Consider the following 57027-nt stretch of genomic DNA (forward strand, 5'->3'; position numbering starts at 1 on the left):
ACCGTGTAGGTCGCGCGGGCGTTCGGGCGGCCGGCCTTGGGCGCGACCGCCGGCGGCGCGCCGGGCAGATCGCCGATGTCGTACGACCAGCCGCGGCCGCCCGACAGTTGCGCGGACACCGCCGTCGCCAGCGGCGACGTCGCCGGTGCGCGGCTCGCGGCCGGCACGGCCAGGCGCGCGCCGCGGAAGGACAGGGAAGACGTGGTCGCGGCGGCCGCCGCGACGGCGGCGACCGCGGCCGCGGACAGCAGGACGCCCTTCTGGAATTTCGTTGTGCTCATGTTGGCCCTCGACGCCGGTTCGTTCGTTGCGGCCCGCACGACGCCCCCGGCGTCGTTCCCGCGTCCGGGCGGGGGGCTGGATCGCGAATCGCGGGCAGCGCCCGTCGCGATGCCCGGAGTGTACGCGGTTTGCCGCGTGTCCCGGCCGATCGACGGCCGGGTCCGCGAGGCGATCAGGCCGTGGCCGCGCCCCGGCCGCTCGCCATCGCCCACCACGTCGCGCTGGCCCAGGCGATGCCGATCGCCAGCCCCGCCAGCACGTCACTGGGGAAGTGCACGCCGAGCACCAGCCGCGATGCGGCGACCGACAGCGCGAAGCCCCAGGCGATCGCACACACCGGCCAGCGCCCGCGCGACCGCCAGGCGAGCGCGGTCAGCACCGTCGCCAGCGTAGCGGTCGCCATCGCATGGCCGCTGGGGAACGAGAACGTGGCCGGCAGCGTCGCCGCCGACCAGTCGACGGCCGGGCGCGGCCGCGCGAACAACAGCTTCAGCCCCTTGTTCAGCAGCAGCCCGCCACCGAGCGCCACGGCAGCGTACGTCGCCGACCGCCAGCGCCGGCGCATCGCGAGCGCGGCGACCAGCAGCGCGTCGAACGGGATCACGCCGCCGCGGTAGCCGACGACGGCCAGCCAGCGGGCGACGGTCTCGAGCGCGGGCGTCGCCTGCGCATGCGCCCAGCGAAGCAGCGCGTCGTCCGCGTCGCGCGCGAGGCCGGTCCGCATCGCCACGGCGCACAACACGAACACCCCCAGCGCGCTCCCGCACGCGATCGCGGCGCGCCCGCGCGGACCGCCCGCCAAGGCGGCGTTCATTCCGGGCGCAGCACGGCGCCGTAGGTGCGGTCGACGTAGTCGTCGATGATGCCGACGAACGCCTGCGCGATGCCGTCGCCGCGCAGGGTCACGGTCTTCTCGCCGTCGATGAACACCGGCGCGGCCGGCGCCTCGCCCGTGCCGGGCAGCGAGATGCCGATGTTGGCGTGGCGCGATTCGCCCGGTCCGTTCACCACGCAGCCCATCACCGCGAGCGTGAGGTTCTCTGCGCCGGGGCGGGTGATCTTCCACTCCGGCATCTTCGCGCGGACGTGTTCCTGCACCGTCTGCGCGAGTTCCTGGAAGAACGTGCTGGTGGTGCGGCCGCAGCCCGGGCAGGCGGTGACCATCGGCGTGAACGCGCGCAGGCCCAGCGTCTGCAGCAGTTCCTGCGCGACCACGACTTCCTGCGTGCGCGACGCGCCCGGTTCGGGCGTGAGCGAGATGCGGATGGTGTCGCCGATGCCTTCCTGCAGCAGCACCGCGAGCGCGGCGCTGGACGCGACGATGCCCTTGCTGCCGATGCCGGCCTCGGTCAGGCCGAGGTGCAGCGCGAAATCCGAACGCCGCGCGAGGTCGCGGTACACCGCGATCAGTTCCTGCACGCCGCTGACCTTGGCGCTGAGCACGATCTTCTCGCGCGCCAGCCCCAGCTCGACCGCGCGTTCGGCGGAATCGACGGCGGAGCGGATCAGCGCCTCGCGCAGCACGCGGCCGGCGTCCCACGGATCGGCGCGGCGCGCGTTCTCGTCCATCAGTTGCGCGGCCAGCGACTGGTCCAGCGAGCCCCAGTTGGCGCCGATCCGCACCGGCTTGCCGTACCGGATCGCGAACTCGATCAGCTGTGCGAACTGGCTGTCCCGCTTCTTGCCGAAGCCGACGTTGCCCGGGTTGATGCGGTACTTCGCCAGCGCCTCGGCGCAGGCCGGCTCTGCGGAGAGCAGCTGGTGCCCGTTGTAGTGGAAGTCGCCGATGATCGGGACCTCGATGCCCATCATCGCCAGCTTGTCGACGATGCGCGGCACCGCGGCGGCGGATTCGGGATTGTTCACCGTCACCCGCACGAGTTCGGAACCGGCGCGCCAGAGTTCGGCGATCTGCTTCGCCGTGCCGGCGACGTCGGCGGTATCGGTGTTGGTCATCGACTGCACGACCACCGGCGCGGCGCCGCCGACGGCGACCTTGCCGATGTGGACCTGGCGGGTGGAACGGCGCGAAGCGGGGCCGTACGCGGGCGCCGCATCGTCGCGGCAGGGCGGGAGCTGGTCGGACATGGCCGAATTCTACCCGCCCCCGCTGCGCCGGGCTCGGTAGAGCGGCCTTCAGGCCGCTGCTTTTGGACCATGAAGCCAAAGCAGCGGCCTGAAGGCCGCTCTGCCACACCGCGAGTTCATGGCGTCTCGGCCGGCGCGACGGGTTCCCGTATCCTGTGGCGGATGTCCGTCCCGCCCGCCCCCGCCGACCGCACGCCGTACACGCCCAGCCAGCTGAACGCCCTCGCCCGCAACCTGCTGGAGGACGCCTTCCCGCTGGTCTGGGTCGAAGGCGAACTGGGCAACCTCTCGCGGCCGTCGTCGGGGCACCTGTACTTCACCCTGAAGGATGCCCGCGCCCAGGTGCGGTGCGCGCTGTTCAAGCCCAAGAGCCAGTGGCTGTCGTTCGTGCCGCGCGAGGGCCTGCGCGTGCTCGCGCGCGGCCGGCTGACGCTGTACGAGGCGCGCGGCGACTACCAGCTGATCCTCGACACGCTGGAAGAAGCGGGCGAAGGCGCGCTGCGGCGCGCGTTCGAGCAGCTGAAGGCGAAACTGCAGGCGGAAGGGCTGTTCGACCAGACGCGCAAGCGGCCGCTGCCGGCGCACGTGCGCCGGCTGGGCGTGCTGACCTCGCCCTCGGGCGCGGCGGTGCGCGACGTGCTGAGCGTGTTGCGCCGGCGTTTCCCGCTGGTGGAGGTGGAGATCCTGCCGGTGCCGGTGCAGGGCGAGACCGCGGCGGCGCAGATCGTGCGCATGCTGCAGGCCGCCGGTCGCGCCGGTCGCCACGACGCGCTGCTGGTCACCCGCGGCGGCGGTTCGCTGGAAGACCTGTGGGCGTTCAACGACGAGGCGCTGGCGCGGGCGATCGCCGCCTCGCCGATCCCGGTGGTGTCGGCGGTGGGCCACGAGGTCGACGTCACCCTCGCCGATTTCGCTGCCGACCTGCGTGCGCCGACGCCGTCGGTGGCGGCCGAACTGCTGGTGCCCGATCGCGCTGACCTCGCCGCCCGCCTGCGCGCGCTGGCCCGGCGCCTGCACGCCACCCACGAACGCACGCTGCAGCGCGCCGCGCAGCGCACCGATCGCGCGGCCCTGCGCCTGCACGCGCTGCGGCCGCAGGCGCGGCTCGACCTGCTGCGCCGCCGCCAGGACGACGCCCTGCGCCGGCTGCACGCCGCCTGGCGCCAGCACGATCACCAGCACCAGGCGCGGCTGCGCCATGCCGCCGCGGTGCTGCGCGCGGGGCGGCCGCAGCGGCGCCTCGCCCTGCTGCGCGACCGCCTGCAGGCGCTGGCGCCGCGCCCGCAGGCGGCGACCGTGCGCCTGCTGCAGCGGCATGCCCTGCAGTTGCAGGGACTCGCGCGCTCGCTGGAGGCGGTCAGCCCGCTGGCGACGGTCGCCCGCGGTTACGCGCTGCTGCTGCGCGAGGACGGCCGCCTCGTGCACGGCGTCGGCGACGCCCGGCCGGGCGACCGGCTGGAGGCGCGGCTGCGCGACGGCACGCTGGCGCTGCGGGTCGAAGGCGACGACTGAGCCTCGCCGCGACGGTCGCGCTCAGTCGACGCGCCGGTAATCCACGTCCATCGCCTGCATCTCGTCGCCGGACGAGGTGAGGCTGGTCAGCACGATCCGCAGCCGGTCGTCGTCCGGCTGCTCGATCGCGGTCCGCCAGCGGCAGGCCGGCCCCGTCGGCTGGCGACCATCGCCGTAGGCGCCGAGCACCGCGAAGGTCCCGGCGTCGTCGGCATGTTCGGCCCGCGCGTGCAGGATCGTCGTGCCGGTGTGGAAGCTGTCGACCCACGCGCATTCCCAGCGCCGCGCATCGACGTCGTGGCCCAGCAGCGCCAATCCGGCGTAGTGGCGGCCGTCGAAGTCCCATGCGTACTCGTGCAGCAGGAACCGGCCGCCGAGCACGCAGCGCAAGGTGCCGCGCTGGACCGATTCGGCGGCCAGCATGTCGCGCTCGAACCACAGCCGGCAGACGCCTTCCCAGGTGCCGACCATGCGCGCCAGGCGGCGGTGCGGCGCCTCGTCGAGGCGGCCGATGTCGAGGGTCTCGCCCTCCGTCCGGGTGATCACGTGCATCGCACTTCCCCCCATCCGAAGCCGCCAGCGTACTCCCGCCGGCCGGCCGCGGCACGGTCGGTCGACGGCCCCGGCGAGGGCCCCGGACGAGGCCCCGGACTGCCGGTCCGGCCTCCAACCGCGACGGAAACACGGTCGGTAACGCTAAAAAAATGTTATGAGTGGCGCCGCTCGCGGCCCCCCGGCCCCGGGCGGTCGACGCCCGGACGGGCCCGACCCGGAGTTCCACCCACCCTCAAGACATGGATCCAGGAGGCGTCATGCAGTCCCGCAGTCCCCGTTCCGCCGTCCGGCACGCACGCCGCGCCGGCCCCGCCCTCACCGCCCTCGCGCTCGCGCTGGCCGTCGCCATGCCGGCCTACGCGCAGCAGGCCGATGCCCCCGGCGCCGGCGAACTGGACACCGTCCAGGTGCTCGGCAGCCGCGCCAAGAATCGCACCGCCGCCGAAACCGCCGCACCCGTGGACATCCTGCGCGCCGAGCAGCTCGAACGCACCGGCGCCCTCGAACTGGGCCAGCTCCTGCAGACGCTCGAGCCCAGCTTCAACTTCTCGCGCACCACCATCAGCGACGGCACCGACATCATCCGCCCGGCCACGCTGCGCAGCCTCGGCCCGGACCAGGTGCTGGTGCTGGTCAACGGCAAGCGCCGCCACCAGCAGGCGCTGGTGAACGTGCAGCAGACCATCGCCCGCGGCTCGGCGGGCACCGACATCAACGCGATCCCGGTGTCGGCGATCGAACGCATCGAAGTGCTGCGTGACGGCGCCGCGGCCCAGTACGGTTCGGACGCCATCGCCGGCGTGATCAACGTCGTGCTGAAGAAGCAGACGAAGGAAACCCAGCTCGCGTTCCAGGCCGGCCAGACCCGCGAAGGCGACGGCGAGCTGTACTCGGCCGGCATCAACCAGGGCTTCGAACTGGGCGACGACGGCTTCATCAACCTCACCGCCGAATACCGCGACCGCGGCGAAACCAACCGCGCCGGCCCGGATACCCTGCGCGTGCCGCGGCCGCGCGTGACCCAGCACATCGGCGACGCCGACGCCCAGGACGCCTACCTCTGGCTCAACGGCGGCGTCGGCCTCGGCGGCGGCGAGCTGTACTGGTTCGGCGGCTATTCGCGCCGCGAGGGCAGCTCCTACGGTTTCTTCCGCAGCGCCGGCGACGGCCGCACCGTGCCGGACCTGTATCCGGACGGCTTCCTGCCCAACATCGTCACCACGGTGGAAGACGCCTCGCTGGCGGTCGGCTACCGCGCGCCGATCAACGACACCTGGGACTGGGACCTGTCGCTGAACCACGGCCGCAACCGCTTCGGCTTCCACGAAAGCAACTCGGTCAACGTCAGCTGGTGGTACGAACCCGACGGCACCGGCATCTACGGCACGTCGCCGACCTCCGCCGACACCGGCACGCTGAAGTACGACCAGACCGTCCTCAACCTCGACCTGCGCGGCAGCGTGGACATCGGCAGCAGCGAACCGCTGAGCCTCGCCTTCGGCGGCGAATACCGCCAGGAGAACTACGCGATCGAGGCCGGCGACCCGGTGTCGTACACCTACGGCCGCACCAACAACCCGGCGATCCCGATCCTCAACCAGAACGGCGGCTTCGCCGCGCCGGGCATGCAGGGCTTCCCGGGCTTCTCGCCGAACGAGGAAGTCGACAAGGGCCGCCACAACTACGCACTCTACGCCGACGCCGAAACCCGCTTCGGCGGCAAGTTCCTGGTCGGCGGCGCGCTGCGGTTCGAGGACTACTCCGACTTCGGCACCACCACCACCGGCAAGCTGTCGCTGCGCTACGACTTCACCGACACCTTCGCCCTGCGCGCCACCTACTCCACCGGCTTCCGTGCGCCGGGCGTGCAGCAGCTGTTCTACAGCCAGCGCTCGACCAACATCGACCCGGCCACCGGCCTGCTGGCCGACACGCTGACCGCGCGCCAGGACAGCGCCGTGACCCGCGCCTTCGGCATCGACCCGCTGAAGGACGAGACCTCCAAGAGCGCCGCGATCGGCCTGACCTGGCGCCCGAACGACCACGCCAGCCTGACCGTCGACCTGTACCGCATCGACATCGACGACCGCATCATCTTCTCCAGCAACATCGCGCCGGAGTCGCTGGGCACCGACGGCCTCGCCTGCAACGCCACCAACAGCAACTGCCCGATCCGCGCGATCCTGCAGCCGTTCGGCGTGGCCCAGGCGCAGTTCTTCACCAACGCCATCGACACCCGCACCACGGGCCTGGACATCGTCGGCGAGTACGGCACCGAAGCCGGCGGCGGCCGCCTCGACCTGACCGCGCTGCTGCACTGGGGCACCACCGAGGTCACCGACCGCCGTTCGCAGTCGCCGATCCTCTCCCCGACGCAGTTGTTCGACGACAGCCAGGTCACGCTGATCGAACGCGGCCAGCCGAGCGCGCACCACGTGCTGCAGGGCGTGTGGAGCCGCGGCAAGTGGGACTGGACGCTGCGCGCGAACTATTACGGCTCGGTCGCCGGCGAAGGCTTCACCCCCGGTTACCGCCAGGTGTGGGACGGCGCGACGCTGTTCGACGCCGCGGTGGGCTGGAACGTCACCGACAAGCTGCGCGTGACGGTCGGCGCCGACAACCTGTTCGACACCTACCCGGACAAGTGGGACCCGACCAACGCCTTCCCGTTCCCGCAGCTGGGCTTCACCTACGGCTGGGAAACGCTGCCGTTCGGCATCAACGGCACGTTCCTCTACGGCAAGGTGAACGTGAAGTTCTGATCGCCCCGCGATCAGGATCGCACGACGGAACGGGCGGCTTCGGCCGCCCGTTTCCGTTCAGGCGGCGCTCGGCACGGCAGTCGGTTCGCGCTCCGTGCGCATCGGCGCAACCCCGTTCCACGGCATGGCGCGTTTGCCGATGCGTCCACTCACGGAGACCTGCCCATGCCCCGCACCGCCGCCCGCGTCGCCACGCTCACCCTGCTCGCCACCGGCATCCTCGCCGCCATCGCCGGCTGCCACCGCGGCGCCACTGTCGCCGATGCGCCGAAGGACGATCGCGACGCCGCCAACGCCGTCCTGCAGGACGCCGCACCCGTCGTCGCCGAGGCCGCGACGCGGCAGGAAGCCGACAAGGTCGCGGTGACCGGATCGCGCGTCCGCCGCGCGCAGGAGGAACGCAAGATCGCCGGCAACATCGCGACCAACGGCACCGGCTACGTCGCCGCTCCGATGGCGCCACCCCCGCCGCCGCCCGCGCCCGGGCTGTTCATCGGCGGCATGCCGCAGAACATGCCGCAGGAGCCGGTCGCGAACACCGAACACTACGCCGAGCACGACGAAAACCCGGTCAAGCGCGTCGCCGAGGCGCCGGTCTCCACGTTCTCCATCGACGTCGACACCGGCAGCTACAGCAACGTGCGCCGCATGCTGCACGACGGCGTGCGCCCGCCCGCCGACGCCGTGCGCGCCGAGGAAATGATCAACTACTTCGACTACGGCCATCCGGGGCCGTCGTCGCTGGCGACGCCGTTCCGCGTCACCACCGAGATCGCGCCGGCGCCGTGGAACGGCAAGCGCCAGTTGCTGATGATCGGCATCAAGGGCTACGACGTGCCCAAGGCCCAGCTGCCGCCGGCGAACCTCGTGTTCCTGATCGACACGTCCGGTTCGATGCAGAGCGAGGACAAGCTGCCGCTGCTGAAGCAGTCGTTCGCGCGGCTGGTCGAACAGCTGCGGCCGCAGGATCGCGTGTCGATCGTCGTGTACGCCGGCTCGGCGGGGCTGGTGCTCGCACCGACCCCGGGCAGCGAGAAGGAGAAGATCCTCGGCGCACTCGACGACCTCAGCGCCGGCGGCAGCACCAACGGCGGTGCCGGCATCCAGCTGGCGTATGCGACCGCGCGACAGGCGTTCGTGAAGAACGGCGTGAACCGCGTGATCCTCGCCACCGACGGCGATTTCAACGTCGGCACCACCGACCAGAAGGCGCTGGAAACGCTGGTCGGCGACCAGCGCAAGAGCGGCATCGCGCTGACCACGCTCGGCTTCGGCCAGGGCAACTACAACGACAGCATGGCCGAGCGCCTGGCCGACGTCGGTGACGGCAACCACGCCTACATCGACACGCCGCAGGAAGCACGCAAGGTGCTGGTGCAGGAAATGCAGTCGACGCTGCTGACCATCGCCAAGGACGTGAAGATCCAGATCGAGTTCAATCCGGCGCAGGTCGCGGAATACCGCCTGATCGGCTACGAGAACCGCCTGCTCAACCGCGAGGATTTCGCCAACGACCGCGTCGACGCCGGCGACATCGGTGCCGGCCATGAAGTGACCGCGCTGTACGAACTCGTGCTGGTCGGTTCCGACGCCCAGCGCCTGCCCGCGCTGCGCTACGGCACGCCACCGACCGCGGCGACCGGCGTCGCGGCTAACGAACTGGCGCACCTGCGCCTGCGCTACAAGCGCCCGGGCGAGGACACCAGCCGGCTGATCCAGACGCCGATCTCCACCGCGCAGGCGCTGGCGAAACACGCGCCCAGCCCGGCGCTGCGGTTCGCGGCCACGGTCGCCGCGTACGCCGATGCGCTCCGCGGCGGGAAGAACATCGACGGCTGGACCTGGGACGACATCGCCCGCAGCGCGCACCAGACCACCGGGCCCGATCCGTGGAAGCTGCGCGCCGAGTTCGTCGGCCTGGTCGACGCGGCGCGCCGCATCACCGCGGGCGACACGCCGCAGATCGGGATGATCGCCGACTGAGCGCAGCGCGACGGCGGCACGCCTTCACCGGGATCTGCCGCCGTCGCCCGCCTCCGGCCACCGCCATGCATGCCGCCCTGCCCCTCGCCGCCACTGCCCGCCGTCGCGCATCGCGAAGCGCGACGGGCTTCACGAAGCCCGCGGCAGCGCTTACCCTGATCCGCATGAACGATGTGGCAGAGGTCAGCGACGAAAGCCTCATGCTCGCCTATGCGGCGGGCGATGCGGCGGCGTTCGAGCGCCTCTATCACCGCCACCGCGGCAAGCTCTATCGCTTCCTCGCCCGCCAGTTGCACGGCAACGGCGCGCTGGCCGACGAACTGTTCCAGGACGTCTGGCAGCGGGTGATCGCCGCGCGCAAGGGCTGGAAGCCGGACGCCGCCTTCAGCACCTGGTTGTACCGGATCGCGCACAATCGCCTTGCCGACCACTGGCGGGCGCTGCAGCACCGGCCGCCGGCGCCGGAGGACGGCGACGAACGCGCCGCCCGGGTGCCGGATCACGACACCCCGGAGCGGCAGCTGACCGAATTCGAGGAGCGCCGGCGCCTGCGACTGGCGCTGGATGAACTGCCGGAAGAACAGCGGGAAGTGGTCCTGCTGCGGCTGGAACAGGATCTGAGTCTGGAGGAGATCGGCGAGATCACCGGCGTCGGCCGGGAGACCGTGAAATCGCGCCTGCGCTACGCGATGGACAAACTGCGCCAGAGGCTGAACCCATGAACCGCCGCATCGATCCCCTGTCGCAGGAAGAACGCGAGCTCGCCGAGCGCCTCGGGCGTCTGGGCGGTCCGCGCGAGCCCGCGCCCGCGCTCGATGCCGCGATCCTCGCCGCCGCGCGCGCCGCGGTGACCGAGGACGACGCAGCGCCGGTCGTGCTCGCCGCCGCACCGCTGCCCGCCGCCGATGCGGCCGCCGACACGAAGCCGGAAGCCAGGCCCGGCCCGGCGCCTGCCCCGGCCCCGACCGTCACCCCGTTCCGCCCCCGCCGCACCGTCCCGCGCTGGCCGCTGGGCCTGAGCGTGGCCGCCTCGCTGGTGCTGGCCGCCGGCATCGGCTGGAAACTGCAGGGCGACGGCGACGGCAGTTCGGCCGAAGCCGCCAAGTCGATGTCCGCGTCGGCGCCCGCTGCCGCCGAGGACGCGGTGATCCTCGATCCCGCCCTCGACCGCGCGCCGGTGCAGGCGCCCCCGCCGCCTCCGCCGCTGGAAGGCGACGCCGCCCGCCGCGTCGCCGAGGAGGCGCCGGCACCGCAGCAGGCGCTGGCGAAGACGGCGGCCCGCAAGGACGACGCATTCGCGGACAGCGCCGTGGCCGCCGATGCGATGCAGGCGCCCACCGCCCTGCCCGCGGCGCCCGCGGCAGCCGCGCCGATGGCCGCGACCGCCGCCGCGTCGGAACACGACGCCGACATCAGCGTCAGCCGCGAGGCGAAGGGCTACCTCGAAGTGTCCGGTGGACAGGTGCCGCGCACCCCGATCGGCGACGGTCGCGATGCCGAGGTCGGTGCCGCCGAATACACCCGCACGCCGCTCGAACAGCGCCGCGAACAGGCCAAGTCGGTCAATCGCGCCGCCGATGCGGCCGCCGCGTCCCCGCCACCGCCGCCCGCACCGTCGATGACGGTGCCGGAACGCGCGCGCCAGGGCGGCCAGGGCCTCGCCGGCAACGCCGCGGTCGCGGACAAGCCGGCCCCCGGCACGGCCACGAGCGCCGGCGAGCGCTACGACGACCGCCCGCCGGTGTCGGCCGACTCCCCGGCCTTCCGCCAGGCCTGGCTGCAGCGGATCCGCACCCTGCTCGCCAAGGGCGACACCGTCGCGGCCGGCAACAGCCTGCAGGAATTCCGCCGCCGCTATCCCGGCGTCGAACTGCCCGACGACCTGCGCAAGTTCGCGGCCACCCTGCCGCCGCCCGCGCCCTGAACCGCGGCGCCCGCGCGCATGTCGCTCCAGACCCTGACCGGGCCGGCGTCGCACCTGCTCGAGGTGAAGCACAGCCGTTTCCTCGCGCAGGCGCTGCCGGTCATGTCTGCCGAGGCGGCGATGGCCGCCCTGCCCGGCTGCTCGGACCCCGCCGCGACCCACAACTGTTGGGCGTGGCGGATCGGCGACGCCTACCGCTCCAGCGACGACGGCGAGCCCGCGGGCACCGCGGGCCGGCCGATCCTCGCCGCGATCGACGGCCAGGGCTGCGACCGGGTGCTGGTGGTGGTCACCCGCTGGTTCGGGGGCATCAAGCTCGGTGCCGGCGGCCTGGTCCGCGCCTACGGCGGCGCGGCGGCCGAATGCCTGCGCCGGGCCGAGAAGCACACCCTCGTCGCCTTCGCCGAGCTGGCGTTCGCCTGCCCGTTCGCCCATCTCGGCGACGCGCATGCCGCGCTCAACGCGCTCGGGGCCGAGAAGATCGACGAAACCTTCGACGCCGACGGCGCGACGCTGCAGGTCCGTTTGCCCGCCGATCGCGCCGACGACTTGAAAACCCGCCTCCGCGACGCCACACGGGACCGCATCCGGTTCGCGGCGCCCCGCCCTTCCCGGCAGTGACCGCCGCAGCCCCGGCGCGGCGCGTCCCCGGACTTCCCTCTCCCGACCGCAGCGCATGAGCACACCCGAACCGTCCGAACGCCCCAAAGCCCCCCTCGGCAGCCTGCGCGCGCTGTGGCCCTTCGTCCGCCGCCACAAGGCGCTGTTCGTCGGCTGGCTGACCGCGCTGGCGGTGTCCTCCGCCGCGTCGCTGAGCCTGCCGGTGGCGTTCCGCACCATGATCGACGAAGGCTTCAAGCGCGGCAGCGCCGGCGACATCGACCGCGCCTTCCTGCTGCTGTTCGGCGTCGCGCTGGTGCTGGCGCTGGGCACCGCCGCCCGCTTCTTCTTCGTCTCGATGCTGGGCGAACGCGTGGTCGCCGACCTGCGCGAATCGCTGTACGCCCACCTCATCGGCCTGGACGCCGGCTTCCACGAACGCAACCGCAGCGGCGAACTGGTGTCGCGGCTCACCGCCGACGTCGAGCTGATCCGCAACATCGTCGGCAGCGTCATGTCGATCGCGCTGCGCAGCGGCATCACCGTGATCGGCGCGGTGGTCATGCTGTTCGTCACCAGCCCGCGGCTGGCGGCCTGGGCGCTGGTCGGCATCCCGATGGCGGTGCTGCCGGTGATCATCGGCGCCCGCCGCATCCGCAAGATCGCCCGCAACAGCCAGGACCGCGTCGCCGACGCCAACGCGCTCGCGGCCGAGACCCTGGGCGCGGTGCGCACGGTGCAGGCGCACGCGCGCGAGGACTACGAGCGCGGCCGCTTCGTGCGCGCCGTCGCCAACGCCGTCGGCACCGCGCGCAAGCGCATCGGCGCGCAGGCGCTGATGACCGGCTCGACCATCATCCTGTTCTTCGGCGCGATCACGCTGGTGCTGTGGTCCGGCGCGCACGACGTGATCGCCCACCGCATGACCGCCGGCACGCTGATCCAGTTCGTGCTGTACGCGCTGTTCGGCGGCGGCTCGGTGGCGGCGCTGGCCGAGGTGTGGAATGAACTGCAGCGCGCCGCCGGCGGCATGAGCCGCATCGGCGAACTGCTGGAAGAAGCGCCGGGCATCGTGGCCCCGGCGAACCCGCAGCCGCTGCCGCGGCCGCTGCACGGCGAGATCGCGCTGGAGCACGTCGAATTCCGCTATCCGATGCGCCCCGATGCGCCGGCGCTGGAAGATTTCACCCTCCACGTGAAACCCGGCGAGACGGTCGCGCTGGTCGGACCGTCGGGCGCGGGCAAGAGCACCGTGTTCGGCCTGCTGCTGCGCTTCCACGACCCGCAGTCCGGGCAGGTGCGGATCGACGGCGTCGACGTGCGCGAGTGCGACCCGCTGGTGCTGCGCGAGGGCATCGCCCTGGTGCCGCAGCAGCCGACGCTGTTCGCAGCCAGCGCGCGCGACAACATCCGCTACGGCCGGCTGGAGGCCACCGACGCCGAGGTCGAGGCCGCGGCGCGCTCGGCCGAGGCGCACGAGTTCCTGACGGCGCTGCCGCAGGGTTACGACGAGGAACTGGGCGAACGCGGCGTGCGCCTGTCCGGCGGCCAGCAGCAGCGCATCGCCATCGCCCGCGCGCTGCTGAAGGACGCGCCGATCCTGCTGCTGGACGAGGCCACCTCCGCGCTCGACGCGCAGAGCGAACGCGCCGTGCAGCACGCGCTGGAGAACCTGATGCGCGGCCGCACCACGCTGGTGATCGCGCATCGCCTCGCGACGATCCTGCGCGCCGACCGCATCGTGGTGATGGACAAGGGCCGGATCGTCGCCGAAGGCACGCACGAAAGCCTGCTCGCGCAGGGCGGCCTGTACGCGGAACTGGCGAAGCTGCAGTTCCTCGACTGAGGGCGTGAGCCGGATGCGATGCGGCGCGCCTGCCGCATCGCATACAACTTCGCGAGGCCGCGCAGCCAGACATGCAGGCAAGAAAAAAGCCGTCGATCACTCGACGGCTTTTTCTCTTGTATGGCGCGCCCGGAAGGATTCGAACCTCCGACCCCCAAGTTCGTAGCCTGGTGCTCTATCCAACTGAGCTACGGGCGCGTGAAGCAGGAGCGGAATTGTGCCAAGCCGGATCGGGCTGGTCAATCCCTGTCGCGAGATCGGTGCCGGTTCGTGCGTCGGGGCCCGCCGTGGCGGACGTTGTCCCGATGCGCGACACCCTCGCGGTGAAGCGGGCGCAATGTACCACGGCCATCGACGGCATGCAAAAACCTGAACGACGTCGATCGCCCGCAACCTGACCCCGGATGCAGGCGCCACGGCGACTGCGGAACGGCATGGGCGCCATCGTCCGGATGACCCGCCGCAGAGCGCGCCGGCGGACCTCGCGGGACGCGCGCGTGCGGCGTCGCGCGCGATCCGCACGCGGGAATTTATGCCGAATTTATGTCCTCCGCGCACCCTGCGAATGGAGGCTTTACGCACCGCGTCCCGAGAATGCCGACGTGGCGATGACGCCATGCAACGCACTTCCCGGTGACCCATGACCTTCTTCCCGCCATTCGCCGGCCACGCGACGCCACGCGCACGCACCGCGCCGGAGGCCTGACCGATGCCCGGCTGGCTCGCCCTCGTCTGCGGCGCCGCGGTGATCGCCGCCTGCGCCTACCTCCTCTACGTGATCGTGCGCCCCGAGCGCTTCTGACGACACGACGGCGACGACCGCGTCGCCCCCTGCAAGAGCACGTCCATGATCGAAGCATTGCTCGTCTTCGCCCTCGCGATCGGCCTCGGCTGGCCGCTGGGGCGCCATCTCGCCGCGGTGATGCGCGGCACGCCCTCGCGGTTCGACCGCGTCTTCTTCCTGATCGAACATCCGCTGTACCGGCTGCTCGGCGTCGATCCGGCGCGCGGCATGACCTGGCGCGGTTACGCCCGCGCCTTCGCGCTGAGCAACCTCGCGCTGGGCGCGGCGACCTGGCCGCTGTTCATGACCCAGGCCTGGCTGCCGTTCAATCCCGACGCCGTGCCGAACCTGCGCTGGGACACCGCGCTGCACACGATGGTGTCGTTCCTCACCAACACCAACCAGCAGCATTACAGCGGACAGGCGCAGTTGTCGTACCTGTCGCAGATGGTCGGGATCGTCGGCCTGCAGGTGATCACGCCGATGATGGGGCTGGCGCTCGTCGTCGCCACGCTGCGCGCGCTGATGGGCGGTCGCCGTGCGATGCAGGCGGGCACCGAACCGGCGATCGCCCCTGGTGGCGACGTCGACGTCGGCAATTACTGGGTCGACACGATCCGCGCCACGGTCCGCGTCATGCTGCCGCTGTGCCTGCTGTGGAGCGTGCTGCTGACCTCGCAGGGCGTGCCGTCGACACTGCAGGCCGGACCGGTGGCAACGCCGATCGACGCCAGCGCCGGCATGCACGCGCAGAAGATCCCGCTCGGCCCGGTCGCGCCCATGGTGGCGGTGAAGCAGCTCGGCACCAACGGCGGCGGCTGGTACGGCCCCAACAGCGCGGTGCCGCTGGAGAACCCGACGCCGCTCTCCAACCTGCTGGAAACGCTGGGCATCCTGCTGCTGCCGGTCGCGGTGGCCTGCATGGTCGGTCCGTTCACCGGGCGCAGGCGGCTCACCGCACTCGTCTTCGGCAGCATGCTGCTGATGTCGCTCGCATCCACCGGTGCCGGCATGCTGCTGGAAAGCCACACCGCCGCGAGCGCGGCGTCGCCGGCGCTGATGGAAGGCAAGGAAGTGCGCTTCGGCGCCGACGCTTCCGCGCTGTGGGCGATGGCGACCACGCAGACCAGCAACGGCTCGGTGAACGCGATGCACGATTCGCTGGCGCCGCTGACCGGTCTGGTCACGCTCGGCAACATGCTGGTCAACGCGATCTGGGGCGGCATCGGCTGCGGCCTGCAGCAGTTCCTCGTCTACCTGCTGCTCGCGGTGTTCCTCGCCGGGCTGATGACCGGGCGCACGCCGGAACTGTTCGGCCGCAAGATCGAGGCGCGCGAAGTGCGGCTGCTGTCGCTGCTGATCCTGCTGCAGCCGCTGGTGGTGCTCGGCTTCACCGCGCTGACGCTGTCGCTGCCGCAATTCACCGGCGGCTTTGAAACTGGAATTTCCAACCCCGGCTTCCACGGCATCAGCCAGGTGTTCTACGAGTACACCTCCGCCTTCGCCAACAACGGCTCGGGGTTCGAGGGTCTCGGCGACGGCACGATCTGGTGGAACCTCACCTGCACGCTCGTGCTCGCGCTGGGCCGCTATCCCGCGCTGATCGTGCCGCTGGCCGTGGCCGCGAGCCTCGCGGGCAAGCGCCGCGCGCCGGAAGGCCCCGGCAGCCTGAAGATCGAAACCCCGACGTTCGCGCTCACCGTCATCGCGGTGATCGTGCTCCTGACCCTGCTGCAGTTCATGCCCGCGCTCGTGCTCGGCCCGATCGCCGACCACCTGAGCCTGACGGCGCACTGAGATCCTTCCGATGAACGCCACCTCACACGACACCACATCCCGGCGCGAGGCCCCCACGGCGCTCGACGCCAACGCACTGCGCGCCGCGGTCCGCGACGCGTTCCTCAAACTCGCGCCGCGTCACATCGTGCGCAGTCCGGTCATGGCGATCGTGCTGGGCGGCACGCTGCTGGCCGCGCTCATCACCGCGACCGGCAATGCCTCCGCCGGCTTCGGCGCGGCCGTCACCGCGATCCTGTTCGTCACCGTGCTGTTCGGCAATTTCGCCGAAGCCGTGGCGGAGGCGCGCGGCCGCGGCCAGGCGGCATCGCTGCGCCGCGCGCGCAAGGATCTCGTCGCGCGCCGGCTCGACGACGACGCGGCGGACAGCGGCGGCAGGGAAACCCGCGTGCCGGCCGCCGAGCTGCGTCCGGGTGACCGCGTGGTCGTCTCCGCGGGCGAACTGGTGCCCGCCGACGGCGAGATCGTGCACGGCATGGCCACCATCAACGAGTCGGCCGTCACCGGCGAATCGGCGCCGGTGCTGCGCGAGGCCGGCACCGACCGCAGCGGCGTGATCGGCGGCACCAAGGTGCTGTCGGACGAGATCGTCGTGCGCGTCACCGCCGAACCCGGCCACAGCTTCCTCGACCGCATGATCGCGCTGGTGGAAGGCGCCAACCGGCAGAAGACGCCGAACGAGATCGCGCTGACGATGCTGCTGGCGGCGATGACGCTGACCTTCCTCATCGTCTGCGCGACGCTGCCGGCGATCGGCGCCTTCGTCGGCGTGCAGGTCGATCCGCTGCTGCTGATCGCGCTGCTGGTGTGCCTGATCCCGACCACCATCGGCGGCCTGCTGCCGGCGATCGGCATCGCCGGCATGAACCGCGCGCTGTCGGCGAACGTGCTGGCGAAATCCGGCAAGGCGGTGGAAGTCGCCGGCGACGTCGACGTGCTGCTGCTCGACAAGACCGGCACCATCACCCACGGCGACCGCCAGGCCACGGCGTTCCATCCGCTCGCGGGCATCCACATCGACCAGTTGCGCGAGGCGGCGATGCTGTCGTCGCTGGCCGACCCGACGCCGGAAGGCAAGTCGATCGTGAAGCTGGCGCGCGCGCAGGGCACGGCGCTGCAGGATCCCGCGCAGGCCCGCTACCTTGCGTTCACCGCGCAGACGCGGATGTCGGGCGTGGACATCGCGACCGGCGACGACGACGCGCCGCGCGTGATCCGCAAGGGCGCAGGCGACGCGATCGAACGCCACGTGCTGGCGCTCGGCGGCCAAGTGCCGGCGGAACTCAAGGCGCGCGTGGACCAGGTGGCGCGCCAGGGCGCGACGCCGCTGGTGGTGAGCGAAGGCCGGCATCTCCTCGGCGTGATCGAGCTGTCCGACGTGGTGAAGCACGGCGTGAAGGAACGCTTCGCCCGCCTGCGCGCGATGGGCATCCGCACGGTGATGATCACCGGCGACAACCCGCTGACCGCCGCGGCGATCGCCGCCGAGGCCGGCGTCGACGACTACATCGCCGAGGCCCGGCCGGAGGACAAGCTCGCCCGCATCCGCGCCGAGCAGGCCGGCGGCCGGCTGATCGCGATGGTCGGCGACGGCACCAACGACGCCCCGGCGCTGGCGCAGGCCGACGTCGGCCTGGCGATGAATTCCGGCACGCAGGCGGCGAAGGAAGCCGGCAACATGGTCGATCTCGACAGCGATCCGGCCAAGCTGCTGGCGGTGGTCGAGGTCGGCAAGCAGCAGCTGATCACGCGCGGCGCGCTGACCACGTTCTCGCTTGCGAACGACGTATCGAAGTATTTCGCGATCCTGCCGGCGCTGTTCGCCGCCGCGATTCCTTCGATGGCCGCGCTCGACGTGATGCACCTGTCCAGTCCGCGCAACGCGGTGCTCGCGGCGCTGATCTTCAACGCGCTGATCATCCCCGCGCTCATTCCGCTCGCGCTGCGCGGCGTGCGTTTCAGGCCCGCCGGCGCGACCGAACTGCTGCGCCGCAACCTGCTGGTCTACGGCGCCGGCGGCGTGCTGCTGCCGTTCGTCGCCATCAAGCTGATCGACCTCGCGCTGGCCGCGACGGTCGGTGCATGAGGAGAACGCCATGAACACCCTCACCGATACCGCGCCGCTGCAGGACCGCATCGGCCTGCGCGCGCCGCTCGCCTTCACCGCGACCGTGCTGCTCCTGTTCGGCCTGGGCTATGCCCTCGCGGGCACCGCGGCGGGCCGGCTGCTGTTCCCGGCCGAAGCGACCGGCAGCCCGCTCGTCGTCGACGGCCGCGTCGTCGGTTCCGGGCTGCTGGCGCAACCGTTCGCCGACGCAGGCTACTTCCAGCCGCGGCCGTCCGCCGCGAACTACGACCCGATGGCCGCGTCCGGCAGCAACCTGGCGCGCAGCAACCCGGCGCTGCTCGCACGCATCGAGGACATGAGGAAAGCGGTGGCGGCGCGCGACGGCCTCCGCGAAGCCGACGTGCCGATCGAGCTGGTCACGCAGTCCGGCGGCGGCCTCGATCCCGACCTCACGCCGGCCGGCGCGCGCGTGCAGATCGCGCGCGTGGCGCGGGCGCGCGGGCTGGATCCGGCCGTCGTCACGAAGCTCGTCGACGTCTTCACCGAAGCACCGCAATTCGGCGTGCTGGGCCAGCCGCGGGTGAACGTGCTGCGGCTGAACCTCGCGCTGGATGCGCTGCCGCACTGACCGCGACCGGGCCGACCATGCCGACCGACCGCAGCGACCACCTCCGCCAGGCGCAGGCCGACGCGCTGCTCGGCGCGATCCGGCGCCAGGGCAGCGGCCGGCTGACGATCTTCCTCGGCGCCGCGCCCGGCGTCGGCAAGACCTGCGCGATGCTGTCGCGGGCCCGCCAGATGCAGGCGCAGGGCATCGACGTGGTCGTGGGGCTGGTGGAGACGCACGGCCGCGCCGAGACGCAGGCGCTGCTGGACGGGCTGGAGGTGCTGCCGCGCCGGCAGATCGAGCATCGCGGCCGCCGGCTCGAAGAACTCGATCTCGACGCCCTGCTCGCGCGGCGGCCGCAGGTGGCGCTGGTCGACGAACTGGCGCACCGCAACGTGCCCGGCAGTCGCCACGAGCGGCGCTGGCAGGATGTCGTCGAACTGCTCGACGCCGGCATCGACGTCTGCACCGCGGTCAACATCCAGCATCTGGAAAGCCTCAACGACGTGGTGCACCGGATCACCGGCGTGCGCGTCGCCGAGACCGTGCCCGACGTGGTGTTCGACCGGCTGCGCGACATCGTGCTGGTCGACCTGCCGCCGCGCGAGCTGATCGAGCGCCTGCAGCAGGGCAAGGTCTACGTGCCCGAGCAGGCGGCGCACGCGCTGCAGGCGTTCTTCTCGCCGTCGAACCTGACCGCGCTGCGCGAGTTGGCGATGCAGACCGCCGCCGACCGCGTCGACAGCGACCTGCGCGAGGCGCAGGCGGCGCGCGGATTGCCGGGCATGCCACTGCGCCGGCGGGTGCTGGTCGCGATCGACGGCCGCGGGGCGTCGGAATACCTCGTGCGCATGTCGCGGCGGCTGGCCGAGCGTCGCGATGCGCCGTGGACGGTGGTCACCGTGCAGACCGGCGGCCCGATCGACGAGGCGCGGCAATCGGAACTCGACCATGCCTTCGCGCTCGCGCGGCGCCTCGGCGGCGACGTCGAAGTGCTGCACGGCAGCCACGTCGCGGACGCCCTGCTTGATCACGCCGCGCGCAGCGGCACCTCGACCATCGTGCTGGGACGCACCCGCGAGCGGCCCGTCGCACGGATGTTCAACCGCACCCTGACCCAGCAACTGCTGCGGCGCGGCGCGCACTACGAGCTCACCATCGTCGGCACGCCGGAAGCGCGGGCGCGGGCGCGCCGCGACGGCCGCCGCCTCGGCCCGCGGCTGACGCGCAGCGACGCCGGCCTCGCGCTGCTGTCGGCCGTGCTGGCGACCGCCACCGGCGCCGCGGCCGAGCGCTGGCTCGGGCTGACCGACCTGTCGATGGTCTTCATCGTCGCCGTCGTGCTGGTCGCGGCCAGGACGCGGATGGCCGCGGCCTTCCTGGCGGCGACGCTGTGCTTCCTGTCCTACAACTTCTTCTTCATCGAGCCGCGGCTGACGTTCTACATCGGCGCGCGCCAGGGCGTCGCCACCGTGCTGCTGTTCCTCGTCGCGGCGCTGGTCGCCGGGCGCCTCGCATCGCGCCTGCGGGCGCAGGTGCTCGCCCTGCGCGCCGCCAACGCGCACGCGACCGCGCTGCAGGCGCTCGGCCGCCAGCTCGCCGTCGCGGCGGATCTGGCGCAGGTGATCGCCGCCGGCCGTCGCGCCCTGCGGCAGGCCACCGACGCGGAGGCGCTGGTGCTGGCCGAGGGCAGCGTGATCGATCCGGAAGGCCCGGGCGTGCTGAGCGACAAGGATCGCGCGGCCGCGGACTGGGCGCTGCGACACCGGCAGCCGGCGGGCCGCTTCACCGACACGCTCGGCAACGCCGACTGGTGGTTCCTGCCGCTCGGCAGCGACGATGCCCACGCCGGCCTGATCGGCCTGCGTTTTCCGGCGCATGCGCAACGCCCGGGGCCGGAGCAGCGCCGATTGATCGAAGCCATGGCCGACGACATCGCGCAGGCCATCGTGCGCACGCGGCTGGTCTCCGACCTGGAGGATGCCCGCATCACCGGCGAAACCGAGCGCCTGCGCTCGGCGCTGCTTTCCTCCGTGTCCCACGACCTGCGCTCGCCGCTGGCGTCGATCATCGGTGCCGCGGAAAGCCTGGACCGGTACGGCGCGGCGATGAGCGAAACCGATCGCCACGACCTGCTGGACACGGTGCGACAGGAAGGCGAACGGCTGGATCGCTACATCCAGAACCTGCTCGACATGACCCGGCTCGGGCACGGCGGCCTGACGCTCAACCGCGACTGGATCGGCGTGGACGAACTGATCGGCTCCGCCGTCACGCGGCTGCAGCGGCAGCGGCCCGACGTGCCTTTCGACCTGCGCATTGCGGAGGCGCTCGCGCCGGTGTGGGTGCATCCCGCGCTCGTGGAGCAGGCGCTGTTCAACGTGATCGAGAACGCCGCCCGGTTTTCGCCGCCCGGCGAGCCCGTCACGATCGATGCGCGCGATGTCGAAGGCGGCCTGCGCATCGACGTGCGCGACCGCGGCCCCGGCATTCCCGAGGACGAACGCCAGCGCATCTTCGACATGTTCTACAGCGTGGAGCGAGGCGATCGCGGGCGGTCGGGCACCGGGCTCGGACTCGCGATCACCCGGGGCATGATCGGCGCCCACGGCGGCAGCGTGGAGGCGATGCCGGGCCACGACGGCCGCGGCACGACGATCCGCATCCTGCTTCCCCGCAACTCGCCCGCACCGAGCGCCTGACGCGCGGCGGCATCGGCGCGAAGCGCCACGAGACGGTCAGGGAAGAGGCCGGGCGCAAGCACCGGAATCCGGCACCCGCGTTTTCGGCCGTTTTCGCCGTCGACGGGGCCGGAACGGCCACACGGCGCACGCCGCGAAATCCGCGCAAACAAAAAGCCCACACCGGAGTGCGGGCCTTCGTGCGGTACCGGATCGGGTCGGCAAGGCAACGCGCGAACCGATGGTTCCACCACATTAATGGCGGAGAGTGAGGGATTCGAACCCTCGATGGAGCTTTTGACCCCATACTCCCTTAGCAGGGGAGCCCCTTCGGCCTCTCGGGCAACTCTCCGTCGGCAGCAGCGATGCTGCGCGGGAAGGATAACGACTCAGTCGCCCTGCGGCAAACCCGAATTCGGTCCGTGGCCTTCGCCGCGTTGGATACGGTGGTAGATCTCCTCACGGTGCACGGCCACGTCCTTGGGTGCCGTGATGCCGATACGCACCTGGTTGCCCTTCACTCCGAGCACGGTGACGGTGACGGTGTCGCCGATCATCAGAGTTTCGCCAACCCGGCGAGTCAGAATAAGCATTGCATCTCTCCATCAGCCGGCGTCCCCCTCGCCGACCTACTCGTCATGTCTTTCGCGGCCTCACCGGACGGGGATGGAGCACGGCCACGAACGCAATAAATTAGCATAACCCGATCCAGACGGTATCGGGAAGCGCCTGAAGTCATGGGTCAGGCACCGATCCGTTCGGCAACCCAATCGCGGACGCTCTCCAGAGCGGCAGGCAGTGCGGGTCCGTCCTCGCCGCCACCCTGGGCCATGTCGGGGCGGCCACCGCCCTTGCCCCCGATCCGACCGGCCACGTGGGCCAGCAGTTCACCGGCCTTGACCCGGCCCAGTGCCGAGCCGCCCACCCCCGCGATGAGGGCGACTTTACCATCGGCCGCACCGGCCAGCAGTACGACTGCGTCACGGAGTTCCGCCTTCAGGCGGTCCACGGCCTCGCGCAGGGCCTTGGCGTCCAGGCCTTCCAGGCGTGCCGCCAGGACCTTCACGCCGCCGACGTCGACCGCCGAGGCGCCCAGATCGGCCACGGCCGCGCCGGCCGCCTTCGCCTTCAGGGCCTCCAGCTCGCGTTCCAGCTTCTTCTGGCGATCCAGCAAGGCACGCACCTTGTCGCCGACGTCGGCCTTGTTGCCGCCCAGCAGGCCCGCGGCCTCGGCCAGACGGCGCTCCTCGTCGGCGATGTGGTCCAGCGCGCCCTGCCCGGTCACGGCCTCGATCCGGCGCACGCCGGCCTGGGTACCGCCTTCGGAGACGATCTTGAACACGCCGATGTCGCCGGTGCGGCGCACGTGGGTGCCGCCGCACAGCTCGGTGGAGGTGTCGCCCATGCGCAGCACGCGCACGCGCTCGCCGTACTTCTCGCCGAACAGCGCCATCGCGCCGAAATCCAGCGCTTCCTGCATGCCCATCTGGTGGACTTCGGCCTCGCTGTTGGCGCGGATCTCCGCGTTCACCCGGCGTTCGATCTCGGCCAGTTCCGCCGGCGTCACCGGCTGGAAGTGCGCGAAGTCGAAGCGCAGGCGATCCGGCGCCACCAGCGAACCCTTCTGGGTCACGTGGGTGCCGAGCACGCCGCGCAGCGCGGCATGCAGCAGGTGGGTGGCGCTGTGGTTGAGGATGATCGCGCCGCGGCGGGCGCCGTCGACGCGGCCGCCCAGACGATCGCCGCGCTTGAGGCTGCCGGCCGACAGCGTGCCGACGTGGCCGGAAAACTGGCCGGCCAGCTTCTGGGTGTCGGTGACGGCGAATTCGGCGCCCTCGCCCGCCAGCGTGCCGGTGTCGCCGACCTGGCCGCCGGATTCGGCGTAAAAGGGAGTCCGATCGAGGAGGACGATCGCGTCGTCGCCGGCGGTGATCCCATCAACCGGCTTGCCGTCCTTCAGCAGCGCGACGACCTCGAGGCCGTCAGCGTCGAGGGCGTCGTAGCCGAGGAATGCGGTGGGGGAGAGTTGGGCGATGAGTTCGGCGGGGAGCGCGGTCTTGACGTCGAATCCGCCCTTTTCTTTGCTGCGCTCCTTCTGTTCCTTCATGAAGCGGCGATAGTCCGCCATCACCGATTCGGGAATTTCGCCCAGTTCGCGCTCGCGCATGATGTCGGCGATCAGATCGGGCGGGCAGCCGTAGGTGTCGTGCAGGAGGAAAAGCTGGTGACCGTCGATACGGCCGTCGCCCTGCGCCAGGTAGCCCTCCAGACGCACCATGCCGGCATCGAGCGTCTGCGAGAACGCCGCTTCCTCCGACTTCAGCGCACGCTCGATCAGCGCACGCTTCTCGATCAGTTCGGGATAGGCCTCGCCCATCACCTCGATCAAGGGCTGCAGCATGCGCCAGAAGTTGCCTTCCGCGCTGAGCGCACCGAGCTTCCAGAAATGGCGAACGGCGCGGCGGATGATCCGGCGCAGCACGTAGCCGCGCTCCTGGTTGCTGGGCAGCACGCCGTCGACGATCAGGAAGCTGCACGCGCGGGTGTGGTCGGCGATGACGCGCAGCGACTTGTGTTCGAGATCGGTGGTATTCGTGATCGCGGCCGCGGCCTTGATCAGATGTTGGAACAGGTCGATCTCGTAGTTGCTGTGCACGTGCTGCAGCACGGCCGCGATGCGCTCCAGGCCCATGCCGGTGTCGACGCACGGCGCCGGCAGCGGCAGCAGCGTACCGTCGGGCTGGCGGTCGAATTGCATGAAGACGTTGTTCCAGATCTCGATGAAGCGGTCGCCGTCCTCGTCGGGCGAACCCGGCGGACCACCGGCGATGTGGTCGCCGTGGTCGTAGAAGATCTCGGTGCAGGGGCCGCAGGGGCCGGTGTCGGCCATCTGCCAGAAGTTGTCGGAGGCGTACGGCGCGCCCTTGTTGTCGCCGATGCGGATGATGCGGTCCGCGGGCAGGCCGATCTGCTTGCGCCAGATGTCGAAGGCTTCGTCGTCGGTGTGGTAGATCGTGACCAGCAGTTTTTCCTTCGGCAGCTGCCACACGCCGGTCAGCAGTTCCCACGCATAGGCGATGGCGTCCTGCTTGAAGTAGTCGCCGAAGCTGAAGTTGCCCAGCATCTCGAAGAAGGTGTGGTGGCGCGCGGTGTAGCCGACCTGGTCGAGGTCGTTGTGCTTGCCGCCGGCACGCACGCAGCGCTGGCTGGACGTCGCGCGGGTGTAGCTGCGCTTCTCGGCGCCCAGGAACACGTCCTTGAACTGCACCATGCCGGCGTTGGTGAACAGCAGGGTCGGGTCGTTGCCGGGCACCAGCGGGCTGGACGGCACGACGGTGTGGCCCTTCGACCGGAAGAATTCGAGGAAATCGCGGCGGATCTTCGCGGTGGTGTTGTCGGCGGTGGTCTTCATGACGATTCGAATGGCGGGTGCGGCCCGGCGCCGCGGGGCCGGCGGGAAGCCGGCGCGGAATCGAGCGAACGTTGCAGGATTCGATAGATTATCAGGCGCCACCCGCTTCCGGGCAGCGCAGCCGGGCCCCGGACCTCAGTCCTCGTCCGGGTCGAAACGCACGGCGGCGCGGATCTGGTCGCCGTCGAAGCCGCGGCGGGCGAGGAAGTCGGCGGCCTTGCGGCGCACCGCGAGATCGTCGGCGCCGCCGGGGAAGCGCCGGCGCACGAGGTCGCGGGCGTTCTCGGCCCAGTCGCCGTCGTAGGTGTCCATCGCCGCGGCGACGGCATCGCGATCGAGGCCGTGCATCGCCAGTTCGGCGCGGATACGGATCGGCCCCTGGCCGTTGTTCGCGCGGCTGCGGACCAGTTGCTCGGCGAAGCGGTCGTCGCTCTGCCAGCCCTCGTCCGTCATCCGCGCGACCGCCGCCTGCGCCTCGTCGCTGGCCACGCCGCGGGCGGCGAGCTTGCGGGTGAGCTCCTTGCGCGAATGCTCGCGCCGCACCAGCAGCCCGAGGGCACGCTGCTGCGGGGTGAGCTCGGGGCGTCGGCGTTTCGACGGCTTCGGCGATGCGCCGGTGCCGCCGTCTTCCGGGGCGTCGGGGCCTGGGGCGTCGGCGTCGTGCTTCTCGGGATCGTGCTTCTCGGGGTCGTGCATGCCGGGCAGTGTAGGCGCGACGGCTGCCGGGCTGCAGCGTCCGTCAGAGCGGACGCCAGCCCTCGCCTTCGCGGATGAACAGGCGATCGGTGAGCGCGTAGGTCGCGTCGTCGCGCATCTTCGACGCCAGCGTGCGCAGCTGCGCCACGGCCTCGGCATCGGCGCCGTCGGCGAACAGCAGCAGGTCGCGGGCCGGCACCGCGGCCACCGGCGCGCCGCGCAGCTTCTCGGCTTCGCGCGCCCACAGGTCGTCGAACAGCAGCAGCGAGGCTTCGTAGTTGCCGTCGGCGGTGACCATGCTGATCTGCGGCCCGCGGTGGACCTCGATCCCCGGCAGCAGCCCGCGCAGGTTGCGCACGGACAGCGCGCGCAGTTCGTCGCGCTGCACGCCCAGCTCCTCCAGCATGCCGGGCACGAGATAGGCGATGTTGCTGGGCGTGTCGATCGCGTAGACCACGACCAGGTCGTCGTTGAGGTCCTCGTGCACCTTGTCCTGCGGCGTGCCGCCCATGGCCTGGATCGACGCCCCGACCTCGGCCATCCAGCCGCGGTCCTTGATGATCGGGATGATCGCGTCGCGGCTGGGCTCCAGGCCGCGGGCGGCGTCGGCGAAGGAACGCACGAAGCGGTCGACCAGTTCGTCGCGGGCGTCCGGGGCCTCGCCCTGGTACATGCGGTAAGCGTTATGGAGGTAGGCGCGATTCCCGCCCTCGCCATCGCCGTGGCCGATCGACAGCTCCAGTTCGCCGACGACGCGGACGTCGAGATCCGGCGACAGCGCGCGCACCCGCCGGGCGACCTCCTCGGCAAAGGCGTCGGGCGCCAGGCCGGGATCGGACGTCCCACGTCCGCCGAACAGGCCGCGCAGGGCGGAGAAGAGACGTTTCATGGCGGGCTCCCGATCAGATCGGTTCAGGATACGCGGCCCGGCAGCCCGGGTCTGCGGCCGCAGGACGTCGCCCCCGGCCGTGCGGATTGCCGGACGAATCGTTCTATTTGCAATGTAAACATTTGCATTGACAAATATTGCGCGCAACACAAAAATTCGCCGCCATGAATCAGACCCTGCCCCCGTCCGCCGAGCCCGGCCCCCAGCTCGGCCTGCTGTTCCGCCAGGTCCGCGACGCCATGTGGATGCGCATGGAGCGCGAGCTGGCCGCCGCCGGCCACGAGCTGACCTTCAGCCAGTACATCACCCTCAAGCGCCTCGCCGAGGACGATGCCGGCGCCAGCGAACTGGCGCGCAAGGCGGAACTCAACCCCGGCGCGATGACCCGCCTGCTGGACCGCCTCGAAGAGCGCGGGCTGACCGTGCGCATCGCCGATCCCGCCGACCGCCGCGCCCTGCGCGTGCAGCTCACCGATGTCGGCCGCGCGATGTGGGCCGACATCCACCAGTGCGGCGTCCGCGTCCGCAGCCAGGCCATGGCCGGCCTGTCCGACAGCGAACAGGACGCCCTCGTCCGCCTGCTGCTGCAGGTCCGCGACAACCTCACCCGTGAAGACTGACATGCGTCCCTTCCCTTCCCGTTCCCTCGCGCGCGCGCGCCGGCCGTTGGTCGCGCTGCTGGCGGCGGCGGTCCTCGCCGGCTGCGCCAGCACGCACGGACTGGCGCCGCAGACGTCCCCGCGCGATCCCGACACCCTCGCCGTCGCGAAGAGCTTCGGCGGCCATCTGTCGCCGGCCGCCTGGCCGACGCGGGACTGGTGGCACGCCTGGGGCGACCCGCAGCTCGACGCGCTGATGACCGAAGCGCTGGCCGGCACGCCCTCGCTCGCCGCCGCGGACGCCCGCGTGCGCAAGGCGCAGGCGCAGGCCGAACTGGCCGACGCCGCGCGCCAGCCCGGCGCCACCGGTTCGGTGCGCTACTCCGGCGCCTATCTGCCGCAGACGCTCGTCCCCGCGCCGTTCGGCGGCGACTACAAGGGCGTCGAGCTGGGGATGGTCCAGTTCGCCTATGCGCCCGACCTGTGGGGCGGCCATCGCGATCGCTGGGAGGCCGCGGTCGACCTCGCCCACGCCGCCGAGGCCGATGCGCAGCAGGCGCGCCTGCTGCTGTCGTCGAACCTCGCGCACACCTACATCGGCCTGGCGCAGGCCTTCGAGGCCAAGGCCGTGGCCGAGCGCGAAGGCGTCCGCGCCCGGCAGCAGCTCGACCTCGCCCGCCGCCGCGCCCGCGCCGGCCTCGACAACGCGGTGCAGACCCGCCAGGCCGAAGGCGCCGTCGCCGCGGCCGCGCAGCAGGTCGGTGCCGCGCAGCAGCGCATCGACGCCCTGCGCAACGCGCTGGCCGCGTTGACCGGCCAGGGCCCGGACCGCGGGCTGGCGATCCAGCCGCCGGCGCTGCTGGCCGTCGACGCACCATCGCTGCCGTCGGATGTGCCGAGCGAACTGCTGGGCCACCGCCCCGACGTCGTCGCCGCGCGCTGGCGCGCGGAAGCCGCGTCGAAGGGCGTCGATGCCGCGAAGACCGACTTCTACCCCAGCGTCAATCTGTCCGCGATGGTCGGCATCGCCGCCGGAAAGCTCTCGGACCTGTTCACCCGCGATGCCGCCTTCGGAACCGGCGGCCCGGCGATCAGCCTCCCGATCTTCAACGGCCGCCGCCTTCGCGGGCAGTTGGCGTCCACCGACGCCGACGCCGACCTCGCCTACGCGCAGTACGACCAGAGCGTGGTCGGCGCGCTGCGCGAGGTCGCCGATGCGCTGCAGGCCGCGCGCGCGCTCGACGCGCAGATCGCCTCGCTCGCGGATGCGCGCGAGGCCGCGCGCAAGGCGCAGGCGCTGGCCGAGACCCGCCGCCGCGCGGGCCTGGGCACGCAGCTCGACGTGCTCGCCGCGCAGCGTCCCGTGTACCAGCTCGACGCCCAGATCGCCGGGCTCCGCGCCGAACGCCGCAACACCGCGGCCGACCTCGCCGTCGCGCTCGGCGGCGGCTTCGCCCCGGCCGCGCCGGAACCGCCGTCGCTCGATGCGCCAGCGGCCACGCAATCCGCTTCCGAACCTGCTCCCGAATCGTCCTCCACGTCTTCCCGGACCGCCCCATGACCACCGAAATGAATCCCGCCCCCGACGCCGCGTCCCCCGCGCCGAAGAACGGCAAGCGGCGCCGGGCGCTCACGATCCTCGGCGCCCTCGTCGTCGCCGGCGGCATCGGCTTCTTCGCCTGGCACCTGCTGGTCGGGCGCTGGCACGAAGAGACCGACGACGCCTACGTGCAGGGCAACATCGTCGCGATCGCGCCGCAGACGCTGGGCACGGTCGTGGCCATCGGCGCCGACGACGGCGACCGCGTGCTCGCCGGCCAGGTGCTGGTGAAGCTCGACCCCAACGATGCCGAAGTCGCCTACGAACAGGCGGTCGCCAACCTCGCCGGCACCGTGCGCCAGGTGCGCGGCCTGTTCAACGCCGTGCAGACCGGCGAGGCCGACCTGCAGGCGCGCGAAGTCGCGGTGAAACAGGCGCGCGCCGACGTCGCCCGCCGCAGCGGGCTGGTCGACGGCGGCGCCGTCTCCGCCGAGGAACTGGCGCACGCGAAGGCGCAGCTCGAAGCGGCCGAAGCCGCGCTGTCGTCCGCGCGCGGCCAGCTGTCGCGCAACCGCGCGCTGGTCGACGACACCACGCTGGCGAAACAGCCGCAGGTGCTGGCCGCCGCCGCGCAATTGCGCCAGGCCTACCTCAACCTGCAGCGCGGCGAGATCGTCTCGCCGATCGCCGGCTACGTCGCGCGCCGCAGCGTGCAGCTCGGCCAGCGCGTGCAGCCGGGCACCACGCTGATGACGGTGGTGCCGCTGGAGCAGGTGTGGGTGGAGGCGAACTTCAAGGAAACGCAGCTCGCGAAGATGCGCCTCGGCCAGCCGGTGGAACTGACGTCCGACCTCTACGGCGGCGACGTGACCTACACCGGCAAGCTGTCGAGCATCGGCCTGGGCACCGGCAGCGCGTTCGCCCTGCTGCCGGCACAGAACGCCAGCGGCAACTGGATCAAGATCGTGCAGCGCGTGCCGGTGCGGATCGCGCTGGACCCGAAGCAGCTCGCCGAGCATCCACTGCGCATCGGCATGAGCATGTCCGCCGACGTCTCGCTGCGCGAAGCGGGCAACGGCGTGCTGCCGACGACGCCGTCGAAGGCGCCGGGCCTGCGCACCGAGGCCTACGCGAAGCAGTTGGCCGACGCCGACGCGCTGATCGAGAAGATCGTGCGCCAGAACCTCGCCGGCGGCCGCTGAGCCCGCCCGACACCGTCCGGATGAAGTCGTCGCCATGAGCGCCACCACCGCCAATGCCGGCGCGGCCCCCGCCGCACCGGCCACCGCCGGCCCCTTCCGCCCCGCGAACGTGCCGCTGACCACGGTCGGCCTGGCGCTGGCGTCGTTCATGCAGGTGCTGGACACCACGATCGCCAACGTCTCGCTGCCGACGATCTCCGGCAATCTCGGTGGCAGCGCCAACCAGGCGACGTGGGTCATCACCTCGTTCGCGGTGAGCAACGCCATCGCGCTGCCGCTCACCGGGTGGCTCACCCGTCACTTCGGCGAGCGCAAGCTGTTCATGTGGTCGACGCTGGCGTTCGTGATCGCGTCGTTCCTGTGCGGCATCGCCGAGAGCATGGGCATGCTGGTCGCGGCGCGCGCGCTGCAGGGCTTCGTCGCGGGCCCGATGTATCCGGTGACGCAGGCGCTGCTGCTGTCGATCTATCCACCGCACAAGCGCGGGCAAGCCATCGCGCTGCTGGCGATGGTGACGGTGGTCGCGCCGATCGCCGGACCGATCCTCGGCGGCTGGATCACCGACAACTACAGCTGGGAATGGATCTTCTTCATCAACATTCCCATCGGCATCTTCGCCAGCTTCACCGTCGGCAGGCAGCTCAAGGGCCGGCCGGAGCGTCTCGAAAAGCCGAAGATGGACTACGTCGGCCTCGCCACGCTGGTGCTGGGCGTGGGCGCGCTGCAGATCCTGCTGGACCTGGGCAACGACGAGGACTGGTTCCACTCATCCACGATCGTCATTCTGGCGATCGTGTCCGCGATCTCGCTGGCGGTGTTCGTGATCTGGGAGCTCACCGACCGCGATCCCATCGTCAACCTGCGGCTGTTCCGCCACCGCAACTTCAGCGCCGGCACCGCGGCGATGGTGGTGGCGTATGCGGCGTTCTTCAGCGTCGGCATCCTGGTGCCGCTGTGGCTGCAGCGCAATCTGGGCTACACCGCGATCTGGGCCGGTTTCGCCAGCGCGCCGATCGGCATCCTGCCGGTGCTGCTGACGCCGTTCGTGGGCAAGTACGCGAACCGCTTCGACCTGCGCATCCTCGCCAGCATCGCGTTCGTGGCGATGTCGCTGACCAGTTTCGCGCGCTCGGACTTCAACCTCGACGTCGACTTCCGCACGGTCGCGCTGGTGCAGTTGTTCCAGGGCCTGGGCGTGGCGCTGTTCTTCATGCCGGTGCTGACGATCCTGCTGTCCGACCTCGAACCGCACGAGATCGCCGCGGGCTCGGGCCTGGCGACGTTCATGCGCACGCTCGGCGGCAGTTTCGCGGCATCGCTCACGACCTACGCGTGGACCAGCCGCAGCGCGCTGCACCACGCACAACTGGCGGACGCGGTATCCACCACCGATCCGGCGACGATGGCGCAGGTCGCGGCGCTCGGCGGCGGCAACTTGCAGCGCGGCGCGGCGATGCTGGAGCGGATGATCGGCAATCAGGCGGCGCAGATCGGCTTCAACGAGATCTTCCACCTGCTCGGGATCATCTTCCTGTCCGTGATCCTGTTCGTGTGGATCGCGAGGCCGCCGTTCTCGGCCAAGTCCGGCCCCGCCGCGGCCGGCGGACACTGACGCTCAGCGGTCGGCCGCCGCGTCCAGCGCGTCGGCCAGCCGCTCCACCGCGACCACGTCCATGCCCTTGTAGGCGCCGGCGCGCGGTGCGTTGGCCTTGGGCACGATCGCACGCTTGAACCCGTGGGTCGCGGCTTCCTTCAGCCGCTCCTCGCCGTTGGGCACCGGGCGAATCTCGCCCGAAAGCCCGACCTCGCCGAACGCGATGGTCTTCTCCGGCAGCGGGCGATCGCGCAGCGACGACAGCACCGCCAGCAGCACCGGCAGGTCGGCCGCGGTTTCCTGCACACGGATGCCGCCGACCACGTTCACGAACACGTCCTGGTCGCCGACCATGATGCCGCCGTGGCGATGCAGCACCGCCAGCAGCATCGCGAGGCGGTTCTGTTCGAGGCCGACCGCGACGCGACGCGGATTCGACAGCGGCGAGGCATCGACCAGCGCCTGCACCTCGACCAGCAGCGGCCGCGTGCCTTCGCGCGTGACCATCACGCAGCTGCCCGGCTGGTGGCCGCTGCCGGAGAGGAAGATCGCCGACGGATTCGGCACTTCGCGCAGGCCCTTGTCGCCCATCGCGAACACGCCCAGTTCGTTGACCGCGCCGAAGCGGTTCTTGAACGCGCGCAGCACGCGGAAGCGGCTGCCGCCGTCGCCCTCGAAATACAGCACGGCATCGACCATGTGTTCGAGCACGCGCGGGCCGGCGATGCCGCCCTCCTTGGTGACGTGGCCGACGAGGAAGATCGCGGTGCCGGTCTCCTTCGCGAACCGCACGAGGCGCGCGGCGCTCTCGCGGACCTGGCTGACCGATCCGGGCGCGGCGGTCAGCGTCTCGGTCCACAGCGTCTGCACGGAGTCGGCGACCAGCAGCTTCGGCCGCATCGTCGCGGCCTGTTCGAGGATGCGCTCGACGCCGGTCTCGGCCAGCGCGCTCAGCCCGTCCAGCGGCAGCCCGAGGCGCGCGGCGCGGCCGGCGACCTGCGCCAGCGATTCCTCGCCGGTGACGTACAGCGCGGGCAGCCGCCCGGCCATGCTCGCCAGCGCCTGCAGCAGCAGCGTCGACTTGCCGATGCCGGGGTCGCCGCCGATCAGCACCACTGCGCCCTCGACGAGACCGCCGCCGAGGACGCGGTCGAATTCGCCGATGCCGGTCGTGGTGCGCTGGTCCTCGTGCTGCAGCACGTCCTTGAGCGGGGTGATCTTCGGCGGCTCGACCTGCCCCGCCCAACTGCCGCGGCGCGCGGCCGGCGGCGCGCTCGCCGCGCTTTCCAGTACGATCTGGGTGAGCGTGTTCCAGGCGCCGCATTCGCCGCACTGCCCCTGCCACTTGCCGTGCTCGGCGCCGCACTCGGCGCAGACGTAGGCGGTGCGGGACTTGGCGGCGGGCTTGCCGGGGGCTTTGCTCACGGGCGATTCCGGGGAGGGCGACGGGGTACTTTAGCGGGCGGCGGTCGCAGGGGGCGAGACGCCACGCGATCGAGCCCTCGGCAGCCCGGCCTCGTTGTCATCCCGAGCCGCAGGCGAGGGACCTGCTTTTCCTCTGCGAAAGCCCGGAATCCTTTTCCGCGCTGGCGCGCGGGTCCCTTTCTTTTCGAAAAGAAAGGGACGAAAGAAAACATTTCAGAGCCACTTCACATCTGCCGTCGGAGCCGTGCCCGGGATTTTTCGACGAGGCGTCCTGCCTCGTCGAAAAACGGCGGACATCGTGTCCGCCGCCCTCCGGGTCTCCGGTTCAGGGATCGCCCGTCGATCCGGAATCCGCGTCGGGACGAAGGCACATTGACCGGTGCCGCCACTGCAGCCTGTCGATCTCAACCCGCCTGCACCAGCGACACCCCCGCATTGCCCCGCCACGCCAGCCACAACACCGGCGCGCTGAGCCCCGCGATCACGGGGAAGGCGATCGCGACGGCGGAGGGCGACGCCATGCCCGGCCAATCGGCCGTCAGCATCGGCCACAGCCCCAGCACGACCAGTCGCACTGCTTCGAGCCCGAGTCCCCACGCGCGGCTTTCCAGCAACGCACCCAGTGCGCACAGGCCGGCCGTCACGAACCCCGCGAACGCCAGCGCCTGCAGGCCGTGGAGCGCGGACGCGTGCGCCAGGAACTGCGTGCCCAGCCCCAGCAGCAGCGCGAAGTGGAACAGCGCGTAGGCCTGCATCGGGCGCGACAGCGGCGGGTCGTACTCTCGGCGCGCGAGGTCGAAGGCCGGCTTCGGGAAGCGCTCGGCCACGTCGGCCGGCCGCCAGCCCGGCGGCTTCAGCCAGACGCGCAGCTTGTCGCCCCAGCGGCGCGCATGCCACGCGTCCTTCGCCAGTGCCGCGTAGACCTCGACGTTCGCCCACAGCGGGTTCCAGCTGCGCAGCGGCGCGCGCGTGCCGAACCGCGGCGGGTCGTCGTCGGCTTCCTCGACGAAGGTGCCGAACAGGCGGTCCCAGAGGATGAAGAGGCCGCCGTAATTCCGGTCGAGATAGCGGTCGTTCACCGCGTGGTGCGCGCGATGGTTCGAGGGCGAGGCGAACACGCGGTCGAACCAGCCCAGCTTCGGCACCAGCTCGGTGTGGATCCAGTACTGGTACAGCAGGTCGATCACCGCGACGACGGCGAACACCTCCACCGGCACGCCCAGCACCGCCAGCGGCACGTAGAAGAGCCACCCCAGCAGCACGCCGCTGCCGGTCTGGCGCAGCGCGGTGCCGAGGTTGTAGCGCTCGCTCTGGTGGTGCACCACGTGCGCGGCCCACAGCACGCCGACCTCGTGCCCGGCGCGATGCAGCCAGTAGTAGCAGAAGTCGTACAGCACCAGTGCGACCAGCCATACCCAGGGACTCTTTGCGGGCAGGTCGAACAGCGCCACCCGCGGCAGCAGCCACGCGTAGAGGCCGATGGTCAGCACCTTCGCGAACGCGCCCACCACCTGCGACAGCACGCCCAGGCCGATGCTGGCGATGGCATCGTTCAGGCGATACACGCGGCGACGCATCAGCCGCGCGGCCAGCAGTTCGATCGCCATCAGCACGAAGAAGCCGGGGATCGCGACCATCATGATCCGCTCGGCGAGCGACGGCGTCATTGCGCCTCCACCGACCGCGCGATGCACCATTGCGCGATCCAGTAGGTCGAGAGGATCGCCAGCGGCGCCAGCGGGATGCCGCCGCCGAAGCGGTCCCACGCCAGCAGGCTGTCGCTGGCGACGAAGCACACCGCACCGAACGCGGCGAAGCGCGTCGCCCGCGGCCACGTACGCATCAGCGCCGGCGTCCACGCCCGCGCCAGCGCGAACGCCGCCATCGACGCCAGCACCACCACGTAGGCCAGCACCGCGCCCTTCAGCGCCGGCGCGATGTGCGGCAGCAGGCCGGCGAGATTGATCGCCACGACCACCGCCAGCACGCCGAAGCCGATCGCGCGCGCCGCCCGTGTCGAGCCCGGCGCGAACGCGACCACATAGCCAATGTGCGCCAGCAGGAAGGCGATCAGCCCCGGCACGAACAGATCGACCGGCAGCATCAGCAGCACGTCGCCGACCAGCGACAGCGCCATGCCCGCAAGCACCGCGCGCCGGTAGCGCGGACCGATCGCGGGCGCGGCCGCGGCCGCGCGCCACAGGACCAGCACGGTCGTCAGCGGCTTGGCCGCGTAGTGCAGCCACAGCGCGTCGCCGCCGAACCACGCGCCGGCGATCGCGGCGAGGGCGGACAGCAGAATCGCGATGTCGAGTCCTTTCATCGGGCAGTCCTCATTTCAGCCAGCCGATCTCGGCGGCGGTCACCGTGCCCACCATCGTCTGGTGCAGGCCTTCGGGAATTTCGGCATCGGCCGGCGACAGCGGGATGCGCCCGCCCATCAGCTCCGCCGCCGCCTGCGGATAGCGCGGCTGGCGGCCGGGGTCGGCATAGCCTTCGGGGAACAACGGCAGCGTCGTCGCCGGATCGTACTTGTCGCTGGCCCCGACCGTGTGCAGGAACTCGTGCGCGATCACGACCTGGTTCTCGCCTTCCATCTCGGTGCCGGCAAAGGCGTTGACCACGCCGATCAGGCCCTTCTCCAGCCCCAGCGAATGCGCCAGCCGCGGATGGCGGTCGGGGTCGTAGTACAGCACGAACATGCGGATCTGCCCGGGGCCGGTCTTGTAGTCGCCGTGCTGCCACGCCCACCAGCGCAGGCGCAGGCTCCAGGCCATCACCGCGAGGATGTTGCCGTTCGGCGGCGGCGCCGGCGGCAGTTCGTGCACCTCGGGCGCCACCCGCACGCGCACCGGCGGCTGGCCGTACTCCAGCTTCACACCGTAGCGGCTCGCTTCGGCGCTGAAGAACGCCTCCACCGGCGCGAACCGCTCGGGGGTGAGGGTCGCGATCGTGCGCGCGCTGGCGTCGCTGCCGTCGCCGTTGATCGGATAGACGACGAGATAGAGCGGATGCTTCCACGAGGTGGTCTGCGCCCGGTCGCGCCAGGCCCCAAGCGCGACGATCAGCAGCACCACCAGCAGCAGGAGGACGCGGACACTCTTGGCGTTGGACATCGCGGACGCTCGCTCCCTGCCGTGCCTGGGGTCATGTCGTGCCATGAAAACACGAAAGCCCCGCGGAGGCGGGGCTTCGGTGCGAGAGGCGGCCGTGAAAACCCCGCGCTTCGGGGCTTCCCCTCGCGACGGCTCGTTCGGGCGTCGTCGCTGGCAGACCTCTACCTTGCGTGGTGCCGGAAATAGGAATCGAACCTACGACCTACGCATTACGAATGCGCCGCTCTACCAACTGAGCTATTCCGGCATTGGAGCTTCGCCGCCGGCGGGCCGGTGGCGGGATGGGGATTCTAGGTTTCCGGGGCGGTTGCGGTCAACGTGCCTGAGGGCCTGTTGACGCTGTCGGGGTTCGTTGCGCAGCCAATAGCGTCAACAGACCCTAGTCGATCAGCTGCACCCGCAGCTCCTTGGGCAGGGCGAAGACCATGCTTTCGGGCTCCCCGTCCAGCTCACGCATGGCACCCGCACCGAGTTCGCGCAGGCGGGCGATCACGCCCCGGACCAGCACGTCGGGGGCCGAGGCGCCGGCGGTCACGCCGATGTGGCGGCGGCCCTCGACCCAGCGCGGGTCGATCTCCTCCGCCCCGTCGATGAGGTAGGCCTCCACCCCTTCCCGCTCGGCCAGTTCGCGCAGGCGGTTGGAGTTGGAGCTGTTCGGCGACCCCACCACCAGCACCAGATCGCACTGGGCGGCCAGCTCGCGGACAGCGTCCTGGCGATTCTGGGTGGCGTAGCAGATGTCGTCGTTGCGCGGCCCCTGCATGGCCGGGTACCTGGCGCGCAGGGCGGCGATGATGTCGCGGGTGTCGTCCACCGACAGCGTGGTCTGGGTGGTGTAGGCCAGGTGCTCGGGCTGGCCGACGGCCAGCCGCGCGACGTCGTCCAGGTCCTCGACCAGATGGATGGCGCCGGTGCCGGCTTCCGCCAGCCACTGGCCCATCGTGCCTTCCACTTCCGGGTGCCCGGCATGGCCGATCAGCACCACGTCGCGCCCGGCGCGGCAGTGGCGGGCGACTTCCAGATGGACCTTCGTCACCAGCGGGCAGGTGGCGTCGAAGATCTTCAGCCCGCGCCGCTCGGCCTCGCCGCGCACCGCCTGGGAGACGCCGTGGGCGCTGAAGATGACGGTGGCGCCGTCGGGCACCTCGTCCAGCTCCTCGACGAAGATCGCGCCGCGCTGGCGCAGGTCGTCGACGACGAACCGGTTGTGCACCACTTCGTGGCGGACGTAGATCGGCGCGCCCAGCAGTTCGATCGCGCGCTTGACGATCTCGATCGCGCGGTCGACGCCGGCGCAGAAGCCGCGGGGATTGGCGAGGATGATTTCCATGGCGGGATTATCCCCCCTTCCCCGCCGCCTTGCCGCGATCGCCGAACAGGCCCATCAGCAGCAGCGCGATCGCACCGCAGACGATGGCCGAATCGGCGATGTTGAACGACGGGTAGTAGTAGACGTCCTTCCAGTGCCACTGGATGAAATCGACCACGTGGCCGTGCTGCAGGCGGTCGATCAGGTTGCCCAGCGCGCCGCCGATCACCAGCGAGAACGGCAGCGCGTTGCGCCAGTCGCCGCGCGGCGTGCGCGCCAGCCAGACGCCCAGCACGAGGCTGATCACCGCCGCCAGCCCGGAGAAGACGTACTTCTGCCAGCCGCCGGCGTTGGCGAGGAAGCTGAACGCGGCGCCTTCGTTGTAGCTGCGGAACCAGTTCCAGACGCCGTCGATCACCACCACCGGCTGGTATTCCGGCAGCGAGGACAGCACCCAGGCCTTGCTCCACTGGTCGAGGCCGATCACGACCGCCGACAGCAGCAGCCAGATCAGGGCGTTGGGTTTGGGATACGACGACATCGCTCGGAGTACCTTGCTGTTTCCTTCTCCCCGCGGGAGAAGGTGGCGCGAAGCGCCGGATGAGGGAGTCCGCGGCAGGGGCGGAGAGGTCACGGGCAACCCGAACCCTCATCCGCCCTTCGGGCACCTTCTCCCGGCGGGAGAAGGGAACATCAGAACCAGCGGCGATCCTCGCCCGGGCCGTCGACGTTGCTCACGCAGCGGCCGCAGAGCTCGGGATGCTCGGCATGCGTGCCGACGTCGGCGCGGTGGTGCCAGCAGCGGATGCACTTGGGCTTGGCGCTCACCGAGGCTTCGATGCCCGCCACACCCTGCGTCACGGCCACGTCGCCGCTGATGAACAGGAAGCGCAGTTCATCCGCCAGCGGCGCCAGCCACGCGAAGGTCTCGGCGTCGCACTGGATCGCGATCTCCGCGTCCAGCGCCGCGCCGATCTCGCCGCTGGCGCGCATCGGCTCCAGCGTCTTCGCCACCTGTTCGCGCAGCGCGAGCAGGCGATCGAACTTCGCGCCGTCGAGCACGGCATCCTGCGCCATCGGCGCCAGCCCGTCGTACCACGTCGCGAACAGCACGTGGCCGGTGCGCTCGCCCGGCAGGTGCGCCCACATCTCGTCGGCGGTGAAGGTCAGGATCGGCGCGATCCAGCGCACGAACGCCTCGGCGATGCGGTACATCGCGCTCTGCGCGCTGCGCCGGCCGCGCGAATCCTCGCGCATCGTGTAGAGACGATCCTTGGTGACGTCGAGGTACAGCGAACCGAGGTCGACGCTGCAGAAGTTCACCAGCGCCTGCACCACTTCCGGGAAGTCGTAACGGCCGTAGGCGTTGGCGATCTGGTGCTGCAGCAGGTCGGCGCGATGCACCGCCCAGCGATCCAGCGCCAGCATGTCGTCCAGCGGCAGCAGGTCGCGCGCCGGGTCGAAGCCGGCGAGGTTGGCGAGCAGGAAGCGCGCGGTGTTGCGCAGGCGCCGGTAGACGTCGGCGCTGCGCTTGAGGATGGTGTCGGAGACCGACATCTCGTTGCGGTAGTCGGCCGCGGCCACCCACAGGCGCAGCACGTCGGCGCCCATCTGGTCGATGACCTTCTGCGGCTCGACGACGTTGCCGAGCGACTTCGACATCTTCTTGCCGTGCTCGTCGACGGTGAAGCCATGCGTCAGCACCTGCCGGTACGGCGCGTGGCCGTCCATCGCGATGCCGGTGAGCAGCGCGCTGTGGAACCAGCCGCGGTGCTGGTCCGAGCCTTCGAGGTACATGTCGGCCGGCTTGCGCAGACCGTCCTGCGGCCGCGCGGCGAGCACGCACTCGTGGCTCACGCCCGAGTCGAACCACACGTCGAGGATGTCGGTGACCTTGTCGTACTCCTGCGCCTGCGGGCCGAGCAGCTCGGCCGCGTCGAGCGCGTACCACGCGTCGGCGCCGCCGCTTTCCACGTAGTCGGCGACCTGGCGCATCAGCGACGGCGAATTGGGATGCGGTTCGCCGGTTTCGCGATGCACGAACAGCGCGATCGGCACGCCCCAGGTGCGCTGGCGCGAGATCGTCCAGTCCGGGCGGTTGTCGATCATGCCGGTGATGCGCGCCTGGCCCCAGTCGGGGAACCATTCGACCTGCTTGATCGCGTCCAGCGCGTCGGCGCGCAGGTTCGCCTGGTCCATCGAGATGAACCACTGCGGCGTGGCGCGGAACGCCACCGGCGACTTGTGGCGCCAGCAGTGCGGATAGCTGTGGGTCAGCGGGAAATACGCCAGCAGCGCGCCGGTGCCGCGCAGGGCGTCGACGATCGCGGCGTTCGCCTTCCAGATGTGCATGCCGGCGAGCACGAGTTCGCCGTCCGCGGTACGGAACGGCGGCGTCGACGGCAGGTACACGCCCTTTCCGTCCACCGGATTGAGCTGCGCGGCGGTGTACTGGTCGATCAGGCCGTAGGCCTTGCCGACAACGAAGTCTTCCTGGCCGTGGCCGGGCGCGGTGTGCACGGCGCCGGTGCCGTCCTCGGCGCTGACGTGGTCGCCGAGGATCAGCGGGATGTCGCGTTCCGCATAGAACGGATGCGCCAGCACCAGGTTCTCCAGCGCCGCACCGTGCGCGCGGCCCAGCACGACGGGCTCGTCGATGCCGTAGCGCTTCAGCGCCTTCGCGGCCAGCGCCTCGGCCAGCACCAGCAGGCGGTGCTTGCCGTCATGCGCGGGGCCTTCGACCAGCGCGTATTCGAGGTCCGGACCCAGCGACACCGCCAGCGAGGCCGGCAGCGTCCACGGCGTGGTGGTCCAGATCGGCACCGCCACTTCGACGTCACCGTCGAGGCCGACGCCGAACTTCGCCGCGAGCGCATGCGGATCGCGCGCGGCGTAGGCCACATCGACCGCGGGCGACTGCTTGTCGGCGTATTCGATCTCGGCCTCGGCCAGCGCCGAGCCGCAGTCGAAGCACCAGTGCACCGGCTTCACGCCGCGCGCGAGATGGCCGCGATCGACGATCTTCGCCAGCGCGCGCAGCATGTCCGCCTCGTAGCGGAAATCCATCGTGCGGTACGGGTTGTCCCAGTCGCCGAGCACACCGAGGCGCTTGAAGTCCTTGCGCTGCAAGTCGATCTGCTCGGCGGCGTATTCGCGGCAGCGCTTGCGGAACGTGGCGGCGTCGATCTTCTCGCCGACCTTGCCGAACTTCTTCTCGACCTGCAGTTCGATCGGCAGGCCGTGGCAATCCCAGCCGGGCACGTAGGGCGCGTCGAAGCCGGCCATCAGCTTCGACTTCACCACGATGTCCTTGAGGATCTTGTTGACCGCGTGGCCGATGTGGATCGCGCCGTTGGCGTACGGCGGACCGTCGTGCAGCACGAAGAGCGGGCGACCCTTCGCATGCGCGCGTACCTGCGCGTACAGGTCCTGCGCCTGCCAGCGCGCGAGCGCGATCGGCTCGCGCTTGGGCAGATCGCCGCGCATCGGGAAATCCGTGGCCGGCAGGTGGAGGGTGGCCTTGTAGCGGTTGTTGTCCTGTTCGCTCACGCGCTGACTCGTTCTGTCGTCTGTGTCGTGTCCGCGGCGTCGAGCAGGCGGCGGGCCTGCGTGGCATCGCGGTCCATCTGCGCGACGAGCGTCGGCAGATCGGGGAATTTCTCTTCATCGCGCAGGCGCGCGACGAACTCGACCTCGATGTGGCGGCCGTAGAGGTCGCCGTCGAAGTCGAACAGGTGGGCTTCCAGAAGCGGCTCGCGGCCGCCGACGGTGGGCCGGGTGCCGAAGCTGGACACCGACGGCCACGGCGCATCGGCGACGCCGTGCACGCGGGTGGCGTAGATGCCGCGCAGCGCCGGCGTGCCGTACGGGAATCGCAGGTTCGCGGTGGGATAGCCCAGCGTGCGGCCGAGCTGCTGGCCGCGGACCACGCGGCCGGAGATCGCGTACGGCGACCCCAGCAGGCGCGTGGCGGTGACGAAATCGCCGGCCTGCAGCGCGGCGCGGATGCGGGTGCTCGACACCGGCTGGCCGTCGAGCGTGACCGGCGCGATGGTGCCGGCGGCGAAGCCGAGTTCGGCGCCCATCGCGGTCAGCAGGTCGAGGTTGCCGGCGCGGGCGCGGCCAAAACGGAAATCGGGGCCGACCCAGACCTCGCGCGCGCGCAGGCGGCCGACCAGCAGCCGGCGGACGAAGTCCTCCGGCGACACCGCCGCCATCGCCGCGTTGAAGCGCAGCAGGCCGACGAGGTCGATGCCCAGGCCGTGGAAACCGGCGAGCTTGGCGCGCGGCAACTGCAGGCGCGGCGGCGGCGCCGCGGGCGAGAAGAACTCGCGCGGCAGCGGTTCGAAGCTGACCGCGACGGCCGGCAGGCCCAGCGCGCGGGCACGCTCGGCCGCGCGGGTCACCAGCGCGCGATGGCCCACGTGCAGGCCGTCGAAGGCGCCGATGCAGACCACGCTGCCCTCCGGGCACAGCGGCCCGCCGTCGAGATCGCGGAAGAGATCGGTCATCGGGAATTCGGAAGCGGCCGGACCGGAATGCCGGTGCGGCCACGCAGGTACCGGAAAACCCCGAGTATAGCCGGGCGCGCGCAACGCCGGGCCACGCTCAGTGCTCGCGCAGTTCACGCGGCCGGAAGCCCATCGCCACCATCGCCACGGCGTAGACCACCACGCCGGTCGCCACCAGCGCGACCAGCCAGCCCACCCGCTGCCACAGCCCGACGACGGTGAAGTCCGGCGCCCAGTGCAGGCCCAGCAGCACCGCGCCGGTCATCGCCGTGCAGCTCACCAGCAGCCGGACCGTGTAGTGGCCCCAGCCCGGCAGCGGCTGGTAGACGCCGTCGCGGCGCAGCCAGCGCCACAGCAGCCAGAGGTTCAGGTAGCTGGCCAACGCGCTGGCCAACCCCAGCGCCAGATGCAGGCCCGGCGTCTTCGCCAGCGCCACCAGCACCGGCCCGTCGCGCAACTCCGGCTTGACCCACAGCCCGTACAGCACCGCGAGGATGGCGACGTTGAAGACCATGTTCGCGATCATCGACGCCAGCCCCGCCTTCACCGGCGTGCGGGTGTCCTGGCGGGCGTAGAACGCCGGCAGCAGCACCTTCACCAGCGCGAACGACGGCAGGCCGAAGCTCAGGCCGAACACCGACATCGCGGTCATCTCGGTGTCGAACGGGCGGAATGCACGGTGCTGGAACAGCGTGGCGACCAGCGGCACCGACAGCAGCATCAGCCCGAGCATCGCCGGGATCGCGATCATCAGCGTGGTCCGCAGGCCCCAGTCCAGCGCCCGCGAGAAACCGGCGTGGTCGGTGTTGACGTGGTGGCGCGACAGCGTGGGCAGGATCACCGTGCCCAGCGCGATGCCGAACACGCCCAGCGGCAGTTCGAGGAAGCGGTCGGCCTGCGACAGCCAGGTCTGCGAGCCGACGAACAGCAGCGCGGCGATCACCGTGTCCAGCAGCAGGTTGATCTGCGCCACCGACGAGCCGAACAGGGTCGGCACCATCAATCGGATCACCTTGCGCACGTCGGGATGCTGCCAGCCCCACTTCGGCAGCGTGAGCAGGTCCAGCCCGCGCAGCGCGGGCAGTTGGAACAGCAGTTGCAGCACGCCGGCCGCCATCACCGCCCAGCCCAGCGCGGTGATCGGCACCGTCAGCCGTGGCGCCAGCCACAGCGCGCCGGCGATCATGCAGAGATTGAGGATCACCGGCGTGAAGGCCGGGATGCCGAAGCGGTTGAAGCTGTTCAGCGCCCCGCCCGCCAGCGCGGTCAGCGACACGAACAGGATGAAGGGGAAGGTCAGCCGCAGCAGGTCGACGGTCAGCCCGAACTTCTCCGAGTCGGCCTCGGCGCCGAGGTTGAACAGGGTCGCGATCTGCGGCGTGAACACCATGCCCAGCGCCGTGACCACCAGCAGCACCCCGCCCAGCGTGCCCGAGACCCGGGCCATCAGCTCCTTCAGGTCGGCGTGGGGCCGGGTTTCCTTGACCTCGGTGAACACCGGCACGAACGCGGTGGAGAACGAGCCCTCCGCGAACAGCCGGCGCATGAAGTTCGGGATCCGGAACGCCACCCAGAAGGCGTCCGTCGCCGCCCCGGGGGTGAACGTCGTGCCGATCGCGATGTCGCGGATCAGCCCCAGCACCCGCGAAACCAGCGTCATGCTGCTGAACGACAGCAGCCCGCGCAGCATGCCGCCCTTCGGCGCGGCGCCCGGCGCCGGCCCGCTCATGCCGCCACCTCGGCCCGGTTGACGCAACCCACTGAATCGCCCATAATTTTCTGTCTCGCTGTCCGCATGGCGGCAGTCTGCCCCTTCTTTTCCCTTACGATCGAGCGGCCGGCGCCGCTGGATTCAACCGTCAACCCCAGGATTTCACCGTGGCCAACATCAAGTCCGCCAAGAAGCGCGCCAAGCAGACCGTCGTGCGCAACGCGCGCAACACCGCCCAGCGTTCCCAGCTCCGCACCGCCGTCAAGAAGGTCCTCAAGGCCCTCGATTCCAACGACGCCGCCGGCGCCGAAGCCGCCTTCGCCGTGGCCCAGCCGATCCTCGACCGCTTCAGCTCGCGCGGCCTGATCCACAAGAACAAGGCCGCTCGCCACAAGAGCCGCCTGACCGCGCGCATCAAGGCCCTCAAGGCCGGCTGATCCGCCTGCGTCGACCGAAGCACCGAAAAACCCGGCTCCGGCCGGGTTTTTTGTTGCCTGCAGGTGCCCGCCGTCCACGACATGGGTCGAGCGGCCTTCAGGCCGCTTCGGAAGCGAGCGAAAGGCGAAGCGGCCTGAAGGCCGCTCTACCGGATCGATCACATCAGGCATCGGGCGCGCGGCCCGCGGCCTTCGCCTCGGCCTCCGCTTCGCGCTCGGCCTCGCGCAGGCGATCGAAGAAGTGCTGGACCTCCAGCATGATCGGCCACGTGCCTTCGCGCGACAGCGCGGAGACCATGTGCCACGGGCCTTCCCAGCCGAGTTCCGCGACGATCGCCTCGGCGCGCTCGCGGGCCTCGTCCTCGAACATGAGGTCGGCCTTGTTGAGGATCAGCCAGCGCGGCTTCTCCAGCATGCCGGGGTCGTACTTGCGCAGCTCGTGCTCGATCGCGCGCACCTGCTCGGCGGGCGAGACCGTGACGCCACCGCTGCCGCCCTCGTGCAGGCCGTCGTCGCCCATCGGCGCCATGTCGACCAGGTGCAGCAGCAGCCGCGTGCGCTGCACGTGGCGCAGGAACAGGCTGCCGAGACCGGCGCCTTCGGCCGCACCTTCGATCAGGCCGGGGATGTCGGCGATCACGAAGCTGCGGTGCGGTTCGACGCTGACCACGCCGAGGTTCGGATACAGCGTGGTGAACGGATAGTCCGCGACCTTCGGCGTCGCCGCCGACACCGCGCGGATGAAGGTGCTCTTGCCGGCGTTCGGGAAGCCCAGCAGGCCGACGTCGGCCAGCAGCTTCAGCTCGAGCTTCAGCAGGCGCTCCTCGCCCGGCAGGCCCGGCAGCGCCTTGCGCGGCGCGCGGTTCACCGAGCTCTTGAAATGCATGTTGCCGAGGCCGCCCTTGCCGCCCTTCGCGACCAGCAGGCGCTCGCCGTGGCGGGTCAGGTCACCGATGACCTCGTCGGTCTCGACGTTGGTGACCACCGTGCCCACGGGCACCGTGATGGTCAGGTCTTCGCCGCCCTTGCCGTACATCTGCCGGCCCATGCCGTTCTCGCCGCGCTGGGCGCGGAAGCGCCGTTCGTGGCGGAAGTCGACCAGCGTGTTGAGGTTTTCGTCGGCCTGCAGCCAGACACTGCCGCCGTCGCCGCCGTCGCCGCCGTCGGGCCCGCCGAGCGGGATGAATTTCTCGCGCCGGAAACCGACGCAGCCGTTGCCGCCGTTGCCGGCCACGACCTGGATTTCGGCTTCATCGACGAGTTTCATGGGATGCGGGTTCCGAGAGGGGGACGAGACTGGGGGAATTCGGTGAAGCGGGCGCGAAGCGACATCGTCGCAGAAACGAAAAGCCCCGCCGGAGCGGGGCCTTTCGCGGACTGCGCGCGACCGGTCAGACGATGCTGACGGTGCGGCGCTTGTTCGGGCCCTTGACCGAGAACGCCACCTTGCCGTCGACCAGCGCGAACAGCGTGTGGTCACGGCCGAGGCCGACGCCCGGACCCGGATGGAACTGGGTACCGCGCTGACGGACGATGATGTTGCCGGCTTCGACGGCCTGGCCGCCGAACAGCTTCACGCCCAGGAATTTCGGGTTGGAGTCGCGGCCGTTGCGCGAGGAACCTACGCCCTTTTTATGTGCCATGGCGGCTTCTCCTTACTTGTTGCCACCGGCGATGCCGGTGATCTGGATTTCGGTGTAGTGCTGCCGGTGGCCCATCTGCTTGCGATGGTGCTTGCGGCGACGGAACTTGACGATGCGGATCTTGTCGGCGCGACCGTGGCCGAGCACCTTCGCGGTGACGCTGGCGCCCTTGAGCGCGTCGCCGAGGGTGACACCCTCGCCGTCGCCGAGCATCAGCACATTGTCGAAGGTGATCTCGCTGCCGGCATCGGCTTCGAGCAGCTCGACGCGGAGCGTCTCGCCTTGCATCACGCGGTATTGCTTACCGCCGGTGACCAGAACTGCGTACATGAACGGATTCCTCTGTCGTTATTGGGTGTAGCCGGTGTCGCGGGTGACGCAAAACCGCCCGTGCGGGCGGAAAGACCGGCAATATTAATGACTTGCGGGCCCGATCGCAAGCCGCATCGCGCCTCCGCCCCGGTGCCCGCTCCCGCGGCCGGGCCGCGTTGACGAACGAAGAACGCGATTCCCCACCCCGAAATACGGCCTGCGAAGGCACTTGCGGGCCCGGCGAAGACCGGCTTAGCTTCTGTTCGGAAATGTGAACAAATGCCGCGGCACGGGAGAGGTGCGGCGGATTTTCCGGTCTCCGGAGCGGCCGCCAGGGCCTGCCGGGACCGGCCGCCAGTGCCGGCAGCACAAGGAGTCCGTTGTCCGATGTCGATCGCCCCGTTACCGATGCACGCGCCGTCCCGGCGCCCGGGCCAACATCGTCTCCGCGCCCGCCACGTCCCGGTCCGGGTCGCCCTCCCCATCCCCTAGCGCGTCCGCTCACCGCCGTGCCGTCGGCGCGTCCGCCGGCGGCATGGCGCTGCCCGCTCTCCGGAAAAGGCCGGGGGGCGGTTCCCCCGTCGCCGGCGGATGCCGGCGCCATCCCGGAGGCCGTTTGCGCCCGTCTTTCGCGCCCGGCCTCATGCATGAAGGAGTCTATGCACCATGATCCGACCCAATCGTAACCAGGTCCTGAGGCTGTCCGCCCTGGCCATCGCCGCCGCCGCGATCGTCGCGCCGGCCGCGTGGTCCGGCGGCCGCGCCCCGGTCGTCAACCGCGCCGTCGCCCCGAAGAGCGCCGCCGCGCAGACCGAGCTCAACGACCGTTTCATCGTCACCTACCGTGACGCCACCCGCGCCGCGAAGACCGCGCTCGCCGGGCGTTTCGCCGGCAAGGCGAACGGCCTCGGCCTGACCGTCAGCCCGGTGCGCACGCTGTCCACCGGCGCCGACGTCATCCGCGTCGATCGCGCGCTCGACGCGACCGAGAGCAAGCAGCTCTTCGTCGAACTGATGAAGGACCCGAACGTGCTGGCGGTCGAACCCGACGTCCGGGTCAAGCCGCTGTTCGTGCCGAACGATCCGCTGTACGCCCAGCAGTGGCACTACAAGAACGGCCCGGGCGGCATCAACGCCGAACCGGCCTGGGACATCACCAAGGGCAGCGGCATCGTCGTCGGCGTGATCGACACCGGCATCACCCCGCACAGCGAGTTCGCCGGCCAGCTGGTGCCGGGCTACGACTTCATCGCCGACATCGACACCGCCGCCGACGGCGACGGCCGCGACGCCGATCCGAACGATCCGGGCGACTGGACCGCGGCGGGCGAATGCACGTTCTTCGACGAGGACAGCAGCTGGCACGGCACCCACGTCGCCGGCACCATCGCCGCGCTCAGCGACAACGGCAGCGGCACCGCCGGCGTCGCGCCGAACGCGAAGATCCAGCCGCTGCGCGTGCTCGGCAAGTGCGGCGGTTACATCTCCGACATCGCCGACGCCATCACCTGGGGTTCGGGCGGCACCGTCGCCGGCATCCCGGCGAACGCCAATCCGGCGGAAGTGCTGAACATGAGCCTCGGCGGCGGCGGTGCCTGCGGCGTCGCGCTGCAGAGCGCGATCGACGGCGCGGTGAGCCGCGGCACCACGGTGGTGGTCGCGGCCGGCAACTCCGGCGCCGACGTCGCCAACGCGCAGCCGGCGAACTGCAACAACGTGATCGCCGTGTCCGCGGTCGGTCCGACCGGTACGCTCGCCAGCTACTCGAACTACGGCGAGAAGGTCGACGTCGCGGCGCCGGGCGGCACCGGCGCTTCGCCGGCGGCCGACAACGTGCTGTCGACGCTCAACCTCGGCCTCACCGACCAGGGCGCGGAAGGCTACGCCTGGTACGCGGGCACCTCGATGGCCGCCCCGCACGTGGCCGGCGTGGTGGCGCTGATCCAGTCCGCCTCGGCCACGCCGAAGACCCCGGCCCAGGTCGAGAAGATCCTGCGCAACACCGCCTACGCCAACGGCGGCTTCCCGGGCGGCTGCTCGTACGCCCTGCCCTGCGGCACCGGCATCATCGATGCCACCGCCGCCGTGCGCGTCGCCAACGGCACCGACCCGCTGCCGTCCGACCCGCCGGGCCCGCCGCCGCCGCCGCCGGCCACCGAACTGGCCAACGGCATCACCGTCACCGGCATCACCGTCGGCACCAACGGCGAAGTGAAGTACCAGCTGGTGGTGCCGAACGGCGCGACCAACCTGCTGTTCGCGATGTACGGCGGCACCGGCGACGCCGACATGTACATCAAGTACGGCGCGCCGCCGACCAACACGTCGTACGACTGCCGTCCGTACGCGTTCGGCAACACCGAGAACTGCTTCTTCCCGGCCCCGCGCGCCGGCGTGTGGTACGTCACGCTGAAGGGCTACAGCGCCGGCACCGGCATCTCGCTGTACCCGAGCTTCGTCGACGCCAACTACCCGTACAAGGAATCGGCGACGGTGACGCAGCTGACGAACCATCGCACCAGCGTCGTCCTGACCTGGCAGCATGGCAAGAAGCAGGTGGACATCTACCGCAACGGCCTGATCTACAACAGCCGTCGCAACACGTTCACGTTCACCGACAACTTCCGCATCATCGGCACGGGCACCATGACCTACAAGATCTGCAACCAGGGCACCAGCGAGTGCTCGAACGAGGTCTCGGTCGACTACGCGTCGAAGAAGTAACGGCGCAGGCAAGACAGGGCGTCGCCGTGCTCCGGGACGTGTGTCCCGGCACGGCGCGCCCACCGTCGCCCCCGGTCCGCCGGGGGTGGCGTTTCCCCCGATTCCCCCTCCTTCAGCGAAGACTCGACGATGTCCCTTTCCCGCTTCGCCCGCGGCGGCCTCGCCGCGACCCTGCTCGCGCTCGCGACCGTCGCCTGCCAGCGCACCGATGCCCCGGCCCCGAAGGCCGCCGACGCGCCGACCCTCGCGCGTGCGCCTTTCGACGCCGTCCTCACCGTCACCGACAACAGCGGTGCCGTCCGCTTCGACGGCACCGTCGACAATGCCGAGACCAAGGGTCGCCTCGAACGCGCCCTGCTCGCCGCCTACGGCCCCGGCCGGGCCACCGGCGCGATCGACCTCGACACCGCTGCCCGCCCCGCCCGCTGGGCCGACGGCCTCGCCGGGTTCCTCCCCGCTTTCGCGACGGCCACCGGCGCCAGCCTGCGCCTGGAAGGCGATACCGTGCTGCTGAATGGCCAGGTCGACCTCGAACGCCGCCGCACGCTGCGCGCCGCGGCCGAGCAGGCCTTCCCCGGCGCCCGCCTGCAGGGCCTGTTCGTGCTGCCGGACGCCACGGCCGACGCCGGCAAGAAGATCGCCCCCGAAACGCTGGCGAAGACCCTGAACACGCTGCCGGTGAAGTTCGAGAGCGGCGGCGGCAACGTCAGTGCCGACAGTCTGGCGCTGGTGACGCAGGCCGCCGACGCGATGCGCCGCGCCCCCGCCGGCACCACCCTGCGCATCGTCGGCCCGGTGGTCGCCTCCGCCGACGCCGGCAACGACGTGTTCCTGTCGAAGCAGCGCGCCGAGGCGCTGAAGGTCCAGCTGATCCTGAACGGCGTGAACCCCGCCATGATCCAGACCCGCGGCTGGGGCCAGAACGACGACGGCACGCCGATCGAGGGCGCAGTGCCGCCGCCCGAAGGCGCACCGATGCGCTTCGAACTGGTGCGCTGACCCGCGCGTCGCCGGCAGGTGCCGGCGACCGTCCGGGCAGACATCCCGGCACCGCGGCGGGACTTCCGCGGATTTGCCCCCGCCGCGGGGGGTCGGTAGGCTTGCGGATTGCTTTTCGCGCGTCGCGACGCCATCTCTGGCGCGCAAGGGCAACCCCTCCACGCCCGGACCTCCCCCGCCCCATGGCCATGGACACCATCCGCATCCGCGGAGCGCGTACCCACAACCTCAAGAACATCGACCTCGACCTCCCGCGCGACAAGCTGATCGTGATCACCGGGCTGTCCGGTTCGGGCAAGTCCTCGCTGGCGTTCGACACCATCTACGCCGAAGGCCAGCGCCGCTACGTCGAATCGCTGTCGGCCTACGCGCGCCAGTTCCTGAGCGTGATGGAGAAGCCGGACGTCGACCACATCGAGGGCCTGAGCCCGGCGATCTCGATCGAGCAGAAGTCGACCAGCCACAACCCGCGGTCGACGGTCGGCACCATCACCGAGATCTACGACTACCTGCGCCTGCTCTACGCCCGCGTGGGCACGCCGCGCTGCCCCGACCACCACTTCCCGCTGGAGGCGCAGACCGTCAGCCAGATGGTCGACCAGGTGATCGCGCTGGCCGACGATCCGAAGACCGCCGAGCAGCGCTGGATGCTGCTCGCGCCGGTCGTGCGCGAGCGCAAGGGCGAGCACGCGCAGGTGTTCGACCAGCTGCGCGCGCAGGGCTACGTGCGCGTGCGCGTGGACGGCGTGCTGCACGAGATCGACGCGGTGCCGCCGCTGGCGCTGCGCCAGAAGCACACGATCGAAGCGGTGGTCGACCGCTTCAAGCCGCGCGACGACCTGCGCCAGCGGCTCGCCGAATCGTTCGAGACCGCGCTGAAGATCGGCGACGGCATGGCCATGGTGCAGTCGATCGACGACGACACCGCCGAGCCGCTGCTGTTCTCGTCGAAGTACAGCTGCCCGGTGTGCGACTACGCGCTGCCGGAGCTGGAACCGCGGCTGTTCTCGTTCAACTCGCCGATCGGCGCCTGCCCGAGCTGCGACGGCCTCGGCGTCGCCCAGTTCTTCGATCCGGCGCGCGTCGTCGTGCATCCGGAACTGTCGCTGGCGGCCGGCGCGATCCGCGGCTGGGACCGCCGCAACGTCTACTACTTCCAGCTGATCCAGTCGCTGGCCAAGCACTACCGCTTCGCTGTCGACACGCCGTGGCAGGACCTCGACACCGACACGCAGCAGGCGATCCTGCACGGCAGCGGCGAGGAGGTGATCACCTTCACCTACCTCACCGACGCCGGCGGCCGCACCCAGCGCAAGCACCGCTTCGAGGGCATCATCCCGAATCTCGAACGCCGCTACCGCGAGACCGAATCGGCGGCGGTGCGCGAGGAACTGGCGAAGTACATCAGCGAACGCCCCTGCCCCGACTGCGGCGGCGCGCGCCTGAACAAGGCCGCGCGCAACGTGTTCGTCGCCGACCGCGCGCTGCCGTCGCTGGTGGTGCTGCCGATCGACGAGGCGCTGGACTTCTTCAGCAGGCTCACGCTGGCCGGCTGGCGCGGCGAGATCGCGGTGAAGATCGTCAAGGAGATCCGCGAACGCCTGAACTTCCTGGTCGACGTCGGCCTCGACTACCTCACGCTGGAGCGCAAGGCCGACACGCTGTCCGGCGGCGAGGCCCAGCGCATCCGCCTGGCGTCGCAGATCGGCGCGGGCCTGGTCGGCGTGATGTACGTGCTCGACGAGCCGTCGATCGGCCTGCACCAGCGCGACAACGAGCGCCTGCTCGGCACGCTCACGCGGCTCCGCGACCTCGGCAACACGGTCATCGTGGTCGAGCACGACGAGGACGCGATCCGCCTCGCCGACCATGTCGTCGACATCGGCCCCGGTGCGGGCGTGCACGGCGGCGAAGTCATCGCCGAGGGCACGCTCGAAGACGTGCTGAAGGCACCGCGCTCGCTCACCGGCCAGTACCTCAGCGGCGCGAAGCGGATCGAGATCCCCGCGCACCGGCACAAGCCGAACCCGAAGATGAAGCTGCAGCTGCGCGGCGCCTCGGGCAACAACCTCAAGACCGTCGACCTCACGCTGCACGCGGGCCTGTTCACCGCGATCACGGGCGTGTCGGGCTCGGGCAAGTCGACGCTGATCAACGACACGCTGTACGCGCTCGCTGCGAACGAGATCAACGGCGCCTCGCACAAGCCGGCGGCGTTCAAGGAAGTGAAAGGCCTCGACCTGTTCGACAAGGTCGTGGACATCGACCAGTCGCCGATCGGGCGCACGCCGCGCTCCAACCCGGCGACCTACACCGGCCTGTTCACGCCGCTGCGCGAACTGTTCGCGTCGGTGCCCGAGGCGCGCGCCCGCGGCTACTCGCCGGGCCGCTTCAGCTTCAACGTGCGCGGCGGCCGCTGCGAGGCCTGCCAGGGCGACGGCCTGATCAAGGTCGAGATGCACTTCCTGCCCGACGTGTACGTGCCCTGCGACGTCTGCCACGGCAAGCGCTACAACCGCGAGACGCTGGAGATCCTCTACAAGGGCCACAGCATCCACGACGTGCTGGAGATGACGGTCGAGGACGCGCTGAAGCTGTTCGAGCCGGTGCCGGCGATCGCGCGCAAGCTCGAGACGCTGATGGACGTCGGCCTGAGCTACATCCGCCTTGGCCAGCCGGCGACCACGCTGTCCGGCGGCGAGGCGCAGCGCGTGAAGCTGTCGAAGGAACTGTCGCGTCGCGACACCGGGCGCACGCTCTACATCCTCGACGAGCCGACCACCGGCCTGCATTTCCACGACATCGAGCACCTGCTCACCGTGCTGCACAAGCTGCGCGACGAGGGCAACACGATCGTGGTGATCGAGCACAACCTCGACGTGATCAAGACCGCCGACTGGGTGATCGACCTCGGCCCCGAAGGCGGCCATCGTGGCGGCCAGATCATCGCCGAAGGCACGCCGGAAGAGATCGCGGCAATGCCGCAGTCGCATACCGGCCGTTTCCTGTCGAAGCTGCTGTCGCCGCCCGCACCCGCCGTGCCGGAGAAGCCTGCGGCAACCAGGTCCACCCCGGCGAAGCCGACCGCGGCGAAGACGACCGCAACGAAGCCGACCGCGCCGAAACCCGCGGTCGTGAAGAAAACCGCACGCAAGAAGCCCGCCGCATGAACACGCCACACGATGCCGTCGACGCCGACGATGCCGCGCCGATCCTGTTCCGGATGCCGCTGGACCTGCGCTGGCGCGACCTCGACGCGTTCAACCACGTCAACAACGCCAACTTCATGACGTTCCTGGAAGAGGCGCGTATCCGCTGGTTCGAGAGCACCGGCCAGACGTGGATCACCGACGGCTACATCCCGCTGCTGGCCGCGGTGCAGATGAACTACCGGTTGCCGATCCCCTACCCGTCGAACGTGTTCGTCGAACTGTTCGCCGAGCGCGTGGGCCACACCAGCCTCACGATCGGCCATCGCATCGTCGACGAGGCGGACCGCGTCCACGCCGACGGCCACTGCGTGCTGGTCTGGATCGATCGCGGCAACGGCCGCCCGATCCCGCTGCCGGACGCCATCCGCGGCGCGGCGGAAATCGGCTGAGGCGCTCAGCGCTCACTCTCCACAACGACGGCGTCGCAGCGGCGCCATCCATCACACCCGCGGTCATCCCGAGCCCAAGGCGAGGGACCTGCTTCAGGCCCGCGCCGTCGCACCCGACGCGCTCAGCGCGTGAAATCGTGGATCACGGCCCGGCGCATGCGCGCGAGGACGTCTTCATCCAGCGCTGCGCCATGGATGCGTGGGCGATCCACCGCGTCGACGACATCGTCGAGTTCGCACCAGAGCAAGCCAAGCGACGGCGTCGCCTTCGATGCCAGCACCGCGTCGATCAGGGTCATCCATTCCGTCAGCGATGTCGGCACCGGTTCGCCACTCGGCCGCGGCGGCCGTGCTTCTGCCTCGGCCTGCTGCACCAGCGCCCGCGCGATCTTCGCCTCGCTCCAGCCCTTGCGGCGCAGCCGCGCAGCGGTCGCCTCGGCCGCCTTCGCGGGATCGCGTCCGGACGAGGTCGCCCGGCCGAGTGGCGTGCCGCAGTCGCAGTGCGCCGGTGTCGTGTGGAACAGGCGCTCGCCTGACGCCAGACCGGCACGCAGTCCGTCGGACAGACCACCCGCCTCGACACAGCGGCGGCCATGCGCGCGGAAGATCGCCGTCACCTCCTCCGCGTCGGCGTCCTTCGGCAGGACCGCGAAAATGAAGAAGCACATCAGTCGCCGAGTCCGAATCCTGCCAGTTCGCGTTCGAGCATCGACGTGCGCGCGGCATCCATCGCGATGCGGCAACGCAGGCGCGTCGCGTCGGCGGCTTCGCCCGTGGCGGAGGCCGCGACGAACGTGCAATGCGCCTCGCGATGACGGCGGTAGGCCGCGATGTCCTCGTCGAAGAGCGCCAGCGCACGGTGGATGAGCGCCGGGTCTTCCTGGTCCCACAGCGCGACGCGGGCCCGCATGCGCGCCTGCATGGTGTCGAGCGCGGCCTCGGCTTTTGCCGCACGCGCTTCGAGGCAGGCGCGATGTTCATCGGCGGGACGCGCAGCATCGCAGGTGTCGTCGGCGGGTGCCGCGAACGCAGCGCCGCTGCATGCGAGCGCGACCGCGAGCGCGACCGACCGTCTCACGGCTCCGCCTTCCGCACCTCGAACTCGCCCAGCAGCGAACCGCCGCCGGCGAGCTGGAATTCGACCACGATGCGGCTGCCCGGGTTGAGCTTCGCCGACGGGCGCATCAGCATCAGGTGCAGGCCGCCGGGCCGGAAGGTCGCACTGCCGTCCGGCGCGATGCGCAGCGTCGGCACCGGACGCATGCGGCTGACGCCGTCGACCGTGCGGGTCTCGTGCAGTTCGACGCCGGCGAACGACGGGCTCTTCGCACCGGTGATCGTGGCGGGCATCGGGCAGGCATTCACGATGCGGCCGAAGCCGGCCAGCATCGGCATCGCGGCCGCGGCGCCGGCGGGCGGCAGTCTCACCCAGCCATCGCGCACCTGCGGGCGGCACCCCGCGGCGGCGGCGCTGGCCGACGCCAGCAGCAGGACGAGACCGATGACGAAGGACGAACGGCGTTGGGCGGAGATGCGCATGCCGCCTATGATAGCCGCTCCTCCTTTTCCGACAGGACCGCGATGAGCCCGTTGATCGAGACCCAGGACATCGGCGCCATCCGCTGCCTCCGGCTGGCCCGGCCGCCGGTGAATGCGCTGAACCCCGAACTGTGCCGCGCACTGATCGCCGCCATCGAAGGCGCGCACGGCGACGGCGTCTCGGGGCTGGTCGTGGCCGGCAGTCCGAAGATCTTCTCGGCCGGGCTCGACGTGCCCTACCTGCTGTCGCTGGGCGACGACCGCGACGCCGTGCTAGACGCCTGGCAAGCGTTCTTCGGCGTGGCCCGGCGGCTGGCCGAATCGCGCATCCCGGTGGTCGCCGCGCTGACCGGCCACGCCCCGGCCGGCGGCTGCGTGATGGCGCTGTGCTCCGACTACCGGGTGATGGCGCGCAGCGAAGACCCGTCGAAGCCGTTCGCGCTCGGGCTCAACGAGACCCAGGTCGGCCTGGTGGTGCCCGAAGGCATCCAGCAACTGATGCGCCGCGTGGTCGGCGACCATCGCGCCGAACGCCTGCTGGTCGCCGGCGAGATGGTGCCGGCCGAACGCGCCCTCGCCATCGGCCTGGTCGACGAACTGGCCGCCGTCGACGAAGTCGTCCCGCGCGCGATCGAATGGCTGCAGGCGCTCCTGAAACTGCCGCACACGCCGATGCTGCAGACCCGCGCCCTCGCACGCCGAGCGGTCATCGAGGCACTGTCGCCGGAGTACATCGACCTCGAACACTTCGTCGACCGCTGGACGGAGCCGGACACGCAGGCGGCGCTGCATGCGCTGGTGGCGCGACTGAAGAAATAACCCCCGCCGAACGTAGAGCGGAACGCAGTTCCGCTACCCTGTCTCCGGAAAAGTGGCAGCGGAGCTTCGCTCCGCTGTGCAGGATGGCGTTGCGGTAGAGCGGCCTTCAGGCCGCTGTCGTCCGAATCGCGATGAAGAACAGCGGCCTGAAGGCCGCTCTACCGACGGCCGGATCAGACGGAGCAGCGGAGCTTCGCTCCGCTCTACAACGCGGATGCGGATCAACGCACTCGCTTGCCGTCGGCGTCGATGACGACTTCGCCGTCTTCCTTCGCGAACGGCTGGTCGCAGGGCGGCAGCAGGTCGAGCACGACTTCCGAGGGCCGGCACAAACGCACGCCGGTCGGCGCGAACACGAACGGGCGGTTGATCAACAGCGGATGCGCGACCATCGCGTCGAGCAGCGCCTCGTCGGACAGCGACGCGTCGTCGAGGCCGAGTTCGGCGTGGATCGTCTCCTTCGCACGGATGGCCTCGCGCACGGTCAATCCGGCGGCGACGATGGCCTCCGCCAGTTGCGCCTTCGTCGGTGGCGTCTTCAGGTATTCGACCACGGTCGGCTCGATGCCGACGTGGCGGATCAGCGCCAGCGTGTTGCGCGAGGTGCCGCACTTCGGGTTGTGCCAGATCTCGATCGACATGCGGATCCTCCGGGAATCAGGCGTCGCCGGTCGCGACGGGCCGCGCCGGATCCTCGATCCAGCCGCTCCACGAACCGGTGAACAAGGCCGCGCCGTCGAGCCCGGCGTGCGCCATCGCCAGCAGGTGGTGGCAGGCGGTGACGCCGGAGCCGCACATCGCGATGACGGACGACGGCGGGCGGCCTTCGAACAGCGTCGCGAATTCGGCCGCGAGCTCGGCCGCGGGCTTGAAGCGCCCGTCGCACAGGTTCGCGGGATACGGCCGATTGCGCGCGCCGGGCACGTGGCCGGCGACGCGATCGATCGGTTCGACCTCGCCGCGGAAGCGCTCGGCGCCGCGGGCGTCGACCAGCAGGTCGCCGGCGGCCACGCGCTGCGCGGTCGCGGTCGCATCGAGGAGGCGGCCGCTCGCGAACGCGCCCGGATATGGCGGCGCGGCGACGACATCGGGCGTGTCGGCATCGGTCGGCAAGCCGGCGGCGGTCCACGCCGCGAAGCCGCCGTCGAGCACGGCGACGTCGCGATGGCCGAAGCTGCGCAGCAGCCACCAGAGCCGCGCGGCGAACGCGCCGTCGCCGGCGTCGTACGCCACGACCTGCGTCGCCGGCGTGATCCCTTCGCAACCGAGCCATGCGGCGAACGTCTCGGCCGACGGCCACGGATGCCGACCCGCGCCGGGCGCATGCGGGCCGGAGAGATCGCGATCGAGATGCGCATGGCGCGCGCCGGGGATATGCGCCGTGCGCCAGGCCGCCTCGCCGGCGGCGGGGTCGGCCAGCGCGAAACGGCAATCGAAGATCCGCAGCTCGGGATCATGCA

General features: G+C 70.9%; 47 protein-coding genes and 3 tRNA genes (2 of these 50 only partly in view). 22 read left to right on the top strand and 28 right to left on the bottom strand.

Annotated features, from left to right (window positions below):
* From ACT53Q_RS01570 to ispG, 3 genes are all read right to left on the bottom strand, one after another.
* A protein-coding gene (locus tag ACT53Q_RS01570; RefSeq protein WP_476184902.1) for a S8 family serine peptidase crosses the window boundary here: on the bottom strand, window positions 1-281 show its start. It extends 2338 nt beyond the left edge of the window; only the first 281 of its 2619 coding nucleotides appear in the window; its start codon is at window positions 279-281; the stop codon falls past the left edge of the window.
* A gap of 173 nt (window positions 282-454) precedes the next feature.
* Window positions 455-1030: a phosphatase PAP2 family protein gene (locus tag ACT53Q_RS01575; protein WP_476184903.1), complete on the bottom strand. Its 576-nt coding sequence runs from the start codon at window positions 1028-1030 to the stop codon at window positions 455-457.
* Window positions 1031-1092: 62 nt separating this feature from the next.
* Entirely contained in the window at window positions 1093-2370 is a 1278-nt protein-coding gene (gene ispG, locus ACT53Q_RS01580) for a flavodoxin-dependent (E)-4-hydroxy-3-methylbut-2-enyl-diphosphate synthase (RefSeq protein WP_476184904.1), read from the bottom strand.
* Between the two features lie 162 nt (window positions 2371-2532).
* On the opposite strand from ispG, the gene xseA reads away from it, so the two are divergent.
* Window positions 2533-3882 (top strand): exodeoxyribonuclease VII large subunit, encoded by a 1350-nt coding sequence (gene xseA / locus ACT53Q_RS01585; protein ID WP_476184905.1) that lies wholly within the window; start codon window positions 2533-2535, stop codon window positions 3880-3882.
* Window positions 3883-3903: 21 nt separating this feature from the next.
* Here xseA and ACT53Q_RS01590 read toward each other — a convergent pair whose 3' ends face one another.
* Complete coding sequence (locus ACT53Q_RS01590) at window positions 3904-4428, bottom strand: DUF1579 family protein (protein WP_476184906.1); 525 nt, start codon at window positions 4426-4428, stop codon at window positions 3904-3906.
* Between the two features lie 266 nt (window positions 4429-4694).
* On the opposite strand from ACT53Q_RS01590, the gene ACT53Q_RS01595 reads away from it, so the two are divergent.
* The 6 genes from ACT53Q_RS01595 to ACT53Q_RS01620 all read left to right on the top strand — a co-directional run bounded on the left by ACT53Q_RS01595 (window position 4695) and on the right by ACT53Q_RS01620 (window position 13552).
* The gene (locus ACT53Q_RS01595; protein WP_476184907.1) at window positions 4695-7199 is read left to right on the top strand and encodes a TonB-dependent receptor plug domain-containing protein; all 2505 of its coding nucleotides are present in this window, start codon (window positions 4695-4697) and stop codon (window positions 7197-7199) included.
* A 165-nt stretch (window positions 7200-7364) separates the two neighbouring features.
* Window positions 7365-9182: a vWA domain-containing protein gene (locus ACT53Q_RS01600; protein WP_476184908.1), complete on the top strand. Its 1818-nt coding sequence runs from the start codon at window positions 7365-7367 to the stop codon at window positions 9180-9182.
* 164 nt (window positions 9183-9346) lie between these two features.
* Complete coding sequence (locus ACT53Q_RS01605) at window positions 9347-9904, top strand: RNA polymerase sigma factor (RefSeq protein WP_476185158.1); 558 nt, start codon at window positions 9347-9349, stop codon at window positions 9902-9904.
* The gene (locus tag ACT53Q_RS01610) at window positions 9901-11106 is read left to right on the top strand and encodes a hypothetical protein (RefSeq protein WP_476184909.1); all 1206 of its coding nucleotides are present in this window, start codon (window positions 9901-9903) and stop codon (window positions 11104-11106) included. The genes ACT53Q_RS01605 and ACT53Q_RS01610 overlap by 4 nt, the downstream gene beginning before the upstream one ends.
* A gap of 18 nt (window positions 11107-11124) precedes the next feature.
* Window positions 11125-11727 carry an IMPACT family protein gene (locus ACT53Q_RS01615; protein WP_476184910.1) on the top strand — a complete coding sequence of 201 codons (603 nt, stop codon included), beginning with the start codon at window positions 11125-11127 and terminating at the stop codon, window positions 11725-11727.
* Between the two features lie 55 nt (window positions 11728-11782).
* Entirely contained in the window at window positions 11783-13552 is a 1770-nt protein-coding gene (locus tag ACT53Q_RS01620) for an ABC transporter transmembrane domain-containing protein (RefSeq protein ID WP_476184911.1), read from the top strand.
* 121 nt (window positions 13553-13673) lie between these two features.
* Here the strand turns inward: ACT53Q_RS01620 and ACT53Q_RS01625 are convergent.
* Window positions 13674-13750 (bottom strand) — tRNA-Arg (locus tag ACT53Q_RS01625).
* A 511-nt stretch (window positions 13751-14261) separates the two neighbouring features.
* On the opposite strand from ACT53Q_RS01625, the gene ACT53Q_RS01630 reads away from it, so the two are divergent.
* The 5 genes from ACT53Q_RS01630 to ACT53Q_RS01650 are packed head-to-tail and all read left to right on the top strand — an operon-like array spanning window position 14262 to window position 21510.
* On the top strand, window positions 14262-14354 hold the full coding sequence (locus ACT53Q_RS01630) for a potassium-transporting ATPase subunit F (protein WP_476184912.1): 93 nt from the start codon (window positions 14262-14264) through the stop codon (window positions 14352-14354).
* Between the two features lie 45 nt (window positions 14355-14399).
* Complete coding sequence (gene kdpA, locus ACT53Q_RS01635; protein WP_476184913.1) at window positions 14400-16133, top strand: potassium-transporting ATPase subunit KdpA; 1734 nt, start codon at window positions 14400-14402, stop codon at window positions 16131-16133.
* A 10-nt stretch (window positions 16134-16143) separates the two neighbouring features.
* Window positions 16144-18219 carry a potassium-transporting ATPase subunit KdpB gene (gene kdpB / locus ACT53Q_RS01640; protein WP_476184914.1) on the top strand — a complete coding sequence of 692 codons (2076 nt, stop codon included), beginning with the start codon at window positions 16144-16146 and terminating at the stop codon, window positions 18217-18219.
* 10 nt (window positions 18220-18229) lie between these two features.
* A complete protein-coding gene (gene kdpC / locus ACT53Q_RS01645; protein WP_476184915.1) occupies window positions 18230-18829 on the top strand; it encodes a potassium-transporting ATPase subunit KdpC in 600 nt (199 codons plus the stop codon).
* A gap of 17 nt (window positions 18830-18846) precedes the next feature.
* On the top strand, window positions 18847-21510 hold the full coding sequence (locus ACT53Q_RS01650) for an ATP-binding protein (protein WP_476184916.1): 2664 nt from the start codon (window positions 18847-18849) through the stop codon (window positions 21508-21510).
* A gap of 238 nt (window positions 21511-21748) precedes the next feature.
* Here the strand turns inward: ACT53Q_RS01650 and ACT53Q_RS01655 are convergent.
* The 5 genes from ACT53Q_RS01655 to ACT53Q_RS01675 all read right to left on the bottom strand — a co-directional run bounded on the left by ACT53Q_RS01655 (window position 21749) and on the right by ACT53Q_RS01675 (window position 26486).
* Window positions 21749-21841: transfer RNA gene (locus ACT53Q_RS01655), tRNA-Ser, on the bottom strand.
* Window positions 21842-21878: 37 nt separating this feature from the next.
* Window positions 21879-22082 carry a carbon storage regulator CsrA gene (gene csrA, locus ACT53Q_RS01660; RefSeq protein ID WP_476173098.1) on the bottom strand — a complete coding sequence of 68 codons (204 nt, stop codon included), beginning with the start codon at window positions 22080-22082 and terminating at the stop codon, window positions 21879-21881.
* Window positions 22083-22231: 149 nt separating this feature from the next.
* Window positions 22232-24901, bottom strand: coding sequence for an alanine--tRNA ligase (gene alaS / locus ACT53Q_RS01665; RefSeq protein ID WP_476184917.1), 2670 nt, complete (start codon window positions 24899-24901; stop codon window positions 22232-22234).
* A gap of 135 nt (window positions 24902-25036) precedes the next feature.
* A complete protein-coding gene (gene recX, locus ACT53Q_RS01670) occupies window positions 25037-25597 on the bottom strand; it encodes a recombination regulator RecX (protein ID WP_476184918.1) in 561 nt (186 codons plus the stop codon).
* A gap of 43 nt (window positions 25598-25640) precedes the next feature.
* Window positions 25641-26486, bottom strand: a complete 846-nt coding sequence (locus ACT53Q_RS01675; protein WP_476184919.1) for a DUF1444 family protein — start codon at window positions 26484-26486, stop codon at window positions 25641-25643.
* Window positions 26487-26650: 164 nt separating this feature from the next.
* On the opposite strand from ACT53Q_RS01675, the gene ACT53Q_RS01680 reads away from it, so the two are divergent.
* Genes ACT53Q_RS01680 through ACT53Q_RS01695 form a run of 4 tightly spaced genes read left to right on the top strand, consistent with a single transcriptional unit; the run spans window position 26651 to window position 31439 of the window.
* Entirely contained in the window at window positions 26651-27106 is a 456-nt protein-coding gene (locus ACT53Q_RS01680) for a MarR family winged helix-turn-helix transcriptional regulator (RefSeq protein WP_476184920.1), read from the top strand.
* 1 nt (window position 27107) lies between these two features.
* The gene (locus ACT53Q_RS01685; protein ID WP_476184921.1) at window positions 27108-28646 is read left to right on the top strand and encodes an efflux transporter outer membrane subunit; all 1539 of its coding nucleotides are present in this window, start codon (window positions 27108-27110) and stop codon (window positions 28644-28646) included.
* Window positions 28647-28654: 8 nt separating this feature from the next.
* Entirely contained in the window at window positions 28655-29827 is a 1173-nt protein-coding gene (locus tag ACT53Q_RS01690) for an EmrA/EmrK family multidrug efflux transporter periplasmic adaptor subunit (RefSeq protein WP_476185159.1), read from the top strand.
* Between the two features lie 34 nt (window positions 29828-29861).
* Entirely contained in the window at window positions 29862-31439 is a 1578-nt protein-coding gene (locus tag ACT53Q_RS01695) for a DHA2 family efflux MFS transporter permease subunit (RefSeq protein WP_476184922.1), read from the top strand.
* Window positions 31440-31442: 3 nt separating this feature from the next.
* Here ACT53Q_RS01695 and radA read toward each other — a convergent pair whose 3' ends face one another.
* From radA to murJ, 10 genes are all read right to left on the bottom strand, one after another.
* Window positions 31443-32846 carry a DNA repair protein RadA gene (gene radA / locus ACT53Q_RS01700; protein ID WP_476184923.1) on the bottom strand — a complete coding sequence of 468 codons (1404 nt, stop codon included), beginning with the start codon at window positions 32844-32846 and terminating at the stop codon, window positions 31443-31445.
* Between the two features lie 404 nt (window positions 32847-33250).
* Window positions 33251-34513 (bottom strand): sterol desaturase family protein, encoded by a 1263-nt coding sequence (locus ACT53Q_RS01705; RefSeq protein ID WP_476184924.1) that lies wholly within the window; start codon window positions 34511-34513, stop codon window positions 33251-33253.
* Window positions 34510-35169: a lysoplasmalogenase gene (locus tag ACT53Q_RS01710; protein ID WP_476184925.1), complete on the bottom strand. Its 660-nt coding sequence runs from the start codon at window positions 35167-35169 to the stop codon at window positions 34510-34512. Before ACT53Q_RS01710 ends, ACT53Q_RS01705 begins: the two co-directional genes overlap by 4 nt.
* A 10-nt stretch (window positions 35170-35179) precedes the next feature.
* Complete coding sequence (locus ACT53Q_RS01715) at window positions 35180-35962, bottom strand: hypothetical protein (RefSeq protein ID WP_476184926.1); 783 nt, start codon at window positions 35960-35962, stop codon at window positions 35180-35182.
* Window positions 35963-36133: 171 nt separating this feature from the next.
* Window positions 36134-36209: transfer RNA gene (locus tag ACT53Q_RS01720), tRNA-Thr, on the bottom strand.
* Window positions 36210-36341: 132 nt separating this feature from the next.
* Window positions 36342-37292 (bottom strand): 4-hydroxy-3-methylbut-2-enyl diphosphate reductase, encoded by a 951-nt coding sequence (gene ispH, locus ACT53Q_RS01725; RefSeq protein ID WP_476184927.1) that lies wholly within the window; start codon window positions 37290-37292, stop codon window positions 36342-36344.
* Between the two features lie 7 nt (window positions 37293-37299).
* Window positions 37300-37812, bottom strand: a complete 513-nt coding sequence (gene lspA, locus ACT53Q_RS01730; protein WP_476184928.1) for a signal peptidase II — start codon at window positions 37810-37812, stop codon at window positions 37300-37302.
* A 152-nt stretch (window positions 37813-37964) separates the two neighbouring features.
* Window positions 37965-40757, bottom strand: a complete 2793-nt coding sequence (gene ileS / locus ACT53Q_RS01735; RefSeq protein WP_476185160.1) for an isoleucine--tRNA ligase — start codon at window positions 40755-40757, stop codon at window positions 37965-37967.
* A 59-nt stretch (window positions 40758-40816) separates the two neighbouring features.
* Window positions 40817-41782, bottom strand: coding sequence for a bifunctional riboflavin kinase/FAD synthetase (locus ACT53Q_RS01740; RefSeq protein ID WP_476184929.1), 966 nt, complete (start codon window positions 41780-41782; stop codon window positions 40817-40819).
* Between the two features lie 97 nt (window positions 41783-41879).
* The gene (gene murJ, locus ACT53Q_RS01745) at window positions 41880-43472 is read right to left on the bottom strand and encodes a murein biosynthesis integral membrane protein MurJ (protein WP_476185161.1); all 1593 of its coding nucleotides are present in this window, start codon (window positions 43470-43472) and stop codon (window positions 41880-41882) included.
* Between the two features lie 188 nt (window positions 43473-43660).
* On the opposite strand from murJ, the gene rpsT reads away from it, so the two are divergent.
* Window positions 43661-43930 carry a 30S ribosomal protein S20 gene (gene rpsT / locus ACT53Q_RS01750; protein WP_476173507.1) on the top strand — a complete coding sequence of 90 codons (270 nt, stop codon included), beginning with the start codon at window positions 43661-43663 and terminating at the stop codon, window positions 43928-43930.
* A gap of 163 nt (window positions 43931-44093) precedes the next feature.
* Here the strand turns inward: rpsT and obgE are convergent, their stop codons facing one another.
* The 3 genes from obgE to rplU form a co-directional block, all read right to left on the bottom strand.
* Window positions 44094-45197 carry a GTPase ObgE gene (gene obgE / locus ACT53Q_RS01755; protein ID WP_476184930.1) on the bottom strand — a complete coding sequence of 368 codons (1104 nt, stop codon included), beginning with the start codon at window positions 45195-45197 and terminating at the stop codon, window positions 44094-44096.
* Between the two features lie 124 nt (window positions 45198-45321).
* A complete protein-coding gene (rpmA, locus tag ACT53Q_RS01760) occupies window positions 45322-45573 on the bottom strand; it encodes a 50S ribosomal protein L27 (protein ID WP_476173505.1) in 252 nt (83 codons plus the stop codon).
* Window positions 45574-45585: 12 nt separating this feature from the next.
* Window positions 45586-45903 (bottom strand): 50S ribosomal protein L21, encoded by a 318-nt coding sequence (rplU, locus tag ACT53Q_RS01765; RefSeq protein ID WP_476184931.1) that lies wholly within the window; start codon window positions 45901-45903, stop codon window positions 45586-45588.
* Between the two features lie 648 nt (window positions 45904-46551).
* On the opposite strand from rplU, the gene ACT53Q_RS01770 reads away from it, so the two are divergent.
* The 4 genes from ACT53Q_RS01770 (at window position 46552) to ACT53Q_RS01785 (ending at window position 53209) form a co-directional block, all read left to right on the top strand.
* Window positions 46552-48609 (top strand): S8 family peptidase, encoded by a 2058-nt coding sequence (locus tag ACT53Q_RS01770; RefSeq protein WP_476184932.1) that lies wholly within the window; start codon window positions 46552-46554, stop codon window positions 48607-48609.
* 129 nt (window positions 48610-48738) lie between these two features.
* The gene (locus ACT53Q_RS01775; protein WP_476184933.1) at window positions 48739-49608 is read left to right on the top strand and encodes an OmpA family protein; all 870 of its coding nucleotides are present in this window, start codon (window positions 48739-48741) and stop codon (window positions 49606-49608) included.
* A 182-nt stretch (window positions 49609-49790) separates the two neighbouring features.
* Window positions 49791-52778, top strand: a complete 2988-nt coding sequence (gene uvrA, locus ACT53Q_RS01780) for an excinuclease ABC subunit UvrA (protein ID WP_476184934.1) — start codon at window positions 49791-49793, stop codon at window positions 52776-52778.
* Complete coding sequence (locus tag ACT53Q_RS01785; protein WP_476184935.1) at window positions 52775-53209, top strand: acyl-CoA thioesterase; 435 nt, start codon at window positions 52775-52777, stop codon at window positions 53207-53209. The genes uvrA and ACT53Q_RS01785 overlap by 4 nt, the downstream gene beginning before the upstream one ends.
* Before the next feature lie 122 nt (window positions 53210-53331).
* Here ACT53Q_RS01785 and ACT53Q_RS01790 read toward each other — a convergent pair whose 3' ends face one another.
* The 3 genes from ACT53Q_RS01790 to ACT53Q_RS01800 are packed head-to-tail and all read right to left on the bottom strand — an operon-like array spanning window position 53332 to window position 54748.
* The gene (locus ACT53Q_RS01790) at window positions 53332-53877 is read right to left on the bottom strand and encodes a hypothetical protein (protein WP_476184936.1); all 546 of its coding nucleotides are present in this window, start codon (window positions 53875-53877) and stop codon (window positions 53332-53334) included.
* Entirely contained in the window at window positions 53877-54287 is a 411-nt protein-coding gene (locus ACT53Q_RS01795) for a lysozyme inhibitor LprI family protein (protein WP_476184937.1), read from the bottom strand. Before ACT53Q_RS01795 ends, ACT53Q_RS01790 begins: the two co-directional genes overlap by 1 nt.
* Entirely contained in the window at window positions 54284-54748 is a 465-nt protein-coding gene (locus tag ACT53Q_RS01800) for a copper chaperone PCu(A)C (protein ID WP_476184938.1), read from the bottom strand. Before ACT53Q_RS01800 ends, ACT53Q_RS01795 begins: the two co-directional genes overlap by 4 nt.
* A 42-nt stretch (window positions 54749-54790) precedes the next feature.
* Between ACT53Q_RS01800 and ACT53Q_RS01805 the strand changes: the two genes are divergently transcribed.
* Window positions 54791-55567, top strand: coding sequence for an enoyl-CoA hydratase/isomerase family protein (locus ACT53Q_RS01805; protein WP_476184939.1), 777 nt, complete (start codon window positions 54791-54793; stop codon window positions 55565-55567).
* A gap of 221 nt (window positions 55568-55788) precedes the next feature.
* Here the strand turns inward: ACT53Q_RS01805 and arsC are convergent, their stop codons facing one another.
* The gene (arsC, locus tag ACT53Q_RS01810) at window positions 55789-56208 is read right to left on the bottom strand and encodes an arsenate reductase (glutaredoxin) (RefSeq protein WP_476184940.1); all 420 of its coding nucleotides are present in this window, start codon (window positions 56206-56208) and stop codon (window positions 55789-55791) included.
* Between the two features lie 16 nt (window positions 56209-56224).
* Window positions 56225-57027: the 3' portion of a sulfurtransferase gene (locus ACT53Q_RS01815; protein ID WP_476184941.1), read on the bottom strand. 49 nt of this gene lie beyond the right edge of the window; only the last 803 of its 852 coding nucleotides appear in the window; its start codon lies off the right edge, out of view — the gene reads right to left on this strand; it ends in the stop codon at window positions 56225-56227.

This window comes from Lysobacter sp. DMC97 (assembly GCF_056313745.1).

Excerpts from the sequence above, each read along its gene's own strand:
- ACT53Q_RS01785 (WP_476184935.1), top strand. The coding sequence starts at position 52,775 with ATGAACACGCCACACGATGCCGTCGACGCCGACGATGCCGCGCCGATC.
- lspA (WP_476184928.1), bottom strand. The coding sequence starts at position 37,812 with ATGTCGTCGTATCCCAAACCCAACGCCCTGATCTGGCTGCTGCTGTCG.
- ACT53Q_RS01740 (WP_476184929.1), bottom strand. The coding sequence starts at position 41,782 with ATGACCGATCTCTTCCGCGATCTCGACGGCGGGCCGCTGTGCCCGGAG.
- ACT53Q_RS01775 (WP_476184933.1), top strand. The coding sequence starts at position 48,739 with ATGTCCCTTTCCCGCTTCGCCCGCGGCGGCCTCGCCGCGACCCTGCTC.
- ACT53Q_RS01805 (WP_476184939.1), top strand. The coding sequence starts at position 54,791 with ATGAGCCCGTTGATCGAGACCCAGGACATCGGCGCCATCCGCTGCCTC.
- ACT53Q_RS01685 (WP_476184921.1), top strand. The coding sequence starts at position 27,108 with ATGCGTCCCTTCCCTTCCCGTTCCCTCGCGCGCGCGCGCCGGCCGTTG.
- ACT53Q_RS01695 (WP_476184922.1), top strand. The coding sequence starts at position 29,862 with ATGAGCGCCACCACCGCCAATGCCGGCGCGGCCCCCGCCGCACCGGCC.
- ACT53Q_RS01800 (WP_476184938.1), bottom strand. The coding sequence starts at position 54,748 with ATGCGCATCTCCGCCCAACGCCGTTCGTCCTTCGTCATCGGTCTCGTC.
- ACT53Q_RS01600 (WP_476184908.1), top strand. The coding sequence starts at position 7,365 with ATGCCCCGCACCGCCGCCCGCGTCGCCACGCTCACCCTGCTCGCCACC.
- ACT53Q_RS01790 (WP_476184936.1), bottom strand. The coding sequence starts at position 53,877 with ATGTGCTTCTTCATTTTCGCGGTCCTGCCGAAGGACGCCGACGCGGAG.
- ACT53Q_RS01680 (WP_476184920.1), top strand. The coding sequence starts at position 26,651 with ATGAATCAGACCCTGCCCCCGTCCGCCGAGCCCGGCCCCCAGCTCGGC.
- ileS (WP_476185160.1), bottom strand. The coding sequence starts at position 40,757 with ATGCGCGGCGATCTGCCCAAGCGCGAGCCGATCGCGCTCGCGCGCTGG.
- recX (WP_476184918.1), bottom strand. The coding sequence starts at position 25,597 with ATGCACGACCCCGAGAAGCACGATCCCGAGAAGCACGACGCCGACGCC.
- ACT53Q_RS01620 (WP_476184911.1), top strand. The coding sequence starts at position 11,783 with ATGAGCACACCCGAACCGTCCGAACGCCCCAAAGCCCCCCTCGGCAGC.
- rplU (WP_476184931.1), bottom strand. The coding sequence starts at position 45,903 with ATGTACGCAGTTCTGGTCACCGGCGGTAAGCAATACCGCGTGATGCAA.
- ACT53Q_RS01615 (WP_476184910.1), top strand. The coding sequence starts at position 11,125 with ATGTCGCTCCAGACCCTGACCGGGCCGGCGTCGCACCTGCTCGAGGTG.
- ACT53Q_RS01710 (WP_476184925.1), bottom strand. The coding sequence starts at position 35,169 with ATGAAAGGACTCGACATCGCGATTCTGCTGTCCGCCCTCGCCGCGATC.
- csrA (WP_476173098.1), bottom strand. The coding sequence starts at position 22,082 with ATGCTTATTCTGACTCGCCGGGTTGGCGAAACTCTGATGATCGGCGAC.
- ACT53Q_RS01595 (WP_476184907.1), top strand. The coding sequence starts at position 4,695 with ATGCAGTCCCGCAGTCCCCGTTCCGCCGTCCGGCACGCACGCCGCGCC.
- rpmA (WP_476173505.1), bottom strand. The coding sequence starts at position 45,573 with ATGGCACATAAAAAGGGCGTAGGTTCCTCGCGCAACGGCCGCGACTCC.
- murJ (WP_476185161.1), bottom strand. The coding sequence starts at position 43,472 with ATGCTGCGCGGGCTGCTGTCGTTCAGCAGCATGACGCTGGTTTCGCGG.
- ACT53Q_RS01605 (WP_476185158.1), top strand. The coding sequence starts at position 9,347 with ATGAACGATGTGGCAGAGGTCAGCGACGAAAGCCTCATGCTCGCCTAT.
- alaS (WP_476184917.1), bottom strand. The coding sequence starts at position 24,901 with ATGAAGACCACCGCCGACAACACCACCGCGAAGATCCGCCGCGATTTC.
- obgE (WP_476184930.1), bottom strand. The coding sequence starts at position 45,197 with ATGAAACTCGTCGATGAAGCCGAAATCCAGGTCGTGGCCGGCAACGGC.
- ACT53Q_RS01610 (WP_476184909.1), top strand. The coding sequence starts at position 9,901 with ATGAACCGCCGCATCGATCCCCTGTCGCAGGAAGAACGCGAGCTCGCC.
- kdpA (WP_476184913.1), top strand. The coding sequence starts at position 14,400 with ATGATCGAAGCATTGCTCGTCTTCGCCCTCGCGATCGGCCTCGGCTGG.
- kdpC (WP_476184915.1), top strand. The coding sequence starts at position 18,230 with ATGAACACCCTCACCGATACCGCGCCGCTGCAGGACCGCATCGGCCTG.
- ACT53Q_RS01715 (WP_476184926.1), bottom strand. The coding sequence starts at position 35,962 with ATGTCCAACGCCAAGAGTGTCCGCGTCCTCCTGCTGCTGGTGGTGCTG.
- ACT53Q_RS01690 (WP_476185159.1), top strand. The coding sequence starts at position 28,655 with ATGAATCCCGCCCCCGACGCCGCGTCCCCCGCGCCGAAGAACGGCAAG.
- kdpB (WP_476184914.1), top strand. The coding sequence starts at position 16,144 with ATGAACGCCACCTCACACGACACCACATCCCGGCGCGAGGCCCCCACG.
- ACT53Q_RS01770 (WP_476184932.1), top strand. The coding sequence starts at position 46,552 with ATGATCCGACCCAATCGTAACCAGGTCCTGAGGCTGTCCGCCCTGGCC.
- ACT53Q_RS01650 (WP_476184916.1), top strand. The coding sequence starts at position 18,847 with ATGCCGACCGACCGCAGCGACCACCTCCGCCAGGCGCAGGCCGACGCG.
- ACT53Q_RS01705 (WP_476184924.1), bottom strand. The coding sequence starts at position 34,513 with ATGACGCCGTCGCTCGCCGAGCGGATCATGATGGTCGCGATCCCCGGC.
- uvrA (WP_476184934.1), top strand. The coding sequence starts at position 49,791 with ATGGCCATGGACACCATCCGCATCCGCGGAGCGCGTACCCACAACCTC.
- ispH (WP_476184927.1), bottom strand. The coding sequence starts at position 37,292 with ATGGAAATCATCCTCGCCAATCCCCGCGGCTTCTGCGCCGGCGTCGAC.
- ACT53Q_RS01675 (WP_476184919.1), bottom strand. The coding sequence starts at position 26,486 with ATGAAACGTCTCTTCTCCGCCCTGCGCGGCCTGTTCGGCGGACGTGGG.
- xseA (WP_476184905.1), top strand. The coding sequence starts at position 2,533 with ATGTCCGTCCCGCCCGCCCCCGCCGACCGCACGCCGTACACGCCCAGC.
- ispG (WP_476184904.1), bottom strand. The coding sequence starts at position 2,370 with ATGTCCGACCAGCTCCCGCCCTGCCGCGACGATGCGGCGCCCGCGTAC.
- arsC (WP_476184940.1), bottom strand. The coding sequence starts at position 56,208 with ATGTCGATCGAGATCTGGCACAACCCGAAGTGCGGCACCTCGCGCAAC.
- ACT53Q_RS01630 (WP_476184912.1), top strand. The coding sequence starts at position 14,262 with ATGCCCGGCTGGCTCGCCCTCGTCTGCGGCGCCGCGGTGATCGCCGCC.